Below are 57,671 nucleotides of genomic sequence, written 5' to 3' on the forward strand. Positions count from 1 at the left end.
GATTGACGATCGTTTTCCAATAAGTTTCCGCCAGAACCGCATCCAAGGAAATCGGCAGATAGACCGGCTTGACCCGGTAGTCCCCGTTATAATAAGTAAAGCATTTCCAATAGATGATCGAGTCCTCACTGATCATATTCACCGGCCAAAAGTTAACTTTGTGGAGCGTATCGAAAGGTTCACTGTGGGAAGAAAAAGTGACCATGCCGTCTGACCGGGTACTTTGAAAAATGTGCCAAAAACTCGAGCCGGTCACAATCACCCGCACAAAAGCGTTCGTATCCCAAAGATTGTTGTGGTACATCGGGAGCGGTTGATAACTGCGTTGCAAGCGCTTTGGGTCAGTGATATATTCATAAGTCAGCGCGGCAAAATATTCTTTGTGCGCCACGCTATCACAATCAAAATTGGAAAAAATCACCCGCTTGAAATCAACCTTTTTTTCCTTCAAATAATCCGCCAGCTTGCGAGCGGCATAAGTCGCATTAGACCCCTTAGCTTTCATCTCATCATCGCGCACCTGATGAGTCGTGACAATGAAGTCTCGAAAAACTCCGGCGAATTTTTTCGTGAGATAGTCCACTTTTTCTTTGCGCCGCTCGGCATTTTCCCGTTCCTCGGTTGCCAAAAGAATAATGATCTGCTCGTTGGGAAAATTCGCCTCCTCGATGGCTTGAATTGACGGCTCAATCACATCGGCCGGCTCGGTCGCCGTCGGCAACATCACCACGTGCACAATTTCACGCCAATCCCAAATCTGATCGTTGATCTTTTCCAGCGATTCAACTTCTTTCAAATAGGTTTTTTGCTGTTTCAGTTCTCGTTTCAAAATTTTCACATCCCGCCTTGTCATTCCATTGCGTTCACGCAAACTGTCTTTCATCCGCAAGATCCGTGCGTTGATCAGCTCGCGATAATTTGCAGGATTACTGATGTTTTGACAGCGTTCCCACCAATCAATTCTGATTCCCGCCTTCAATTTTTGATAACCCTCGACAGAATAATAAGCGATAAAAATTGTCCGCAGAATCCAATAGATGTCAAACGTGATGATGAAATAAGCCACCCAATCCGGCACGATAAAAGAAAAGGCAAACATACCAATAATAGTCACCCAAGTCAAAGTACCGGGAATTACCTCAAGCATCCGCTGTTTTTTCCGCTCACGCGGGTCTTGAGTTTTGGGATCAGGAAATACAAACATAGGACAAATTGACTTTAATAGTTAATAATAATGACACTAATTGCGGAAATAAGCAAGCTCAGCTGTACCATCAAAGCCGCCAAAAGCAAAACGTAGCTAGCAATCCGCTCTTTTTTGACATAGAAATAGAAAGATAATAAAACATTGATCAAAAGAACAATAAAGCCGATGGAAGGTAAGAGGAAGACTTCCCGGGAAGCACCGATCGAATCAACGCCGAAATAAACATTATAATGCAAAATGATCGAACTGCCCGCCGGGTGAGAATAAAATTTCAAGACTGACCAAATGACAAGATTAAAAAAAACTCCGAGGAAGAGCAACCACAGAACAATCCGGCTGCGGAAAAATTCTTGGCCAAAAAAAAACTTGATTTTTCCATTCAAGCTTTTTCCCTCAAAAAATTTTAGTTTATTTTCAGACATTGTTTGTTTTCAAGATCTATAATTTTCTTTTCGCGATAAATTGTTTCAGTCCGGTGATTTTATTAATTACCTCCTCATTCGGCCCTTCGAGAAATTCTAGGATAAATTTATCGAGCATATTCAAGCGATACTTAAATTCTTCCATCGTCATGAGCACAAAACTGATCTCTTTACCAATTTCCGCCTCAAGCGCGCCCATCAAATTTTTCAACTTCGCCTTGCCAATGTCATCACCGACAATAATCATGTCAGCTTTGCTTTTGTGGTAGTTGATGAAAATACCACTAATCACCGCCAACTTTACATTGCCAATTTTTGAAATCTTTTCCAAACTTTTGCACTGGGGAGAAGTATTGGATTTGGCAATCAGATTTTTCAGTTCCGGATAAAAATCAAAATTCTGGTTCAAGCGATAATAGAATTTGCCTTTTTGGGTGTTTTTGATGACAAATTTCACCCGCACAAACATTTCCAATTCTCGCCTGATTTTTGCCCCTTTGAGCATGTTTCTCCTGGCAATTTCCGGCGAATCAAACGGCACATCGGGATTTTGCAAAAAAAACCGAAGCAACCGCGCCCTTTCTTTGGAACCGAAAAGACTCTCTAAGATTTCAGACATTTTAGTAGGATTATTTAAAGATTAAGTTAGCTACTAATCTAATTATAGCTTTTGGAAAGAAAAAAGCAACCCCGAAAAATTCTTTCGCAATTTCGGGGCAGGCCACTACCTGAAGTTGCTTATTGGTGGTGTAAAATCCTAAACCTCCTTCCACAGCTTATTCCTCCATTCTAAATTCTGCCGGCACAAAAGCTCCTCGGCGCGCTCCGGTTCCGCCATCACTTCTTCCACAATTTTCTCCATCCGCATGCCTTGCGAACCTTTAACAAGAACAACATCACCCGGACGCAAAATTTCTTGCAACTTCTTACCCGCTGACATTGGATCGGAAAAAGCGTAAATTTCTCCGGCAAATTCATGTTTATTTAGCTCGTCCACGGCAAATTGCATCCTTTTGCCCACCGCCAAAAAGATATCCCCGCCAACCTCCAAGAATTTTTTCGCCAACATCCGATGATCCTCTTCCGTACTTTTTCCCAATTCCAACATATCCCCTAACGCAACAATCTTTCGCGCTTGGCACATCTCTCGCAAAACTTCCAGCGCCCCTTCAGCAGAAGCGAGCGAAGAATTATATGTATCATCAATGATGAAAGAATCTTTGATGCCTCGGATCAGATTCATCCGGCCAGACGGCAGGGAAAAATTCTCCAAGCTCTTTCCGATTTCTACCAGATTGAGACCTAATTCGATTCCGACGGAAACTCCAGCCAGCGCCGCATAAATATTATGCTTGGCTAAAATATTATTCAGACGCAGTGGCATTGTTGTGCCCTTGTAATTCAGCTTGAAACTTAATCCGCTGATTGAAGACGCCCCGCCCTGGCGGGGTGTCTCTACAGCAGACATATCGTCATTTTGATTCAAAAAAACATCCAGCGCCCGCGCATCGGCATTCTCCTCAAATCCGAAGGAAAAAATCCGCGCGACTACGCCTGATTGGCGCGGATTCTCTTTCAGTTTTGCCAAATATTGATTGTCACTGTTTATGATTGCCACGTCCTTTTCTGAAAGTGCCTTTGCCAGCGTCGCCTTTTCTTTGAAAATGGCTTCGATGTTTTTGAAGTACTCCAAATGACTGGAGGAAATTTCGGTTATGACGGAGATATCCGGTTTGGCAAAATCAGTCAGATATTCCAGATCTCCCGGCCGATCCGCCCCCATCTCTAGGATTAAAATTTCCGGATACTTGGAAGGAAAAATCCAAAGAAATAGCCAGCGCAAAATTACACCTAGCCATTTGAAAAATGATCGCTTCCCGCTTTCCACGCCGATAATCGTCAGCGGAACTCCGATTTCATTGTTGTAGTTTTTTTCACTTTTTCGCACACGAAAGTGATTAGAGATCACAGAAAATATCGCATCTTTGGCGGAAGTTTTTCCAATCGAACCAGTCACCGCAATTATCCGCGGCTGATATTTTTTGAGGATTGCACTCGCCATAAACCGCAACAACTTTTCCAATTGCGTCTTTTTTCTGGTATCTTTTTCGCTGGAATTATTTTTTTTTGGTTTTTTGTCCATCTTGTTTATTATTTCCAGAAGTTAAAGTAACTGCAGGTACTGGTGCTGAAGGCTCAGCTTCTTCCAACTTTTGGTCTTGCTCATTTTTGATGAAAGAATTTTCCAAAGTATGCGTCTGATTAAACTTGTCCATATCTTTTTGCGAATATTCCTGGGTCGGCTCGATATGGTAATACTCAAGCAAAAATTTCATCAATTCTCCAAAAGTCGGCGCCGCGCTAGATTCCGCCCACTCCACCGCTTTCGGATCATCCAAACGGACCAGCATGGTAAATTTCGGATTATCCGTCGGAGCAAACCCCGCAAAAGACCCGATATTCATCCCGTCTTCATATCCTCCGCTTGGTCCGACCACCTGAGCTGTTCCGGTTTTTCCTCCCACCAGATAACCCGGAACATCCGCCTGTTTTCCATGTCCGTCCGTCACCACGCTGCGAAGCATCTGAGTAGTTTCATAGGCGCTCTGCTGAGAAATGACCCGACGGACTTCTTCAGGCGCTATTTGCGTCACACTGCCATCATCATGCATCACCTTATCAATAATCTGCGGTTTCAATAGTATCCCGTTGTTAGCAATCGCATTGTAAGCTGAAATTAATTGCAACGGGGTCACCGTAATGCCTTGTCCGAACGAAGCAGTGAAAAACTCGATGCTTCTTTTGGGATTTTTCAGATTAGTTAGATTGCCGGATACTTCGGCATAAATATCCGTTCCGGTCAGCGAACCAAAGCCGAATTTTTTGATATAATCGGCAAAAACCTGATTGCCCATCTGCTTTTGTGCAAAAATCACTCCAGTATTTAGAGATTTTTCCAATACTTGCGTCATCGTCTGCTTACCATTAGCTTTGAGATCGGAATTCTTGATCGCATACCCCGCTTCCGTGACAGTTCCCGTATCGACATAAGTCGTGTCAGGACTGATTTTTCCGTCATCAATAGCGGAGGCCAATGTAAAAGATTTGAATACACTGCCACATTCGTATGGGTCACTCACCGCCAAATTTCGGAATGCTTCCATATCTTCCACCTTGGCATATTCGTTGGGATTGAATGTTGGAAAACTGGCCATGGAAATAATCTTTCCCGTTTTTGATTCCATCACGATAATTGCTCCTCTTTTTGCCTCAAATTTTTTTACTGCCGCTGCTAACATTTTTTCTGTTTCGTACTGAACGCTATGATCGATCGTCAAGACCAGATCATTACCGTTCTTAGCATAAGCAATGTCCCGATCTCCTGTCGTGATCCACCGCCCAGAAGCATCCTTATTCTGGAACAACTTTCCGCCTTCGCCTTTGAGTTCCGATTCGAAATATAGTTCACTGCCATATCTTCCTCCAAATTCATCATCCCTCCAGCCGACAAAACCTAAGACGTGCGAGGCCAATTCTCCGGCCGGATAATAGCGAAATTCTTCACTGGACAGATGGACACCCTTCAATCTTAAATCATTTAGAGCTTGGATCTCTTCATCGCTCAGTCGATGCTTCAAAACTTCATACATATCATCCTTGTCACTGAATTTACCAATCAATTCGTTCCGGTCAAGACCCAAAACGGCTGCCACCTTTTCACTGGCAGTGTCCACATCTTCAATTTCTTTCGGCACGGCATAGGCCATCTTAGTTTCTTTGTTGACCGCCACAGGATATAGCGCGTCTCGATCTTTGAGAAAAATCTCTCCCCGCTCCGGAACCAATTTTCGAAAAAGAGAATGTTGATTGTCCGCCAAGGCAGTATAGTAACCGTAACTTTCGACCTGTAAGGAGTAGGCCCGGGAAATTACCAGGATTGTAATAATAACTATTAAAAAACCCAGAGCGTTTATTCTTGGATTTTTTAAATCTTTCCCAAGAGAGCACCGGGCACCGATTCCATACTTCCTTTTCCTTTGCACATTGGCCATCTTTATTTCATCTTAGTGCGACAGTATTATTGACTTCTAGATAACTGACATTAGCCGGACTAACCAGATTGAAATCAGCCGCGGATTTTTCAATCACATACATCGATCGCAGTTCCATCTCGCGGATCTGCATCTGCTTGTTCTCTTTTTCCAGCTCAGCAATCCTGTTTTCCAAATCGCGGATGTCATAGCCCTTGACTGCCAAATCATTGACCTGGAACAAATAATAGGCGCACGACAGAATCACGAAAAAAGCGACCATAAACCCAGCACTAGCCAGTCCGATCCGGATACTGCCCTTTTGCGCCGCAAAAGACGATGTCCGCGCAGACCTTTCTTCAAGCGGTTTTCCCAAGACTTTCTCGCGAGAAATTCTACTATTATGTTTATTGATAATAAGAATTTTTGCCATTTTTGTTTTTTTATCCCCCACCACTTTTTTGCTTCTGGATCTATCTAGCCCAGAAATTGTTTTCCAGTTGTCCAAAAGCACGTACTACCATTTACTTTTTTACGCATGAAGTGCGAGCAAAAAAGTGGTGGGGGATGAATTTTTGATTTTATTTTCCAATCTTCTCACAAACCCGCAGTTTCGCGCTCCGCGAACGTGGATTATTTTCCACCTCTTCCGGACCGGCCACAATTGGCTTTTTGGTGAGTATCTTTAAATTTGCCAAATTGTCACAAAGACAGACGGGAAAATCTTGTGGACAAATGCATCCCCTAGCATTTTTCCGCAGATGTTCTTTCACGATTCTGTCTTCTAGCGAATGGAAGGAAATTACCGCCAACCTTCCGTGGGGAGCGAGAGCTCCGATTGCCGAGTCCAAAAACTGATCAAGGCTATCCAATTCTTGATTAACTGCGATTCGGAGCGCCTGAAACGTTTTGGTCGCCGGACTGATCCGGCCATGTCGATATTTGTCTGACACGTGACTACCGATGATTGAAACCAACTCCCCGGTTTTTTCTATTTTTTGCTTTGCCCGATATTCAATAATTCCTTTTGCGATGCTTTTATAAAATTTTTCCTCTCCGTAGTCGCGAATGATTCTTTCCAAATCTTCCGGCGCATATTCGTTCAGTATTTTCTCCGCTGTCAGTTCCTGAGTCTGATCAAAGCGCATATCCAGTGGCGCGTCTAATTGCTGAAAACTAATCCCCCGCTTCGCGTCCTCCAATTGATCAGAAGAATAACCGATGTCCGCCAAAATCGCATCCGCTTTTTCAATTCCTATTGCCTGTAAAATATCTTTCAACCCAGAAAAATTCTTGTTAACTAAATAAATGTTTTTAAATTTGAAAATTGGGATTTGGAAATTGTTTTGGATCTGCCAGCTGGCGGAGGAAATTGGAAATTCCGCGAACCGCTCTATTGCTTTAATATCAGCATCCAAAGCAATTAGAGTTCCCCTACTACCTATAATTTTCAATATCTCGCGGCTATGCCCTCCACCACCCAGCGTCGCATCAACCACCACCGCACCTTCTTTTAAATTTAATGCCTCTATACTTTCTTCCAGCAAAACTGATTTATGGATAGTCATTGATTTTAATATACCCCCAGCTTGCCCAACTGTTCGGCAATCTCGTCAGTATTTTTCTCAGCATTTTTCTTATACTCATTCCATTTAGTCTCGTCCCAGATTTCCAAACGGTTATAGATTCCGGCAATGATCACGTTCTTGTCGAGACCGGCATATTCTTTCAAATAATCCGGAATCAAAATCCTGCCCTGTTTGTCTGTTTCCACATCTGTCGCCCCTGCCAACATCAACCGCACAAAGCTACGCGTACTCGACTCTCCCACTGGAATTGCTCCGAGCTTTCCCGCTAATTCTTCCCAGACTTTCATCGGATAGATAAAGAGGCACTTGTCGAGTCCTCGCGTCACCACCACTTTGTTTTTCAGTTCACTGCGAAACTTACTTGGCACCGCCAATCTTTTTTTCGGATCAATCGAATGTTGGTATTCGCCGATAAACATAATTATTTTTTCAAAATCCCCACTTACCACCACTTATATGAACGACAAATCTATTTTACCCCACCAGCTCTCACCCGTCAACACAATTAGCAAAAACTAAAAACACCGAAACTGAGCCTTTTTTCAAAAAGTTATCCACAGGATATCGACAGAAATCAGTAGCACGCTTTTAATAAGCCGAAAAGTTAGGTTCTCTTAAAGATAAAAAATAACTAAAAAAAGACCACCAAAAAAATATCAACAGTCCTGCTAAAAAATTTTGCTTGCACTAAACTTCTAAAAAATGTATAATTAAATCACAAAATAAAAAAATTAAAACAAAACCCAGATGGAAGAAAAAAATATTCAAGATGATAATAAAAACGCGGAAAAAATTCAGGCGCTCCGCGATATGATTTCCGCCGCTGAATCAACTTTACAAGGAGCCAAATCGATGCTCTTGCAACTCGAAGGTAAAAAGAAAGCGGGACGTCGCCGAAAAACAGAAGATGCAGATGACAACGAAAAAGTGATCGAAGGCACTTTTGACGGACAAATTATGCAGGGAACTGACGGCAAGCAATATCCTGTCCCCGCCAACTACGCTTCCAAATCAAAACTGGTCAAGGGTGATATGATGAAACTGGCGATCACCTCTGACGGATCTTTTATCTACAAACAGATCGGACCGGTCGTACGAAAAATGGCCATCGGCACAGTCAACCAAGATATGGATGGTAACTATTTTGTCGTGGCCGACGGCAAGGCTTATCGTGTCCTCCTGGCTTCTATCACTTACTTTAAAGTTGAGCCGGGCGATGAAGTTACTTTAGTTACGCCTCGCGATATCGACTCCGAATGGGGCGCAATTGAAAATCTGTTGCAAAAATCGCGTGAAAAAGCAACACCTAAAAGAGAGGGTGTTCAAGATATCGGCGGATTTCGAAAAATCGATGACATCTTCAATGAAAAACCAAAAAGCACCGAACCAAGCGCAATCGCAACAACGCCCGAGATAAATACCAAGCCTGCTAGCGATGAACCGACAGTAATCGATGAGTGGATGCCAAACCTGGACGAACTGCGCAAAGAGCTAGAAAGTAAATCTAACGAATAATTCATCCCCCACCACTTTTTCGTTTTTGGGTAATTATTTACTTTGCACTATAAGCTGTTAAAAAATAATAAACTAAAACAATACTCTCCTGACTACGTCGCGAATGCGAACGAAAAAGTGGTGGGGGATAAAAAAATATGGAAGAAATCCAAATGACGAAAAAAGACGTCTTGTTTGCTACTGGCGCCGGACTGCTCATCGGCCTGCTACTATTACCGACACTCGCCGCCGCCAAACCCGATCTCTATGCTAAAATCTCCCTTTGGATCGTGCCACTTTTTCTCATTGCCACACCATTCGGATTGACTATCGCCTATTACATAAGCAAAAAAATTGCCGTCATTTGGCAGATAGCAAAATTCGGCGTGACCGGAGTTTTGAATGTTTTGGTTGATATGGGCGTTCTTTCTCTGCTCATCGCTTTTTTCCGCAATTCTTTCCAGATCAGCGCCAACGATGCCGTCTTTTCCGTCCTCACATTCTACTCGGCCTATAAAGCGATTTCTTTCATCGTTGCCAACATTAACAGCTATGCTTGGAATAAATATTGGACCTTCAATCAAACCGGCGAAAAGAAATCGGAGTTTATGCAATTCTTTCTAGTTAGTATTGTTGGTTTTATCATCAACGTTGCTGTGGCTTCCCTCGTCTTTCATCTTGGCAACCCCTCCGGCGCCCTTGCGCAAGGCCAATGGGGACTGATCGGCGCCGCAATGGGCAGCATTGTCGGATTGGTTTGGAATTTTGTGGGTTATAAATTTATTGTTTTTAAAAAATAGTCTTTTTTCCGCCAAAAATCCCGCCCAACCGGCAGGATTTTTCTTTTTGTCAAAATGATATATAATAGAACTATGGAAAAAAGCACTCCACTGACAAGCGAACAACAAATAAAAATTGCCAAAATTGCCAAAAAATTCCATTTAAAATTGGTTATTCTTTTTGGTTCTTTTTCCAGTGGAAAAAATCGAGCAGACAGTGATATGGATATTGCTGTCTTGGGATTAAACATAGCTTCTTTTGATGACCAACTTTGTTTGACAAATGAATTCTCGCAGATTTTTCAAAGTAACGTTGACTTAACTGTGATCAATAGTGCCAATCCACTCCTTAGCTTTCAAATAAGCAAAAATGCAGTGCTACTTTTCGGAAGCCAGCAGGAATTTATGAAATTCAAATTATATGCGTTTCATATGTTTAATGACTACGCGCCGTATTTTCAGATGGAAAAAAACTTGAATAAAAAAATAATAAACGCATATGCCAATCGATAAAGAACTCATCACAAGAAAAATTACTTTTATCAATAAAGATCTTTCTGAACTGAAAAAACTAAACGCCCTATCGCTAAAAACATATTTGAGCAAAGCTGACTACGAAGTGATGGCAGAGAGATACTTGGAACGAATCATCGGTCGAACAATTGACATTAATTATCATATTTTATCCGAGCTGGAAAACCAAATTCCAACTGATTATTACAATTCTTTTATTGCCCTGGGGAAAAAGAAATATCTGCCGTCAAAGCTTTCTGAAGCATTGGCTAATTCCGCAGGACTGCGAAACAGACTGGCGCATGAATATGACGAGATTGATGAAAAAAAAGTTTTTGCCGCCATCAACTCTTGCCTCAAAGACGTTCCGAAATATTTGAAAAATATTGTAAAAGCTTTGAATTTATAGAAACAAAAGAGGTAAAAGATGGCTGATAGTAAAACGAAAAAATCAACACCGGTCAACACTGGTCGTTTTTGTTTTTAACAATAAAAAACATCAATTGCCAGCAATATTTTCCGGTGGTATAATATCCAACAGGGGTGCCAACTTGGCGCTCTAAATTTATGTTAAACGCATTATGTCTCAAACCCTCTACCGCAAATATCGCCCCAAAAACTTCTCCGAAATCATCGGTCAGACGCACATCGTGCGGACGCTTTCTAATGCGATCAAAAATGACCGTGTCGCTCACGCCTATCTTTTCACCGGACCACGTGGTACCGGCAAAACCACTTTTGCGCGGATTTTTGCCAAAACCGTCAATTGCCAAAGTAAATTGGACGGCAACGCTTGCGAAAAGTGCCCGGCATGTCTCGCCATCCAATCTGGCCAATCACTGGATATCATTGAAATTGACGCCGCCTCAAACACGGGCGTGGACAATATCCGCGAATTGAAAGAAACGATTGCCCTGCCTCCGACGCTTTTGAAATACAAGACCTACATTATCGATGAGGCGCATATGCTTTCGACCGGGGCGTGGAACGCGCTTTTGAAAAGCCTTGAAGAACCGCCCGCTCACGTCATTTTTATTTTAGCTACAACAGAACTCCATAAGGTGCCTGCCACGATCATCTCCCGCTGTCAAAAATTCGATTTCCCCCGCTGGCCAATGGCGGACATCATTGAAAAATTAACACTTATCGCCAAGGAAGAAAAAATCACCGTCGAAAAAGAAGCTCTGGAAATGATTGCTCTGTCCGCAGAAGGCGGAATGCGCGACGCTGAATCACTGCTCGGACAAATCATCGCCCTGGAAGATCAAAACATTTCCGCCAAAGATGTGGAAGAAATTTTGGGCACCGTGGACAAAAGTTTCATTAGTGACGTTGCGCAAGAGATTATTTTCAAAAATACAGGGAAAGCAATCGCTAAAGTCAACGAGCTGATCGCCGGTGGCTATGATTTACAAATTTTTAATAAAGCCCTGATCAATCACTTCCGCCAACTGATGCTAATGAAGATTGATGAAAACTTCAAGACCTATTTCACACGCGAACTGACCCAAGATAAGATTGAAAAACTGATCGCCCTCGCTCAGAAAAGCGAACTCTCCCAAATCGTAACCACCATCGATCTGCTTTTGGTTGCGCAAAATAAACTATTCTCATTTTTACTTCCGCAACTGGCGCTGGAAATTGCCATCATCAAAGCGACCCAAAAAATTCAAGCACCAGAATTGCCACTGGCAAGAGCTACTCCCACAGCAAGAATCAGAACCGCTCCCCTTTCTACGCCCGAAAAACAAACTGAAGCCGAATCATCTCGACCACAACCAACCAAAAGAGCAGAAATTAATTCCGCAGTCAACCTGGATACGGATATGCTCAAGAGCCGTTGGAACCGCCTGCTAGTTGAAATCCGCCCGCACAACCATTCCCTCTGCGCCCTCCTGACTAATTGCCAAATTAAGACCACCGAAGGCAACGTCATCACCCTCGCCACGCCCTATGAATTCTACAAGGAAAAACTCGACGATCCGCAGAACAGATTGACAATCGAGGAAGTTTTTAGTAAGATTTTAGAATTGGCCGTTCGGATCCAAGTCGTGGTCGACAAGACCCTGGCGCCGGTCCAAAAATCTTCGGCCGATGAAGAACTCCAAGAGGCCAACGAAAAAGAAAACACCGCCAACCACGAACAATCCTCGCTCCTGAGCTCCGCAATGGAGATTATGGGTGGGAAGATTGTGGAATGAGAAATTATAGACTTAAAGATGGGGAGTAGCCCCCGCCTTGACGGGGCAGGCAATCGGTAAGGCACCCCGCCGCGGCGGGGCATGCGAAGGTCCAAATTCTACCACCCCAACATTATATACAAAAAAATATGACCTTTTTTGTTTATATTCTTAAAAGTATTAAAGATACTAGGCTCTATATTGGTCAAACTAATAATCTAGAAAATAGACTATTGAGACATAATAGCGGAAAAGTCACTGCTACAAAAAACAGAAGACCATTTACTGTAGTTTATAAAGAAGAATATCTGAGCAGAACCGAAGCAATGCAAAGGGAAAAATATCTAAAATCACTGAAGGGAGATCTAGAAAGAAAGCTAAATATAAAATTTGAAAATTAAATAAATTGCACTCAAAGTTGGGGAGTAGCCAAGTGGTAAGGCAGGGGCCTTTGAAGCCCCCATGCGAAGGTCCGAATCCTTCCTCCCCAACCTTGTGTACAATATGAAAAGGATAAGGCACCCCGCCGCGGCGGGGCATGCGAAGGTCCGAATCCTTCCTCCCCAACAAATTCCAAAAAATAGCATCTAAAAGTGCTATTTTTTGTTTCATATAAGCTAAAAATTTCAACTGGTTGCTAAAATCATCCTTAAATCCTGCCATAATATATTTTGCTTTATTTAAAGCATTATTACTATATTTACTAACTTTCGAAGCTGATGAAGTATTTTTGGGGTTGACAAACAAAAAAGAATGTGCAAATATGGTCTGTTAGCTCTTTAAAACATCGGGAAAATGAGATGAGCATTTTGAGCGTTTCCGCTAGCTAGCGGATTTTAATACTCAAACTGCTCGTCTTATTTTAGTGGACGACCATTCGCCATTTTTGGCAAAATAAAACTTCAATGCAAAAGGAGAAAGAGGAATGGACGAAAGAATGCCCAATTTTTTAAAAGAACTGCTTGAAAGCGATGAATTACTCGGCGGAATGCGCGAAGGCGCAATGTTGGGTGGCCTGTTTGAGAGTTTTCTTAAGACAACACCCAAAACAGCCGGAAATATCATCGCAGATGCCAAGGTCGCCGGGAAAAAGGTCGAGGTGGAACATCTCGCCGAAGCTGTCCAGCATCTCACGGCAAAAATTAACGAGGTAACGGAAGCCACAAAAGCAAAAGAGGGCGAGTTCCGGGAGACCATAAAATGCCTCATGGAAGACCTCGCTAATTCAGAAGAAAGAGCCGGTAAATTGGGACGAAATCTATCTCAGGCGGAACGGGAAGTCAAAATGGCCACCGACAAAAACGCCCAGTGCATGAAAATGATCAACGGCGCCAAAAATATTCTGACCCTGTCCAACGGGGAAACCCCGGCCACGGATACAATCGATCAGCTCAAGGATATTTTTCGCCTCGCTAAGGCAGCTCCCCCATCCGATGGCACCAGTTCTCTTAATACAGAACTTTCCGGCGCCTCTCAGCCCGCCACCACCGAAAAGGGATTTCCATTTAAAGGAAAGGCCTCCGGCGCATCCGAGCCTGGAAAATAATCCCACCTCCGACAGCACCTTACTGATCTCGAAGACATCCTAGCTCGGCCTAAGAAGCCGACTAGGGAAAAGCCCTCTCATTCATAACTAATGAGATGGGCTTTTTAATTTCCCAACCAACACCTTTATTCTTTCAATTTTCCCCTCAACAAGTCCTTTATTCTCCAAAATCCAATCATATGTTAAACTAAACTGGTTGCGGGTCTTATCCTCAACTCCCAACATTCAGTAAATCAGGCTTTTTTAAGCCTTTTTTGTTTGGTGCGATTGACAAAATGGCTATTTGGGTGTATAATCTAAAATTACAGAAAAATCGGACAATAACCGCTGGAAATAATTTCAACCAAACAGCACATTTAAAAAAGGAGCTCATCATGAAAAGAATTGTAACCGCATGCGTATTGGCCGTTTTTTCCCTAATCATCGTCGCTTCCTTTGCTTTCGCCGAGGAAACATGGAGAAAAACAGTTCATCAGGACAGTGATTTTTGGAGTGAGAGTTATGGCATGAAGCTTCCAAAAGCTAATTGTCTGATTTCGGTCTCGAAAAATGGCAAAAAGATCAGTGTCAACGCAATTGATTATGACCATTATGGCAAAATGCTTGGCCAAACAGTCATAATTGATTCAGAAAAAAAGACTATCAAGACTTACATGCATGAGGTAATGGATGATCAGCGCTTCATCAGAAGTGATGCGCATGGGTACGACATATTTTATGTCAAATATCTACCCCATGCGAAAAAACTTCCGCCTGAAATCCGTGCCAAATTTATAGGACAATGGGGTATTGAATAATCCCCAACCAAAAAAGGAGGATTAAATGTACCTAGAGACATACTGTATAAAGGATGGGGAAATCATCAGCGCAAGAATTAATAGCATTGCTAATGATTTCCAAGCCGAGGGTTGGATTTCTTATTTATATTTTGATCCTCGCGTCCCTAATAATTTTTTTAAGTGGGTTTTGTGTGACGAGAAAGGTATCCGTTGCACCTGGGAATGCAAGAATTGCGGATTGCCAATAATCACCCAAAAGTCTAGTCGATTCTCTGGAAGCTGGGAAGAAGAACCAGCTAAAGATGAATTGGACTAGAAAAAACAAACCACTAGATTTAGACCCCGCCAACGTACTCGATACGCTGGCGGTTTTTTTATTTTCTAAAACCATCTTCCAATCGGGCTGGTTTTGTGTAATGATATAATTGATATGTTACCTAAAATTTATGCATTATAAACATAAAATTTTTACGGAAAATGAAGTGCGCGGGGAGCATTTTTCTGATTGTCAGTTTTCGGCTTGTTCCTTTCCGGGAATCAATCTCAAGTTCACCACCTTTGGCGGTTGCACTTTCAATGCTTGCGACTTATCTTCGATCAACTGCGAAAGTACCGGTTTTTCTCGGTGCGCTTTTCCGGAAAGCAAATTGAGTAACCTAAACTTTTTGGCTGTCAAATTCACTGATTGTGATTTCTCGGGCGCGATCATGCAAAATTGCGTCTTTGAAAAACGCCCTGGAGCAAGCAATTCCCTCGCCAAAAAATTCGCTCTCGCCTCTTGCAAATTCGAAGAAGCTGATTTGTCCGGCAGTGTCTTTTTTCTTTGTGATCTCACGGGAGTGAGTTTCAAAAACGCCAAATTGGAAAAAGCCGGATTTGAAAAATGCCTCCTCAAAAAAGCTGATTTCACAGGTGCAACCATCGCTGGCACACATTTCACAGACTGCGCAATTGAAAAAACGATTCTAGATTTCCAAGGCTTCATACATTTTGGGAATTCGTATGGGTTTGAGTTGAATAATTAAATCTAAAACAAAAAAGGTGAGGAACTTGAAAAAGTTCCCCACCGTTAACTACAAGAGATTACTGGCTAGCTCGGACAATTCCGAGCGTTCACCTTTTTCTAGATTGATGTGGGCGTAGAGTTTTTGCCCACGCATTTTTTCAATTAGGTAGCTGAGTCCGTTAGACTGGGTATCCAGATAGGGATGATCGATCTGGAAAATATCGCCTGTGAATACCACCTTCGTATTCTCACCCGCACGGGTGATAATAGTTTTGACTTCGTGAGGCGTCAGATTCTGGGCCTCGTCAACGATAAAGTAGATGTTCACCAGACTACGTCCACGAATGTACGCCAGGGGTGATATGAGCAATTTATTTTCGGTCAGTAATTTATTGATATCCTCCCGCGATGATTCGTTTTTGCCGAAATGGGATTTGATAACACTTAAATTGTCAAACAAAGGTTGCATATAGGGATCCAGCTTGGACTGAATATCCCCAGGGAGATAGCCGATGTCTTTATTACTAAGTGGCACGATCGGCCTTGCCAGAAAAATCTGGCGGTAATTCTTTTTACGTTGCAGAGCCGCAGCCAATGCCAGGAGGGTTTTCCCGGTGCCGGCTTTTCCGCTGAGCGTCACCAGTTTAATGTTATCGTTAGTCAGGGCATCCAGGGCAAAGGTTTGCTCCGCATTGCGTGGATTGATGCCGTAAGCGAGCTTTTTATCGATCCAACGAAATTTCTGACTAAAGGCGTCATAAACAGCCAGAGCAGAGTTGCTGCCATTTCTGAGGACAAAATATTCGTTGGCCACGGGCTCTATTTCCAAAGACAGCTCAGACGGATTCAGCTCAAAAGGTGGTTCGCGCAACTTTCCAAGTACGCCTCCCGGAATACCTTCGACAAAGCGTTTTCCGGTGTAAAGTGTCGAAATGTCCTTTATCTGGTCGCTCTTGTAATCCTGAGCCACCAGACCAACGGATTTTGCCTTGATGCGCAAGTTGACGTCCTTAGTGACCAGAATGACCTGAAGGGATGGATTCTCTTTGGCGAAGCAGTAGGCGATGTTGAGGATATGATGGTCGGGTTTGGATTCCGAAAAACTCAGAGCCAGATCATCGTGAAATTTCCTTTCTAGTTTGACGCTGATTTTTCCCAAGCCCGGTCCGATCGGCACCCCGCCGTTAAACAGATGTTCGCCACATAACAAATCAAGCGTACGGACAAATTCTCGGGCATGATAATTGATGATTTCACTACCTTTTTTGAATTGATCAAGTTCTTCAAGAACTGTGATCGGGATGATTACATTGTTTTCTCCGAAATGATAAATGCAGGCACTGTCGTGGAGAATGACGTTGGTGTCAAGAATGACCGCTTTCTTTTTTCGTGGTGACATTCTTTAATTTCCTTTCTTTTTTATTGTTAAACAACTAAAAAATCCGCCTCCTCACAAAATCGGATTTGGATTTCAATAAACTCTCCTTGCCTCTAAGCTAGCACACCAATAGGAAATAGCAAGTAGCTCAATTGTCTTTTTATTTTCCGCTAAAATATCAACTTAAACCTCACTAAGTCAACTTTCAAAAATTTATTGAATTTTACCATTACGCAACACTCGCGGCTTTCGCATAATAAAGAAAAGTGCTACAGCAAAAAGCGCGCCGAGCGTGTCAGCGAGCATATCTTTTTGCGCGTCCCAAATGTCTCCTTGACTTCCCAGATAAGCTATGCCCGCTTCAGGGTTAGCCAGCGCTGCATAAACCCACTCGACCAATTCATAGCTCATCGCGATTGTGGCAATGGCAAACACTGGATAGGTAAACAGCAAAAAATTATTTTTGACCAATTTTTCTCCCAGCAACTTTTCCGCGATGGGAAAGGCATACAAACCGACAGAAAAATGAGCAATCCGATCATAATGATTGCGGGTAAAGCCGAAAAGGCTAGTCACCCAATCAAAAGGCACGAGCGCAAATGTCCAATGGCCACCGATCGTGTGCAGATAGATAAAAATTGCCATCATGGCATAGGCCAGATTGGAAAAGCGAATTTTTTGCCAATAAAAAACCAGCATGACCGCCAACACGATCCAAACCGTCAAATTTTCCACAAACCACGTCGCCCGATCGATTGGATTGAAGGCTAAAATCGTAAAAAGCAATCCATAACCAGCCAACAAATAAAGAGGAAATTTCGATGTGTGTTGTTTTTGTTTTTTTGGCATTTTTTTAATTTAATAAAAATTATTACTTCTAGCTATCGCGACGCGAATCATTGCACTAAGTATATCATGGCAGGATTGTTTTGGCACGAAATCGCTAGATTTGAAAAATACTTTCCGATGCAAGAAACGCTAAAAAAATCAACTTTTTCCTTGATCTGTGCTAGAATGGTTAATAATTACTAAAGTATCTATGACCAGATTTTTAATCCTGCTTGGTATGTTTTTTGGCTCGATGCTCGGTGGCTATCTGCCCGTACTTTGGGGCGACAGCGCTTTTTCTATGACCTCAGTCCTCACTAGCACACTTGGTGGCATTTTGGGCATTTGGGCCGGATACAATTTAGCTCGCAGGATTGAATAACTTCTCTATTTCCCCGGTAGCGCACTCTTTTTTAGATCAACATGACTGCGAATCATAATTCCATCCGGTAAGGGTTTTTCCGGATCAATAATTGCGGGATTGAGTTTTCTGAGAACATTAAGCGTTCCTGCAGGCGCCAAAGTTGCTAGTGTCAATTGTGGCTTTGGATTACGCACAATTAGCTCAACTTTTGGCATAAGTTCACCTTTTTTATTGAAGCCTTTTTTCTGGCGAATTTGCGTTGCCACGTCTGATCCATACATTTTTACCAAGCCAGAGAGAACATCACCTTTTTTAGTTGTGTATTTTATGAATGGCTTTTCCTGAACAACCGCCACTTCTTTCCAGGGGCGAGGTAATTTAGGCTCCTGATTTAACAAAGATTTTCCAGTTTCCTTTTCTCTTTTTTTAATAACTGCCAAAACGGCATAAAGTTTGGCGGGATAGTTGATGTTTTGGGAAAAACCATCGACGTGATAATAGAAATTTTTTCGCCGATTTTCTTGTGTCGGAGGAATGATAATTTTATCCCCCACTTTAATCTTATCCCCCACTGCCAATTTATTCATCGAGGCCAAGGTTTTTTCCTCCAAGCCATACTGCTTAGCGATTGTCTCCAAAGATTCCTTATTTTTTATTACTTCGTGCGTCAGCGTGATCGCAGAGGAAAGCTCTTTTTTTAACCCCTCTATTTTTCGTCTTAAATATTCCAAAAAATTTGGATAATTTAATTTTTGATCGCTGAACTTTTCTTCTTTAAATTTTCCAGCAAAACCGCCATTGTAGTTAGAAAGCGCTAAGTCCCAATTATGATCCATTTTATTGTAGAGCCTAAGCAAAAATCGCGCCGCCGCATTAGCACTTTTTTCAGGATCACGCCTTTCATCAAAATTTTTCTCCTCGCCTTCGTCTAATTTTAGACCGTATTCCCGAGCAGTCTTTTCCATAAATTGAAACGGTCCAGCAGCGTTAGCGCAAGATCTATCCGTCAATCTCCAATAGGACTCCGGGATTGAAAGATAAAAATAATTCCCAAATTCGATCAGAAATTTAGTTTTTTCCACCCCGCTGATTTTTTCGCGTCGGCAATAAGCTTCACCCTCGGCCATAAAAACCTCTTTTGCCGGACCTTCCCAGTTTTTCATATTGAAAAGCGCCTCATCCAAATCTCTTTTTTTATCTCCTTCATAGTAGCGTTTTTCCCAATTTTTCTGTATTCTCTCAATTTCCAGCGGTCCTAATTTTATCGGATTGTGAGAATCAAAATTGACCAAGTCGCGAACCGTGACGGCGTCTTCTTCTGGAACTTCTTTTTCGGAATTTCCCGAAGCATTTATTTCGATATAATCAATATGCTTTTCTTTTTCAACTATATCCGAAGTTTTTTGGGCAGATATTTTTTCCACTCTGGCTTGGTAGTACTTTAGCAATTTTCTAAAAAAACCGACAGTATTCTCAACCCTCTCCTTTTGCTGACTAACATATAGCAACGCGCCGTTTGCAGCAAAAATGGCCGCGCCAATTTTAAGCAATTTCCTCCTTCCTAGATCGATTTCTTCTTTTTTTTGCCTATTTTCAAAAGCACCTTTCATGGGTGCTTTTTTCATTGCTATTCTTTGCTCGCCCAAAATCCTATTCGGTCTTTCCACGATTATTTTTTCAAAACAAGTTTAATTATACTCTTTTAGTTGCGCTTTAAATTCCAATGCATAAATATCCCAAAAAGCGACAAATAGAGACATTATGATCGGGCCGACGATAAAACCGGAAATGCCAAAAAGCGCAATCCCTCCCAGAGTGGAAAAAAGAATCATCAAAGGATGCATCTGTGTATCACGCCCTACCAGCTTTGGCCGGATAAAATTGTCAATCATACTGATTACCAGCCCGCCGATCAAAAGAATGATCAGTCCTTGGGTGAAATAGCCAAAAACTAGCATCAAAATTCCCACCGGAAGCCAAACCAACCCCGATCCGATCGAGGGCACGACCGAAGCAACGGTCATTAGAATCCCCAAAAGCACAGGCGAAGGAACGCCCGTAAATGCAAACAGTATTCCACCCAAAAAGCCTTGAATAAGAGCGATTATAGTAGTGCCTTTGATTGTCGCGCGAGTAATCGAATTGAATTTTTCAATCAACACTTTTTCATACTTATCGCGCAAAGGACTGAGTTGCATCATTTTTTTCACAAAACTTTTTCCATCGATAAAAAGATAGAACAAGGAAAAAAACATCACAAAAGTCACAAAAACAAAGTGCGCCACTCCATTGTAGGTGCTTTGCAGGATGGAGAGGGTATTTTGCGAAAGGCTCTTCACTCCCAACATGATCGATTCCTGATTGACATTTTTTTCCAGGTCAAAATGCTCCAAAAGAGGAACGGCTTTCAGGTTTTGCCCCAGGGTTATGATCATTTTTTGAACTCCATCGGGATCAAGGCTAAAATTATCCAGAGTCACTTGGATTTCATCCACTACCAAGGAAAGCACGACTAGTACCGGAACAACGATGAGGAGAGCAATGAGCAGGCAAGTCAAAAACGAGCTCGCGCCTTTCTTTTTTAATCTTTTGAGAAAAAAATTATACAGCGGAGCAAATAGATGCGCAAGAATAGCTGCAATCAAAAAGGAAACTAAAAAGGGTTTAATGACAAAATAGGTCAGAACAGAGATGCTGGCCAAGACCAAAAAGAAAAAATAGACATTGTAGTTTTTGAATTGCATAATTTTTATTTCAACACATCAAACTAAACTTTTCAAAAGCTTATTCAGACTCATTGTTGCCACGCCAACCACCTTATCCGCCCCGCCATAGTAGACGAACAGCCTAGCACCTATCGCTACCATTCCGCAAGGAAAAACGACATTTGGAACCACACCCTCTTTTTCATAGTCCATTTCCGGCTCCAGGATAGGAAATTTGCTCCTAGCAAGCACTTTTTCCGGCTCATGTAAATCTAGTAGCGCCGCCCCGATCCGATAGACACTATTTTCTTCCGACACACCATGATAGAGCAAAAGCCAGCCTTTCTTAGTTTTCAAAGGGACAGTATTGATGCCGATCTTTTTGTCATCCCACATCCCCTTACGCGGCAAAAGGATCGGATTTTGCTCCAATATCTTTCCATCCGTAAAATCCAAATCATCAAAAAAATTAATATCGATCGACGGTTGGATGCGATGAAAAATGACATATTTACCCCGCACTTTTTCCGGTAAGATGCAGACATCTTTATCATCATAACCAGGCGGAGAGATCAGTTTTGATTTTGACCAATTCCATTTTTGAGCGACAAAATCAGCCAGACTGATCGAAGTCAAGGCGACACGAGGAGGACTTTTCGCATCCACCGCCGTATAGCACATATAGATTTTGTCGCCAATCTTGGTCACACGCGGATCTTCACATCCGGAATTTCCGCCCTGCATCTTTTTCTCAAACGCCTCTTTTGGAGCGTAGATGGGTTTTGGCAAACGCTTGTCGATATGAAGTCCATCAACACTTGAAGCATAACCGATAGACGATGTATCATCAGCAGAAGTTGCGCGGTACAGGATGTGCGTCATGCCGTTTTCTCTGATTGCCGCTGGGTTAAAAACAGCCTTATTCTCCCAGGCGTGTTTTTTGATCGGTTCCAAGATCGGATTGCCCTCAAATCTTTCCAGCAGATGGTAGTTTTCCCTTTTTCCCAACATTTCCGCAATCAATTCAGATAGCTCACAACTAGCGACGCAACAAGTCGAATCTGCCGCGCCATAATAGATCTGCAGTTTCTTCCCTTTGACCAGCGCGCCCGAAGGAAAAACAATATTTGGCACCTTGCCATACAGCTCATATTCTTCTTCCGGCACCATCATCGGCACCTCTGTCCGTCCTAAAATTTTTCGCGGATCATCAAGATCCAGAAGTACCGCTTCGATCCCGAACACTTTTTTTTCTTTTAGATAATTTTTGATGTAGGAATAGATCAAGAGCCAACCATCTTTGGTTTTAATCGGTGGAGCGCCCAATTCGACATGATCATCTGGATTGCGTTGCAAAGGAACGGTATGGTTATCGAGAGAACAATACCACGCATTCCAATATTCCTCTGACCAAAGATCTTCTTCTTTGTCAAAAATTGCCAGAGCAATCTTGGATGGCGGACGGTCAGTGTTGGCGGTGAGTAGCGCCGCCATTTTTCCCTTTATTTTAGCGGGAAAAAGCGACATCGCCTTAGCATTGAAAGGTGTGATATGATGTTTTTCGTCGACTTTTTTCAGATTTTTACTAATCGCCAACCCAACACTGATACCATCCGGGCCGAAAGGAAATGTTGATAGCGCGGTGTAGAAAATATAGTATTTATTGTTCAATTTGACCACGCGCGGGTCCTCACAACCAAAACGCTCCCAATCAAATTCAGGAGTGATGAATTGACGATGTTTTTTAAAGTGCATCCCATCTTCGCTCGAAGCATACCCGACAGAAGAAACTTCCAAAACTACATTGCTGTGCAAGATGGGCGATGATTGCGCGCGGTAAAACAGATGAACACCATCTTTATTTTTTATCGGGCAGCCATTGAACGCACCCTCCGCCTCCCAAGGATTGCGACTTTCTCCGATCAAAATTGGATTTTCCGACGAACGATTGATGATAAGCATATTTTTTATTAAGTTAGGCCACTGCCAATCGGATGAAAGGCGCGGTTTTTGAAGAATTAACGAGCGCGGAAAGGAAGGAATCCATCGAAGTGGTCGCTACGCAAGTGAATTTATCTGCCCCGCCATAATAGACAAAAATTTTTCCATCCTTTATGACCGAACCGCAGACGTAGACAACACCAGCTTTCGAACCTTCATTTTCATATTTTTCTACCGGCTCCAAGATCGGCTGAACGCTGCGATGAAGAATTTTCTCCGGATTATTGTAATCCAAAATCATCGCACCAACCTTATAGCGATTAGGGTCGCGCTTATCCATCGCGTGATAGAAAACCAACCAGCCATAATCCGTCTTGATCGGTGGCGCACCCACTCCGCGCAAAATATTATCCCAGCGTTTTTCATCTGATTTGTTGTTGTGATAGCTGGTGATCGTTATTTTTTTCTTATCGAGCGAATCAAAATAATCGATTAGGATGTTCGGTGAAATGCTATGGAGAACTGCAAATTTGCCTTTAATTTTTTCCGGAAAAACCACCCAGTTTTTCTGGATCTCACCCGGCTTGGAAATCAATTTGGGAATTTTCCAATTCCAATTCTTGGCTAGAAAATCCTTGACCTTGATCGAAGTCAAAGCCACACCTGGCGGGCAAGAACCGTTGAAAGTGACATAAGTCATATAGATCCTTTTTCCGATGACAGAAAGCCGCGGATCTTCACAACCGCTCCAGCTTCCGCCAGAGCTATAGGGATAGACTATATTCTTTTTTTTCGTTCCGCCATTTTCAAAAGGCTGCATCGGCGCGTAGACCGGCTTTTTCAATCTCTCATCAATAGTGATTCCGTCCTTGCTTGAAGCATAACCCAAAACAGAAATTCCCCGCTCACCTAAGGCGCGATAAAGCAGATGCACCTTACTGTTTAGAAAAATAGCCGCAGGATTGAAGGTCTCACAACATTCCCAAGCATGCTCTTCAATCGGTTTTAAAATTGGATTATTTGCATGTTTACATAAGCTTATTTTTTCTTGGAAATCTACTTTTTTTTGCAAATTATCCTTCAATTTTAAAGCTCCTCTCACAGGGTCTCGAAAAAGCAAAGATCGCGTAATAGAAATGGCTTTCAACTCTCCGGCAAAATCCCAATAAACCAAAAATTTTCCGTTTTTATAATAACTACCAACAAAATCAATCTCTCCGCCCTTCCAATCCTCAGGCTGTTTCCAAATCGGCTTTTTCGAACGCCACAATATCTTGCGATAATTATTTTTATCCAAAAGCACAGCGCCCAAGCTCGTCTTGCCAGACTTACTCAGCGCAACATAGGTCAAGACCAATCCTTCTTTGAGCCTGACCATGCCAGCGACAGAAACGGATTGGCTATCAAAATATCCCGCGCGAGCACGCAAAAAAATGGAACGCTTGATGCTCCATTTTTTTGCGTCGGGCGAACTGGCGATACGAATAGAACGCTCTCCAAAAAACATCAGGTATTTTTCTGCCGCCACATCCGCATTGACCACTGCGCCACACTGTTTGACTTTATTGATCGGTCCGACCTTTTTCCAATTCAGACCATCGACCGACACTGCCCCTGCCGTCTGCCCAGACCCATTTTTTGGGCAATAAGAAAGGAAATAACCATCAGCAATTTTTGATATCCTAAAACCTTTTTTGACGTCAAATCTTCCGCCCAGATTGAGGAACTTATTTTTAAAAGATACTTTTTGTTTTAAGGGGAAAAAATTTATTCCATCCAAGCTCCATGAGGCCCTGATCGGATCATCTTTCCCACTTCCCTTCCGATAGAAAAGATAGGCCGTTTTTTCCACTGCCGAAAGAGAAAACCAACTGACTTTGTCATGGCTATCCATATTTTTATTTTATCTATCAAAACCTATAATCATATTTTAACACAAATAAAGAATCTAGTAAACGAGCTGCTATCATTCTTTTTTCTCCTAAGATGTGCTAAACTAGAACCAACCAAAAAATATCTTTTTTAAAAAATGAACTACCACTTGCACACGACCTCACTAAAAGCCTGGGATGCGATGATTCGCGCCATCAACAGTGCACAAAAATCCATCTACATCGAGATGTATATTTTTCTCGATGACACCAAGAAAAGTCACGATTTTATCGGAAAGCTGAGATCCAAAGCACGCGCAGGAGTGCATGTTATTATTGTGGCAGATGCGTACGGCAGCAAAGAACTAAAAATAGAAATTGCCAATACGATCGCCAAGTCCGGCATTGAATTTATCTTTTTCAGCCACTGGCTCCGTCACATTCACCGCAAAATTCTTATCGTGGACGAAAAAATCGCTTTTATCGGCGGAGTGAATATCGGAAAAATCTATAAAAATTGGACTGACTTGCAGTTGGAACTGCGAGGCAGAATCGTCAAAAAACTTTTAAAGTCTTTTGCCTATACTTATGTCATGGCTGGTGGGAAAAATAAAAAGATTCTTGGCTACCGCGAAAAAAAACTGGTCGGAAAATTGAAATTTTGGCTTTTGGAACATTGGCCAACCAGAAATATCTACACGCTCAAAAAACATTACGTGGAAAAAATTTCAAAAGCTAGTCGCTCGATCCAGATTGCCACGCCCTATTTCACGCCTCCGCGCTGGCTCATTTCTCTTTTAGATGATGCTGTCAGGCGTGGCGCCGTAGTAGAAATACTAATTCCCAAAACAACTGATCATCCTCAGATTATGAATCCGCTCAACTATCGCTATGTAGATGAACTTTATTCTTTGGGAATAAAATTCTACCTTTCCAAGACGATGAACCACTCTAAGCTACTCATCATCGACGAAGAAGAAGGCCTCATCGGATCCCAAAATATGGATCTCTTTTCCTTCGGTCTCAATTCCGAAGTGGGCGTTTTTTTCCGCGAAAAAAAACTACTCCAAGAATTGGAGCAGGTTTTTGAAAAGTGGAAAAAACAGGCGACTAAATTTGAACCGAAAAAATACAAGATGCGAACCAGCGATTACCTTGCTCTCGCGCTACTGAAAATTTTTCGTCCGATTCTTTAGCTATAGGACTTACGCGTTTGCCAAAGAGCTGTTCGCACGAGCATCTTTCTTTGCGCAAAAGACTACCAGTAAACCAGCAGAAAGCTAGCCAAAATGAGGAAACGTCGCTTTTAGAATAACTTTTTGGTAAACGCGTAAGTCCTAAACTACTTTAATTTTGTCCTAGCTCTTGTCCAGCCGACTGCGTCGGTCTGATTTGGATATTTTCAGCCGCAATACTGCCATCGGGACTGCTGGCTCCATTCACCATCACATCTTCGCCAACACTCAAATCAGAGGCCGAACCAGGGGTTGTTTTTCCGATTGTCGTCGATCCGGAATAATAGACGATCTTTGATCCGCCGTCCCGAGTTTTAATAGTGATGCTCGTATCGTCTTTGGCAATGATCTGGCCGTTGGAAAAACCGCCACCAGGCCCTGCGCCATTGGCCATTCCACCAGGAGTTCTTTGTCCACGTTGTCCGCCCGCCACGCCTCCATTCGCCCCTCCGGGAGCACCCGCACCATTATTCATTCCCCTATTTTGACCTTGGACAAATTGAGCAGTTCCCTTTGTAGCCTTGCTCGTTCCATAAAGCATTCCGCCATAAAACATTCCGCCGGAGACAAGAATAATCACGCCTGCCATTGTCATAATATGCTTTTTTTTGTCCATACTTTTTAAAATTATTATTTGATTACGCTTTTCGAATTTTAAATTTAAAATTATAAATTTTAATTCAAATCTAAATTATTTAATTTTTAATTTTAGTCATTTGATTTTGATTTCAAATTTAAAATTTAGACTTGAAAATTTATTAGCTATTCATATCGCAATGCTTCTATTGGGCTTAGATTAGCAGCTCTGCGGGCAGGATAAAATCCGAAAATAATTCCCACACCGGCCGAGACGCCAAATGCCAAAAGAATCGTTGAAACGGAAACCTGTGTTTCAAGGCCGGCGAATTTTGTCACAGCGAGCGCCGCCAGCCAGCCGAGCAAAATGCCCGTCGCCCCACCAAGAAATGTCAACACTACCGCTTCCGCTAAAAATTGCAAATTAATGTAAAGTTTCCGGGTGCCGACAGCTTTGCGCAATCCAATTTCGCGCGTCCGTTCAGTCACGGTAGTGAGCATCATATTCATAATTCCGATCCCGCCGACCAAAAGTGAAATACCGGCAATCGACGCCAAAAGCAACGTGAAAGTTCCGGTGATGCTTGACGCGGTTGCAATAATATCCGCTTGGTTAATCGTACTAAAATCCGCTTGAGTCGGATCACTTATTCCATGTCGCTGCAAAAGCAAATCTGTCAGATCGCTCTGAACAGTTGCCAAAATAGTCGAATCCTGCGCCGAGACACTGATTGAAGTCACATAAGTATTGCCGGACAAATAATGTTGCTCGGTTGAAAGTGGAACATAGACTGCATCATCGGCATTATTAAACCCCGTCCCGCCTTTTGACACCGTGAGCCCAATCACCTGAAAATCAATATTTTTAATCCGGATCGTTTGGCCGACCGGATCAACGTCTGCGCCAAACAAATCGTCTCGCGTTCCAGGACCAAGCACGGCTACCTTGGCAGAAGTCTGCTCTTGATAATCGGTGATAAACGTCCCGGAATCGATTGCCACATTGCGAACAGTAGTATAGTCCGGTACGGTTCCGGTAATCTGCGTATTAGTATTATTGCTTTTAGCCGTGACTTGATAGCGATGTGAGTCTTCTGGCGCCACCGCAACAACACTTTGCACCTCACTCGCAATTGCTTTTGCATCATCCAGTGTCAAAGATTGGGCGCTTCCCTGACCGGCGCTGACTCCAGCGGTCCGTTGCGCCCCGGGAGAAACAATAATCAAATTAGAACCGATGGATTGGATCCGGCTTTGAATTGAGGCCTGCGAGCCTTGACCAATCGCCACCATTGTGATGACAGATGCGATTCCAATCACGATACCCAAAATCGTCAGTCCGGAGCGAACCTTGTTCCCAGCCAGCGACCAGACAGTTTCTTTCAATAAATCGATTAGCATATGGTTACGGTAAAAAATGATCCTTAGGTATATTTAACACGTCCTTCTCAACGACTCCATCGCGGATATGGATTATGCGATTGGCACAATCCGCCACATCCATCTCATGAGTGATAAGAATGATTGTATGTCCCTTTTGGTTCAATTCTTGGAATGCTTTCATCACTGTCGCGCTGGTTTTTGTGTCCAAATTTCCTGTTGGTTCATCCGCTAAGATGATGGACGGATCGTTCACGAGAGACCTCGCAATCGCTACTCTTTGCATCTGCCCGCCAGATAGTTGATTAGACAGATTGAAAAATTTCCCCTCTTCCATCCCAGCATAACTCAAGCATTCACGCGCCTTCTTTTCCCTCTCCGCCTGAGATTTTTCGGAATACAGCATCGGCAACATCACATTACGCAGAACTGTCGTCCTTGGAAGCAAATTAAACGATTGAAAAACAAACCCGATCTTATTCCGTCGCAGATCCGACAATTCATCGTCGTTCAGCTTAGACACTTCATGCCCATCCAAAAAATATTCCCCTGTCGTTGGCGTATCCAACGCACCCAAAATGTGCATCAGAGTTGATTTACCACTGCCAGATGGACCGATGATGGAAACAAACTCGCCTTTTTCAATTCGAAAAGACACGCCGCTTAGGGCGTTAGTCTGCATATCTCCATTAGTATAAGTTTTAACTAAATTTTTACATTCAATCATTATGTTTGTTTCAATTATCGTCCTCCACCACCCAGTCCAGGAATTCTCACCCCGCCAGCGCCAGAAGATCCAGAGGTCGATGTACTAGTCGTCGCGCCAGGGTTAATTGTCCGCGTGACCACATTGTCCCCTACGGACAGTCCGCTCATAATTTCTGTGTCCGTATTATTCACCGCTCCAATCTTCACACTTGTCTGCGTCGGGTTAGTTTGTCCATTATTCAAAACTTCCACATAATTTCCGCCACCACCCGCCTGCGTTTTCACTGCACTGTTAGGAACAATCAGCACATCTTGTTTGACGCCGGTAATAATAGAAGCCGAAACACTCATGCCTGGCTTAATGCGCTCATCGACCGTATCAAAACTAAGTGTTGCATTATAAGTCACCACACCTTGCGTGATTGTTCCCAATGAATCCATCTTTTCAACTTTTCCCGAAACACTAAGTCCATTAATGGCATTAAAAGTCATCATTACTTTTTGGTCAAGCGCTACGTTTGGCACATCCACTTCATTGATTTGCACTTGCGCCTTAATCGTTCCTAGATCACCAATAATCATCGGCACACTCCTTGAGCTCCCCGATGAAAGCTTAGAAAGATCGTCTCCGTTTTTAATATTAATCGCATTGACTGTTCCGTCGGAAGGAGCAACGACAGTTCGCTTCGCAGCATCAGACAGCGCACTCTTGTATTTCGCTTGAGAAACGCCAATATTCTGCTCGGCTGCTTCCAGCGATACATTAGCTGCCTGAAGATCATTATTTAATATCCGTTCTTTTACGTCTCCTGAAGTTCTCTTGTCATAAGCTTGCTTGGCCTGTTTCTGAGAAGACTTAGCGGATTCAACAGATTTTTGCGCCTGAAGATAGGAATTATAGGCGCTCGAGACGCTGATACTAAGTTGATCATTTACAATCGTAAAAAGTGTCTGCCCTTTTTTGACCTGATCACCGATATTGACGGCGAGATTAGCAACTGTTCCGGTAATCGTTGGATCGATATTGACGCTTTGATCGACGACAACATTGCCACTGCCGGAAATTGAAGTGGTCAGCGTGCCTTTTTCAACAGCAGTTGTTTTGTAGGTTACCGCCGTACTGGTCGTATGTGTTTTTTTGTACCAATAGTAGCCCCCAACAACTAAAATTACGGCAATAATAGCGATGTAGGTTTTTTTCATTTTCATGGTAATTAATTGTTGTTAGTATTATCAGCAGAAGCTGGGCTATCAATATTAGCAGGAGCCAGATTATCCCAGAAAACTCGAATCAGATCCGCATTAACTGCACCCTGGTCATTAGGAGCTCCCATCACAACGATTTGTTCATTGGCCCTAAGATCAGTGATTTTGATGTCGGAATTGCGATCTTTGATGATTGTTTTGTCTGTCACAGTGACCGTATTCTCCTTACTATCATGATCTTTCACAATTAAATTACTGCCCGAAATTGAAATGATTGTGCCGGCCAGTCCATGTGCATTGCGAAAATCCCGCCCCTCAACATTGCGAGGGATATCCATCATCCCGCCACAACCCCCGATTAAGCCATGATCACAATCGGGAACATTTCTAAATCCGGCGCCCATGAAGTTCCGTTCGTAATTCTGACCCCATTGGTAGGAAAATCTTGCCTTATGCAAGCCCACAGCAACACCGCCGGCAAAACTGACCAAAACGATCAGCGCAATGCCGATGATGCTAGCGGCTAGTTTGAAATTTTTTGATTTGACTACTTCTTTCGTATCCATATGTTTAATAAGAAAATTTATGCTTGCAACAAGCTTTATTAGTAAAATAAAAATTAGCGGAAATCAATAGGATAAAGACCGGAACCAAAAATATGATCGCATGCACAACCGGAAAGGTTTCCAAAAGAGAGAGTAGAAACGTATCCCAATTCGCTAAAACGACCGCGACATCGGAAAAGGCCAAGGATAACATCACCCAAAATTCCGACTGAAAAAAAGCCTGTCCGAAAAAAATCCCCGCAAGCATCGCGAGAAGAAGTGAACTGCCCAATCCAACATAAGAAAACACCAGCTGTCTTTTAGCTCTTCTGGTCTTTTCTTTTTTAATCCGGGAAAAAACAAAGCCAGCAAGATTTACTGGCGGGTTCATTTCACAGATTTTTTTGCAGAGTTGAGTTAGTTTCTTTTCCATATTGGCGTTGTTTTGAGACTTGCGCGTTTAGTGTCCTATGAAAAAATGAAAAAACATAGAACAACTTCGAGCCTGCTTAGAAAGTCTGTTTTTCCGCATAGAATCCGGTAATCCGGGGCGGAAGGGCTCTCTAAGCAGGCCCTTAAACGCGCATGTCTCAGTAGCTATACGATGATAGATTGATTATGGGTGCAAAAATATATCTTTCAGCGCACTGAGCGCTCTTTGATGGCGACTTTTGACCGTATTGTAGGGTAAATTAAGCACATCAGCAATCTCCGAAAGGCTCAGATCGTCTTTGTAGCGCAGAAGAAGCAGTGTCTCATATTTTTTCGGCAGCAACTTGAGTTTTCTCTCTAACTCTTCTGCTGATTGTGTTTTCGCCAAAATTTCATCCGGCAAAGGCTTGTCTTCCGCCACTTCATCTAGTCGATTATACCCTTCACTATTTTCAAACAGCTTGAAGGGCAAAGTTTTTTTCTTTTTCCAATAGTCTCGCGCACTATTTTTAGCAATTGTGAAAATCCAAGTCTTGAAACTCTTCTCAAGATCAAATTGTTTGATGTTTTTCCAAGCCTTGAGAAAAGTTTCTTGAGTCAGGTCGTCCGTGAGCGGTGCGTCGCCTCCGGTCAAGCGGTAGAGAAAATTATAGACCATTTTGAGATAGCGAATAACCAAAAACTCAAAAGACGCGTCATCCCCCGCCAAAAAATTCTCGATCAATTGTCGGTCATTTTTTTCTTCCATAAACCATACATTAGCACAATTGAGACATAATTTCAAAGGCAGATTTTGGGAAATAAAAAACCAGCGACTTATCCATCCCTTCGGCTGGGGTCGCTGGGCACACTTGCAAAGAAGTGCTCATTTAAAATCAAACTTCGTCGGCGGAGGATTAGCCCCATTCGCGATGAATTTTTCGGCGCAGTCAGCGCAAAGTGGCAATCCCGCATAAATATATGACGACGGCTTCATGCAGTGCAACTCAGTTTTAGGCGAAAATGTCATGCAGGGATTAGCCGGAAGAAGTTTCTCAACTATTTTCTTAAAGTCACTAATAACCCCGGCGTTGATCTTATCGTTCTCTTTCGAAATTTTATCACGTTTCCTGCTGCGCACAAACTGGATGAGAATGACGAGTAGCAAAATTCCAATGGTGATTTTCACGATATGTCCTCCTTTTGATGATATTGCTAGGTGTTGTAAAGTTTTTGTTGTTAGCGATAGGTCAAGAAACTGAACCAAGTGAAACAATGTTGTTATTTTTTGCCTGATAAGCGGAAAACAATTCTTCCCGTGTGATAATCACTCGCACATCAGGAACATGCTTTTTAATATTCTCTATCCCACCTTCCTGGCGATCGACGAGAATAACAACCGCCGCAACATCTAATCCATCGGCTCGCGCCCGTTCGATGGCTTTGATAGTGGAACCACCAGTTGTTGCGACGTCATCAATTATAACAACAATATCGCCCAACTCTACGCCGCCTTCAACCCACCTGACGATACCATGGTCTTTTTGTGTTTTACGGATCGAAAGCGCCTTAATAGACCGTCCATTAATCTCATAAGTATACGCGGTCGCCACAGCTATGGGATCTGCGCCAAAAGTCAATCCGCCAATTCCAGTCAGATTTTCAATATCAGAAACTGCATCAAAAACCAATTTGCCAACAAGAATCATTCCGCGCGAGTTCATAGTTGTCGGCTTGCAATTGATATAGAATTGACTCATTTGACCAGAAACCAGTTTGAAAATTGGTTTTTCGCTGAATTGGAAAGATTTTTTTAGGAGCATATTCAGCAATTCATCTTTTTTCATCTTCGTATTCCTTTCGTCTTCATGACTGATCCTGATTTATTGTTATTTTTCTGACAGCCTATGCAGAAAGCATACCTGCCGCACCATTGAGGATTGAAATTATTTTGTTTGCAATTCTTTGGCTTTCCCTTTTCCTTCTTTTCATTTCTCGGTTTCGGCATAAGCTTCCTATCCTCCTTTTAATTAAAAAGTTAATGGAAATATATTCGCCATCACAAACAACGGAAAAATTAGTCACGTTATTTCAAATTGTCAACGAACTACCAAAAAATCCCCAAAAGGGATTATTTTACCAAAAACGAACTAACCCTAAAATAGCGGGAATTTGGGGATTAGTCAAATAAAAGTGGAAAAAGATGAAAACTACAGCAAACCTATTTTTCCTCTAATTTCCTTACTGCCTTGGGCAATTTTTTATCCTCCGACTTCAACTTTCGCTCTAGCTTTTTCACATCCTCCTCTGGTGGCAAATTTTCCGGCACGATACCGCGACTCTCTAGAGTTTTTCTAACACTCTTATTATTGGTAATATGTTCATTAGAAATATCTCCCTCTGTCCGCATATTTTTATTTTTTGCATTAAAAATTGTGATTTCCGTCGCAAAATCTTTTGCCTTCAGAAGAATAGTCGGCATAAAATCTGCTAGTGGTTTATTATTTTTGATATTCCACCTTATCTTCATCTCCTGTGTTGTTTTACCAAAAAGTGCCTTGTCTCCATTACTTCTAATAAAAGCAAAATTTCTATTATCCCCTGTTTGCTCAAAAATAACAATTGACAGTTCTTTTTCGGTTTCCGAAAGTTTCTTTCTAGCTTGCACTCTTTCTGATTCCGAAATTCTCCGCTCAATTATTTCCAATTTCCGTGTTTGAACCGCAAAATATGTTTGTGCGAAAGCAATTTCTTCTTTCTTTGGATCGCCATTTTGTGCGACGAGATAACAAGCATAGCGAGTCAATACAATATCAGCAATTTCTCTTTGCCCACCCTTACCAATATTGATCATTTTGTTGACGTCAACAAAATGATCGGAAGCGCTCTGTTGAGACATTTCACAAGCTATTTTTGCCCTCATAACCACACTCTCAAAATTACGCCATTCATCATATCCAAGCAATCCTTGCAAATCACGAGCTAGCCAAAACTCAACACCCTTTTTCTCATGCGCGCACTCCTCAAAATTTTTATGCAGTTTTGTGATTGTTTGTTTTTCCATTTTAATTAAAGGTATAAACCCCGTGGTAAGCCCTGAACCCTATTCATGGCAAGCCATAGAGAATTTACTCAAAATTAGCTCGTCCCGCGCTCCGTCGGCCATAGCCTTTGGCGGCGTGCTACCGAAGCTTCAGCGTAGGAGGATTAAACTTAATGTTTATGCTGATATTATATCATCACAAGAAAAATCAGTCAAACAAAAAAGAATAACTTTTTCAGTTATAAGCCAACTAGCGCTTGGCTGCTATCCACTATTGATTAGCTATTCATATTTTAGCGCGTCAATCGGATTCAGTTTCGCCGCACGCTGTGAAGGATAAAGCCCGAAGAAAACTCCGATCGCCACACATACCCCGACAGCCAAAAGAATGGGATAGAGCTGAAAGATAAAAGGAATTTTGATAAAAATAGAAGCGATATAGGAAAAAATTTCTCCGGTCGCCATTCCGATAAATCCTCCGGTGATAGTCAACACTACCGCTTCAATTAAAAATTGAAGCAAGATGTCATTTTTTCTGGCGCCCAAAGCTTTTAGGAGTCCGATTTCTTTGGTTCTTTCCGTAACACTTACCAGCATAATATTCATCACTCCAATCCCACCCACAAGCAGTGAGATGCCGGCGATTCCGGCTAGCATCGCTGTTAATGTGCTTGTTATACTGCTTAATTTTTCCTGCATTTCTTTGGAGCTGGTAATGTTAAAATCAATATTGTCCTCATCAGTGATTAAATGTCTTTCCATTAATGCTTGTTTTATTTCTGAAGTGGTTTGATCGATTAAATTGGAATCTGAAACTGACATCTGAACCATTTGAACATAATCTTGCCCTAAAATAATTTTCATAGCGGTGGTCACTGGAATGTAAACAGCCTCATCCGGATTGGACATTCCACTGCTTCCTTTGGCCACGGTAACCCCCACAACCCTAAAAAGCTGTGATTTTATTTGGATAACTTGACCGGTTGGATCAGATCCTTCACCAAAAAGCTCCGTAACAACATCCGGTCCGATAATGGCCACCTTGGAATATAGGTTTTCATCTTCTTCACCAAAAAGTTCTCCATAGTTAACAGTGATAGATTGCATATCAAAATAACCGGACGAAACGCCCTGGACTGTCGTATTCATATTTTCCCCATTTCCAATTACCTGTGCGCTAGTTTGGACTGAAGCTGAAACAGCGTTAATATTGGAAAAGTCATTATTATCTTTGAAAAATTGAGCATCGGCATAAGTCAAAGTTTGCACATTTCCTCCACCTTGGACCGGTCCTTCCGATTGGCTTCCGGGCGATATGGACAAGAGGTTGGATCCCATTGAAGAAACCTCCGAAGTAATCGATGAAGTGGCTCCATTAGCAATGGAAATAATCAGAATAACCGAAGCGATCCCAATCACGATTCCCAGCATCGCTAAAATCGTCCTCAGCCGATTATGCCGTAATGATGAAAATGAAATATTAAATGCATCAAAAAAACTCATACTTTTTATAAATTCTAAATTAATCCGTTATTTTTGTCCTCGACAATCAGTCCGTCTTTGAGAGTAATCGTTCTTTTCCCAAAAGCGGCAATGTCCGGTTCGTGGGTAATCAAAATAATCGTTTTTCCTTCCTGGTTAAGCTCCTGGAAAAAACGCATTACGTCATGAGAAGTAGCGCTATCCAAATTTCCCGTCGGCTCATCGGCCAAAATAATTTCCGGATCCATTACCAGTGCCCGAGCAATGGCCACTCGTTGAATTTGACCGCCGGAAAGCTGATTGGACAAGTTATCTATCTTATCCTCCAGATGGACTGTTTTTAGGGCGGAGAGAACCCGCCCTCTTCTTTGGGCACGAGGGATTTTTCTACTATAAATCATTGGCCTTTCCACGTTATTATAAACGCTCACTCTGGGGATAAGATTAAACGACTGGAACACGAATCCGATTTTTTCATTTCTCACCTTGGCTAGCTCGTCTTCGGTGTAGTTGGTAATATTCAAATCGTTAAAAATATATTTTCCCTCTGTCGCACTGTCCAACGTTCCGATAATATTCATAAGCGTTGATTTTCCGGAACCCGAAGGTCCCATAATAGAAACAAAATCTCCTTCATGCACATTAAAAGAAACTCCCTTCAAAGCTTGATATGAGGCACCGTCACCCATGAGATAGTTTTTTTTGATATTTCGAAGAGAAATAATCAATTTTGATCGTGGCATGCTTTAAAAGATAGATTTTTTAACTGGCTAACTATTTAGCAGTGGATGTCATGGCAGCATCCGAAAGCGAAATCACCATTCCCTCTTCCAGGCCACTGGTAATTTCCACTTGTGATCCACTCTTGAGACCGGTTTTAACTGAAACGTATTCGAAAACCTGCTTTCCTTTCGAATCAGTTTTTGCCACTTGCACTCCTTTCGCGTTTTGATACGGTTTCAAGGCTTTACTTGGAACAACTAGCACATTTTCCCGAGAGTTTGTTTCCACAGTAACATTCGCTGTCATTTTGGGTAACATTCTTTCGTCTTGATCAATAACGGAAAGGTAGACGTTATAAGTAATCACACCAGACTCTTCCACCCCAAAATCATCTATTTTTTCAACTGTTCCGGAATACTCTTTGTCTGAAATGGCATCGAATTTAATCGTAGCTTTTTGCCCTAGTGCAATTTTAGATCTTTCCATTTCATTAATACTGATTTTCACTGAATATCCGGAAAGATCGCCGATAACTAAAACTGGAGAAGCAATCGTGGTGGATGTCACGGTAATATCGGAAAAATATACGACATCGCCGACTCGGACAGATAAATTACTAACTGTTCCGGCAACCTGCGCTTTAATCGTGGCATTTTGCGTGGCATCGTAGGAAAGTTTAGCTGCCTTTACATTGGCTTGACTAGCATCAATTGCAGTCTGGGCATCGTCATATTTTCTTTGCGAAGCACTAAGCGCGCTTTCTCTGGCAGTTACAGCTTGTTTCAAGGCCGTTTTTTCTTTGGAAGTATAATCATCATTAGTTTGCGGATTTTCATCGTGATCTTCTTGATATTCACGATCAACTTTGGCGTCCGTCAAAGATTTTTTATCGCTAAGCACTTGGGCATAAGCACTTTCCTTGTCTTGTTGAGATTTTTTCAAATTATTAAGCGCGGTCAAATAGCTCGCATAAGCCGTCGCTTCTTCTTGATCAGTACTGGTTGATTTTACCTTAAACAGTTTTTGCCCAGCTTGAACCGAATCCCCATTTTTTACATAGAGTTCCTCGACCACTCCATTTGAAGTGGAATAGACACTCACCTGCGCGGCCTGAACATTGCCCGTTTCCATAATGGTTTCGGTGATGTTTCCTTTTCCAACGGTATATGTTTCGATTGGATCGGCTTTTTTTCTGAAAAAGAAAAACCATGCCGAAAAAATGATAGCAAACAAAATCACTACTGAAATAAATTTTCTTGTCCCGGAAGACGTCATTTTTCTAAATATTTTTTTCATATAACAAACATTTTTTAATAAATTACTCGCTGTTATTTTCCAAGCATTGAAATTATTGCGCCGATAAGTTATCTTCCTTGACTGAGTTTATTAAGTCATCAATATTTTTGAGAGAATTGCTTGCTTCACTTTTAGTTTTAATTGGGGCATTGGTGTTGGTTGGTTGATTGCTCAATGAATCGTTTGCGCCAACTTTTTGTATCGCGTTTTTTTGTGCACACATTAGCGCCGCCTGTTCATTGATTTGCTTATCCACCTCTTGCCGATCAATCCAGGCAATAATACCTATGATTAGAATGATTAAAATAACGGAAAATATCAGGTATAGTCTATTTTTGTTTCTTTCGCTTATATTTATTTGCATTTTATTGTGTTATTTTTTCAATGGCAGCGCTCAAACTATTTCGAAGCGTACCATAAGAACTAACTAAATCATTTATTGTTGTTTTAATTTGCGCTTGATCATTTTGGCTCGCCGCGGAAGCAGCCCCGGATGTGTCAGTTTTGCTATTAGTTAAGGCTTGGGCATATACGTCAAATGTACTCAATACGGTGGTGGCTTTAGTTTTGAAAATTTCAAGATTACTTTTTATTTCAGTGGTATCTATACTTTTTGACTTTAAAAATTCAATAATTTTTTCAACTCGGCTCTCTGCTTGGATAAACTGCTTTTCCTTCTCAGCCCGCATTCTAGTTGCTCTTTCGATCTTTGCATCGACATCACCTGCGACCTGAGTAGTATTGCTTGGTTTTACTGGCGTTGCATCATCACCACCTTTTAAAACAGGTGGTTGTTTTCCTGTTGCACCTGAAGGTGGCTTCATATTTGTCGCATCACTCGGAGACATGTTCTTAAATTTATCAATCATTTCTGTGCATTGTGCTTTAGTTTGACCAGTCCTAGAAACGCAATCCTCAACAGTTGGCGTTCCCATGCCCGTTGCAGCTAAAGACGTTAACGGAGTGGTAAGAGATACCAAGGCAACAAGTGAAACTTTGATACTATTTTTTTGTTTTGATTGCATAACATTAAGCCATGCCTATCTTTTAATAAGACGGCATATGAATTGATTGCTCGTTATTATTCTATAAAATAAGCACCCTCCCTCTTTGAGTGCCTATATAATTTAATACGGACAATCAAAAAAAAGTTTGCGTTGTTCCACCAAAAAGACCTTACGTAAAACAGCAAGGTCTTTATAAAAATCGTGATTCCCAGCATAGCAATTAAAAGGGTGGCGGTGGCGGAAATCCATTTGGAAATTGACCGTCTTGACCAAGCGGTGGCATTAGACCTCTCGATGGTTCAACATTCCAATCAGACGGAAAGCTTCGCATCGAAAGAGCATGCATCACAAATTCCCCCGTCTTTTCACCAATAATACCAATTTTTTCACCAGCGACAAGCTCTTTAGCACCGCTTCTTTCTGTTTTTTCATCGAAAATTATTTTCCATTCTTCACCGCTAAAACTTCTCAGCGTGAAACTATCTTTTTCCATTCCAATTATCTCGCCACCAATGAGACCGTCCCCCGGTCTCATCCAACGACCCTCTCTTGGACTGGCAATTCCTCTAAAAAACGGCGGCGCATTTCTGGAAATCATTCCACTCATCTGATGGTCTATCCTAAGAATGTGCCCAATCGCTCCCAGGAATGAAATCAAAAGCACAATAAGGCTGGTGATAAAAAGCGTACTGCGTCGATAACCCTTGGCCGTTTTTCTAAAAGCCAAAACACCGAAAAGAAGCGCTCCAAGAAACAGAAGTATCCACAAAAAAGGAGCGGTAATAAAATAGAGGAAAAGAAATTTTCCTAGTCCTAGCTGGAGCAAAAATCTGGGATCTTCGTCGGCTACATTCAAGATCGCCAACAGAAGAGAAAGCGCGCCGAATAAAATCATAATACTCATCAACAGCCAAAACAAATAACTCTTCCAGCGCAACTTAAATCTAGATTCCGGAACAATCTGTCCTTTTTTTATTTCTGCTACGATTTCTTTGGAAATATTTTTCATAATTTTGAAACTTATTAAACTTTACGCACTTATCGCGAAATTATTCACAGCCTTGTTTTTTGGATGTGTCAAACTTCAAAAAATTAACTACCTAAAAAATTAGACCGGAATAATTCCAAGACGAGAGCGTAATACCAAATTTACAATAAATTGAGTTTGAGATGTGCAGCATCGAGCAATTTTTTTCTTCCGCGACTAATCAGAGCCGCCACGGTTCCTTTTGGTTTCTGGATAATATCCATAATTTCGTCATAGTTTTTGTCTTCCAAGAAACGCAGAATCAAGACTTCTTTATACCGATAGGGCAAATCATCAATCAGCTCTTGCAGAATTCGCACTTGATCCTTGTTTTCTATCTGCGCTTGAATATCAATGTCCGCTTTGAAAAATTTAAGCGTGTCGTCTTCCTCAAAAAAAACAGTTTGCGGACGGATCTGCTTTTTACGAATAGCATCAATCATTGTATTTCTGGCAATCTGGTAAATCCAAGTCGAAAATTTCAAATCACCATCAAAGATGTTCAAGCTCCTATAAACTTTGATAAAAGTTTCCTGAATGATGTCTTCAATATCTTCATTGGAAAAATAGGAACTGCGGCGAATATAGAGAAAAAGCCGTTTTTGATATCGTGACACCAATTCGCCAAAAGCATCCGGATTTTGCTTTGAAAGCTCAACCAATTCATTATCAGTTGCCACTTTACTTGTTTTTAGCATCTAATTGCAAGCTATCGGCTTAATAGTGTCCATAAAATATAATACGTGAAAGTTTTCTATTGTTTGCTCTTTCATTCTCCCCTGACTAAACTTGACTATAAATATAGGCTTGCTTCAACAAAAATACAAGTTTTAGACTTCCTGGAATCGATCAAATTTACCCAAATCTCATTTAGTGCTATCATAGGACTATAACTATTTGGAAAAATTATTATGCTCACAATTTTAGTTGTCGTTTCTCTTGTTTTTAACCTGGCCATTTTGGCTTTGCTTTTTCTGCGCAAATCTAGCGATAATTCCGCACTGATCAAAGATAGTAACGACCGAATCGGACGCGCTTTGCGCGAAGAAATGTCGGCCAATCGGACGGAAACATCTATTTCCGGCAAAGAAACGCGTGAAGAAATCAGAAAGTCAATCAAGGATTTTGGCGATTCACTCAATCGTCAGGTGTTCACCCTCACTGAAACACAAAACAAAAATTTCAGTGTTTTTTCCGACAAACTTGGAGAAGTGATTGAAAAAAATGACAAACGGATGGAATATGTGCGGGAAACGATCGAGAAGCGCTTGGAAAACATCCAGAAAGACAATAGCGAAAAATTGGAAAAGATGCGCGAAACGGTGGACGAAAAACTGCATGCCACTTTGGAAAAACGCCTTGGAGAATCTTTCAAGCTGGTAAGTGAACGACTGGAACTCGTGCATAAAGGCCTAGGTGAGATGCAAACACTGGCCAGTGGTGTCGGGGATCTTAAAAAAGTCTTGCAAAATGTCAAAACGCGCGGAACTTGGGGTGAGGTTCAACTCGGAACTCTTTTGGATCAAATTATGACCATCGAGCAATACGAGAAAAATGTGGCAACCAAAAAAGATTCCAACGACCGGGTTGAATTTGCAATAAAGATTCCTGCCAAAGATGAAAAACTGAAAAACATCTGGCTCCCGATCGATGCTAAATTCCCCTTGGAAGATTTCCAAAATCTCATCGACGCCGAAGAAAAATGCGACATCGCGCTCATTGCTTCTCTGGGAAAAGCACTCGAGGTGCGCATCAAATCCGAAGCTAAAGACATCAAGGAAAAATATCTCGACCCACCTTACACGACTGATTTTGGAATATTATTCTTACCGATCGAGGGACTTTATGCTGAAGTACTCCGCCGCCCAGGTTTAGCCGACACCTTGCAACGGGATTTCAAAGTAATTGTCACCGGACCAACGACCATTGCCGCCATCCTTAATAGTTTGCAAATGGGTTTTCGAACATTGGCGATTGAAAAAAGATCCAGCGATGTTTGGGCAACGCTCGGCGCCATCAAGACCGAGTTCTCAACATTTGGCGATCTGCTCGATAAAACCCACAAGAAATTGCAAGAAGCCAGCAATACTATTGAAAGCGCATCAAGAAAAAGCCGGACTATCGAAAGAAAACTCAACAAAGCCCAAGAAATGCCTGTGCCGGAAATTGTCAAAGAGTTGCCGTTGGGGATTGAGGTGGAAGAATAAATTTATCAAACGATACACCCAAGCCCTATTGTGTCATTCCCGCGAAGGCGGGAATCCAGGTTCCACTGGTTATGAACTCTGGAAAATCGAGCTACGAGTCTGATAAACTCTCTACTCCAGTGGGTCTTGAATTTTAATAATTCGTATTCTCTCCATTTTTAGCTTGAGGTGCCTGGATCCCCGCCTTCGCGGGGATGACACTAAGGAATATGCAATTCGATAATAAAAAATAATTTTAAAAAACCATGGATCCCCAACTCGAACAAAAACTCGCCGAGCAAGACCAAAAACTCGACAAAATTTACGCCTCGATCGAAAAGATGCGTAAATATTTTCTCTGGACAATGATCATCACTATCGCCACTATCGTCTTACCGCTTCTCGCCCTTATCGCTGTCATTCCTTGGTTTTTGAGTGTGATGGGTAGTGCTTATAATATTCAATAATATTTATCTTCCGTGTCATTCCCGCGAAGGCGGGAATCCAGGTGCTTCTAGTTTCAAACTCTAGAAAATCGAACTGCAAGTCTGACAAACTCTCTATTTCAATAAGTCTTGAATTTTAATAACTCGTTTTTCATTATCTTAAGCCTGAGGTGCCTGGATCCCCGCCTTCGCGGGGATGACACATAAAAAAGCCTTGGAATAGCCATTTCAAGCGATCTTGTTTGACAAAAAGGCAAAACTATGCTACACTTATTAATCTAGTTTCGGATAGTTTTTTTACTCAAACAACAAGAAAAAGGAGAAAAGCAATGCTATATTGGACAGGATTGGCAGTAGGTTCACTCAGCCTATTGGCGTTTTTATTTATGGCAGAAGCGGACAAGAAACTCTTGCCATGGTTATTTTGGTTAACTGCTGTAATCGGGATGTATTGCTATGGTCTCGGCTCCCAAGACATTGGTCAAAAAGGAGTCTATAGAAATTTAGCCCGAGAGGTGGATTTTCAGCAAATTCCAGTTTCAGGCCAAAAGGATTTCGTCGTAATAGCCCAAATAACTTATGTTGATGGTAAAATGGATCAAGTAACTATTGTCCACAATACCACCAAAGCACTACCCACCAACAACGAATCCAGAAAATAAAACCACTTTTTTCATAAGCACAAAAGAAGCCCGAAGCGGAACACCGCCGAAGGCTTCTTTTCATTTTTTACGTGATATCAAACCACAAAAAATCCACCCTCACGAGTGGATTTTTCTTATTCTCAAATACTAGAGAAAAATTATTTCAAAGTCACAGTTGCACCGGCTTCTTCCAGTTTCTTTTTCATTGTTTCTGCGTCAGCTTTGGAAACTTTTTCTTTGATCACCTTTGGAGCGGCGTCAACTAAATCCTTGGCATCTTTGAGTCCTAGGCCAGTGATTTCTCTTACAGCTTTAATCACATTGATTTTTGATGCGCCAGAAGCAGTCACTTCCACGTCAAATTCAGATTTCTCTTCAGCAGCAGGAGCGGCATCACCAGCAGCAGGAGCGGCGGCCATCATCACACCAGCAGAAGCAGAAACTCCAAATTTCTCTTCCAAAACCTTCACCAGTTCAGAAAGTTCTAAAACGCTCATAGTTTCAATCTCAGAAACGAGCTTTTTGAATTTTTCTGGAACCTCAACGTCCTTTTTTTCGTCTGTCATATGTTTATTAAAAAAATTAACTAATTAACTATAAATTATTTCTTCTCCGCCACTGCTTTCAAAACTCGCACGAATCCGCTCAAATTTCCAGACAGTACTCGGACAAAGTTCGAAACAGGCGCGTTGATCGTTCCCACAAATTTCGCGAGCAACTCGTCTTTGGATGGCAATTTGGAAAGCGCAATCACTTCATCCGTGCTAAGCATCTTTCCTTCCAATACTCCCCCAGTCACTTTCAATTTGTCATTCACCTTGGAAAATTTGCTCAGAATTTTGGCGGCTGCTACTTCATCTTTCGGAGAAACTGCGATAGCAATCTGACCTTCCATCTTGAGCACATCCGCTTCGATGCCGGCATTCTTGAGAGCAATGTTGATCAAAGTCTTTTTGACCACTTTGAGACTCACCCCTTGGGCGCGGAGCTCTTTTCGCAAAGCCACCATGTCTTTCATGTTGAGTCCCTTGAAATCTGAAAAAACTACCGCTTTGGCGCCCTTCAATTTTTCCGATAATTCAGAAACAATTACTTCTTTTTGAATCTTCGTTTGCATATGCTTGTTTTAGTAAATTAAAAACTGCGGGTCTGCCGCAGATGAGATCGAAAAAGCGCACTTTTTCGAATTTTCCTCAATAGGACTTATGGTTGCCTATCATCTGCGGAAAAATATTTAGATATTTTCTCTATTATTCAGCCTTCACCTCTTCTGTTTTTTCAACTGGAACTGCTTCGGCAATAACCTCCTCTTTCTTTTCAGTAGCTACTTCTTCAGCTTTTGGAGCAACCGCTTCAACAGGAGCTTCTTCGGTTTTTGCAGTCGCCTCTTTTTTCGGGGCTTCTGCCTCAGCAACAACCACTTTCTTTGGCAACTTCACTACCCTTTTCTTTTCTGAGATGACACCATTTTTGACCAAAAGGTTATGTACAGTGTCTGATGCTAGCGCACCTTTTTCAATCCAATATTTGATCCGATCAGTTTTGAGCACTGTTTCTTTGGAATGTGGATTGTGACTACCCAAAATTTCCACGTGCCGTCCACCTGGAGCAACTGTGTGTTCTTGAAGCATTATTTTGAATTGTGCCGTATTTCGTTTGCCGGTTCTTGCTAGTCGTATGGTCAGCATAGGATTTTGTCTTTAATAAAAACCAAAAGCGTAAAATAACGCTTGTTTTCACATAATTTAGGTTACTGAGATAGTTTAGGGGTTTTTGAGATATTTGTCAAGACAACGTCAATGTAGAGACGCAGCATTGCTGTGTCCCTATAATGTTAAACCTATTTCTATTTTTCCTGAAATTATGCTAAATTATATAGAGTAGACGAATTGCTCTCACCTTTTTAATATGACTAGAAAAAAAACTGACAAAAAAATACCTCGATTGGAACCGCAATTCCATAATGTTATGGTCTGCAAAAAAACTGACTGCCGACCCTTCTTGGAAATATTGGTCGAGAAGCCGGAAAATATTTCCCACCAGAACCTGGGAATTCTGGCTGGCATTTTTCAGATCGATGATCGCAGTGAAGATTCCTCCTATGTCGTAAATTACCTGATTTCTATCATTAAAAAGGAGTATTTTTCCCGCGCCAATCGCGGATCAGTTGAAAATTTTGAATCGGCCTTGCACAAAGCTAATCTGGCGCTGGCGAAATTAGCCACACATGAAAATGTCGGCTGGATTGGGCGTATTAATGCGATTTGCGCCGTGATCGAAAAAAACAACCTCTTAATCTCCCAGACTGGAAATGCCTCGGCTTTTCTTTTGCGCGGCACAACACTTATGGAGATAACAGAACTTCCCGATGAAAGCATCGACTCCAATCCCTTGAAAACCTTTCAGGATGTCATTTCTGGAAAGATTGAAAAAAATGACAAACTGATCCTTACTACCAAGGAAATCTTTGATATTTTTTCCTTGGAAGAACTCAAAAAAAGCGCCCTCAAATTTTCCCGGGAAAATTTTCTTCAGTTCCTGAATACTGCGCTTGTCAATGAACTTGACCAAGTTGCTGCACTTGTGGTTGATATTGATGAAAAAATTGAAGAACCGGTCGAGGCGCCGGTTGTCAAAAAGATCGAGGAAGTGAATGTCTTTAGCCAAAATGCTTTCCGCAAAGAATCAACCCCGAAAGAGTTAATGAAGGAAAGGGCTCAGGAAGAATTTGTATTGCAAGAAAGACAAGCAATAATCCGCGAAATTAAGGATGAGCGCAAGGATTTTGTCGACCAAAAGACTGGGCATATCTATATCAAAGAACCCGAAAGTGATGCGATTGAAAATCTCCCCCAAAAAACAACCATTGATTTTTCCGCCTCTCTAGAAAAACTCTCCGCCTTAGCTTCCGCCAGTGCTAGATTATTATCACAAACAGGCATTGGCGCTAAAGAAGCTTCTTCTGCCTTTTGGCAAAAAAGCCGAGCAAAAATTACCGAAATTCGCACGCGAAAAAATGCAGCTTCACTCAATGCTTTGGAAAAAAGGATGGAGGCACAGATCCGAACAGAAAAAGAAGCTGAAAAATCAGAAATGACAGAACGCGAACCTGAACGATTGGTCATTGAGAAAATAGACTCAGAAGTGCCGCGCGCAGCTGAAACAAAAATTTTATTGGCCCAAAAAATAAAGACAGCCTATACGAAACTAGAAAAACTTGAAATCAAAGCAAAAACCGGAGCATTGCTGAAAAAAACAAAACCAGGAATAGAATGGCTGAAGGAACGCTCCGCTGATGGATTAATTTTGATTTTGCAAAGACCGACCCGGATCACGCTTAAGCTAACTGCTAGTTTAAAAAATAAATGGCATGAGCACAAAGCAGAAAAATCCGTCCGCATCGCTACGCGAAGCGTTGCGGGCGGGCCTGCCCACAATGCTACGCCCGCTCGCAGCGTTGTAACAACATCGGGCGAGCATAGCGTTGCCGGCGGGCCAGCAAGCGATACTGCAACCGCTCGCGACGTTATAGTTACATCAAGCGAGTATAGTGATGCGATCCGACCTGCCATGGACATAGCTCCAGGTGCGGACGAAATTATCCCAGCCAATAAGATAAGATATCCCTGGGAAAAACCTCTTTCTAAACCAGTTTCATCGGATGCCATAACCACCAAAATGGCCACCGAACCACCGAAAAAACTTGCTCTTTCGCCAATTCTGCGAAAAACCCTTGAAATCGGCCAGGCAGTCAAGCTAAAAAAAGTCCTGCCCGATTTTTCGCGCCTGAAGCAAATCATCAAAAACCTTGACCAAAAACAAAAAATTTCCGCCCTAGCCATACTATTGCTATTGCTCATCGTGCCATATTTGATTGTAAAGTGGGAGAATAGACCAAAAGAAAAACCGGTCGTTGCTACAGAAGCACCTGTCGTCGCTGTGCCGCTGGAAAAAGATACGAATGTTGTCCGTATCGAGAAATCGGATGAAGTTTATTCGGGAGATGTCGCAAAGATCATCAATTTGAATGGAAAAATTTTCGCTCTAAAAAATTCCGCTGTTGTTGATATGGAAAACCAAAGGGAATTTTCCCTTTCGGCTGATTTTCAAAGTCCGGATCTGTTTCTTGGAATGGACGATCTCAATTTGATATTTATAATCAAAAACAACCAGATTCTTTCTCTTTCTCCAATGACCGGAAAATTTCAAAATAATAATCTTAATTTTTCGACCGACGGAAAAGTGGTTGATGCTAAGACTTATTTGACCTATATCTATCTTCTTGATGCAACAAACAATCAAATTTATCGTGCACCAAGAGCAGACGGCGGCTTTGGCGAAAAAACGGCTTGGGTAAAGGATAAATTAGATTTATCCAAAACAAAAAACATGGCAATCAATGAAAATATTTTTGTCATCGACGGACAAAATATCTTGAAATTGCTCCGTGGCAAAAAACAAGCCTTTTTACTGGAAAGCACTGCGACGCCAATTGCGCCAGACAGCCTTTATGCCCAAAACTCCGGCACTGTTTTCTACATTCTCGACAAAACCAATTCGCGCATTCTGAAACTCGACAATGATGGTAAAATTCTCGCTCAATATTACAACACTAACATCAAAAATGCCACTGACTTTTCTGTGAGCGAAGAAAACAAGCTAATCTACATTTCAGACAAGAGTGGAGTGAAAAGCTATAGAATTGAGTAAGATATAACTACAAACACAAACTACGCAAACTAAAAGACACTTTCAACTCATGAAAGTGTCTTTTATTTCCATCCTTAAGCGTATTTCTTAAAACCTCGTTCGTTCGATAATTTCTTGGTTGACGATATGTCTGTCCCGACCATAGGTTAGGCGGGACAACTCTTTGATTGCGTTAGCGATTTCCTGATCCCCCTTGGTCGGTGGAAAACCTTGGATATTAAACGGCTTAGTCAGGACGCCATCAATCAAAATCTTGGCAAAACCTTTGTAGTTATCCACATTCACCAAATCATCACGTGAAAATACGGGCGCTACTTGCTTTTCCAAAAATTCCGCATCTTCCGGACCGACCCGACAAAGGATCATCGAACCGATATTGCCAAACACCGCCTTAGATATCTCTTCTTTGAGCTGAGCGATAAACTGATGAGCGATGTTGAGGCAGAGCCGATATTTTCGCGCTTCGCTGAGGATTTGCGCGATGGAATTGGTCGTCACATTCTGAAATTCATCCAGGTATAGATAGAAATCCACTCGTTCATCTTCCGGCGTATCCGTGCGCCCTAGCGCCGCCATAAGAATTTTTCCCACAATCACCATGCCCAAAAGCCGCGCATTGATTTCACCAATTTTTCCCTTAGAAAGGGCCACGAGCAGAATTTTTTTATTATCCATGATGTCTCGAAAATTGATCGTGCTTTTCTGTTGAGAGATGATCGGGCGCATCATATCATTGGAAATGAATGGTGTCAGCTTGGAAGTGATGTAGGGCACCATATTGGCCAGCGCCGCCTCACCACCGGCCTTCTCTGCTTCTTTCGTCCAAAAATCCACCACCGTTTGATTGGTACATTTTGACAGTTTCATCGCCCGAAATTCCTCATCTGCCATCACTTTGGAAATCTCCATCAGCGTCGAACCAGACTCCGGATCGCTCATCACGAGAAACATCGCATTGCGCATATACTGCTCAAACATCGGCCCACCAGTCGCTTTCAAATCATAGAGTTGATCAAAAATCCCGATCATCTCATTAATCACAAACGTCATCTGTTCCGGATGCGACGGATCACACTCTAGCATATTAAGTCCAAACGGCCGCTCTACGTCGGATGGATCAAACACAATCACATCCTGAGCCCTTTCCTTCGGGATGCAAGCCAAAATATCCTCAATTGCATCGCCATGCGGATCGATAAAGCAAAACCCCCGCCCCTCCTTTGCATCCTGTTTTGCCATTTCTTGCAAGATAGTAGTCTTACCAGTTCCGGTCTGACCGATGGTATAGAGATGCCTTCGACGATCATTCTCCGTTAGGCGGATATTAGTTTTTGCTCCCCTATATTCATTAAAGCCAATCAAGATTCCTTCCGTAGGAATTCCGATCGGTGGCGCCGACGCATTTGATTTGAGCCATTTTATTTTTGGCGCTTCCGTTGTGGAAATCGGGATATGAAAAATACTAGAAATCTCCTCCACCCCCAAAATCATCTTTTCTTCCGATTTGAAATTACGAAAGATGAAATCAAAGGCGATCACCTTCTTATTCTTTCTTTTAACTTGGAAACAATTAACATCGCCATTTTCATATTGCGCAAAAGCATTTTCCATATGGGCCAAAATTTCCTGCGCCCGTTCGCTCGTTGCTGCTGAGGCAACCAAGCGGATATTTGTTTCAAAGCCAGTCTTTGATGCTTTCTTTTCGATCCCCTTCACTAGCTCCTGTTCTTCTGGTGTCAATTGAACTGTCTTCTTGTCCCCCAATGGATCGTCTTTTTTGGCCGGAGTAATAACAGACAATGCTGCCGATCCCAGTTCAGTCCCAACTTTACCCATAAATGACTTATTAACATCACGAAGACGCTTGCCTTGTTGCATTTCATGTGCGATGCGCCGGCCCTCCGCCCGCCAAGCCGTTCCGGCTGGCCGTAAGACCAGCTGGATCGCCGCACCCTCACTGACCGCATCGAGCTTGCTCAGTGCGTTGGCAATCGCATTCAAAGGATCCATCTCTTGATTCTCGTAGGTCCGGATTGGCAAGGAATAATCATTTTTCAACTTGATGATGGATGCCTCCGTCTTACTGCCGGGATAAAAAATATTAAAATCAGTCGTTTTCTCCAAAGAAGCATACGGAAAAAAACTATGGATCTGTTTTTCAATATTTTCCCGAAATTTTCTCGGCACAGCGATAAAAAAAACTATTTCTTCGCTCTTGGAAGAATTAGCAATTTCCAGCGAAATCGCCGGCGAGCCATAGAGTATTTTCTTGAAAAAGCCTCGCGTATCACGGATCGAGGAAAAAGCAGTGAGCATCTGTTCCATCGCGCCAATCTCCCCTTTCCAGCTTTCACCTTCTTTTGTCTTTTCTTCTTCGCTCTTGTTGATCTTGGAAACGCGAATCACGTCCAGATCCAGATTCATCGATTGGTTGATCTGAGCACGAAAACTCAAAAAGCTAGATGCAACGAGCCAGGCACCACTAATGAGCGTGGCTATGCCGGAAATTAAAAGGCTGATATTGATTAATCCTGAATAATCCATTTGTTTTTATTTTCTATTTAATTTATGCTTCCGTAATCATTCCCTTCTTAACTAACGCGTCATGGAGATCCGTCGCCAAAAGTCGGTCATGCAACTCGTCCAGAAGATAATTCTCCTCCATATGCTGTGCCACTTTCACGGCGTGCACAATACCCTTCGCCTCAGCCATCTCTACCAATTTAGTCAACTTGCTTTCATAATCAGCCTCATCATTGGCAATTTTTGCATCAAGTGTTACGTCACTCTGCACTGCGGCAACGGGACTTTGCACCTTAGCTAGAATTTTAGCATAGGTATCGTCTTTTTCCATTTGCCCTTCTTTTCTTTCCACTGCCTCCGGTGTCGGCGCGATATTGGGCATCTTGGATAGCTCTAGTTCCGGCGCTAATTTAATTTCCAAATCATTTTTCGGCACGCTTGGCATGGCTGACTTTTCCACGCTAGCACTGCCCTCAATAAACTTTTTTTTCAGATCCAAGTCACCTTCCTCAATTGGTTCAAGCATAAACTAAATTTTAAATTTGAAATTTTAAATTTGAAATAAAATTTAAAACAACAAATTTTTAAATTATAATTATTTCATTTGGTCATTTTAAATTGAGAATTTTTATCCCACTTTTTTCATCTCTTCCTTAAAAGCTATGATAATTTTCTGCACCATTTCGTCATAATTCACTACTTTCTCCTTCAAGAACTCGCCGATCTTTTCTGGATCATTTTTTTCATCCACCATCTTTTCATAGGCCTCGCGATCCGTCTCGCTCAATTTTTCCATCGTTTCCACAAATATTCGTTTCAAAAGCACTTCAGTCATTTTAATCAAAATTTCTTCTTGCTTATCCTCCGGAAGGCTGGATAGCCCCAATTCCTCCAACAGTTCTTTTTGCAATTGCGCTTGGTCTGTCATATTTTTGGTTACCGCCGAATAATCCGACGAGTACAATTAATTTTTAAATTTAAATTTAATGCTTATGAATGTTTAGCATCCAATAGACTGACCCCACCAGATTCTAACATTTTGTCAATCATTCGAAACACCCACTTTTTCATACTCTCGCCATTAGTTGCTTCGGTTATACCCGAACCAAAACGCCCCCCAACATAGTCAATCAATTCTGTAATTTTCGAATTGTGATCATAACCGGCATCAAGATAGTCCTCGGCATTCATATTGCTAAAAGCTTCAAACGATTCAGCCACGTTACCACCAAGAATATTGTTAGCAATGTTACCAAAAATTTTCCGATAAGCCTCATTAAAGTCTTCCCCGGTCAGATTTCGCGCTTCCACAATTTGGTTAGCAAGATCATTGCCCCCACCTACATGACTGTCGAATATGCTGGCTATTTTTTCAATGTTCAACTTTTCAGTTAGGGGCATTTCGATTCCTTGTGCATCAAGCCGATCACTGATTTGACTTTCTAACTTGGAAAACTTTGCCACATCATCACTAGCAAGATCACTTTCGATACTATCAAGACTGGCAGGAGACACATCCCTGTGGTCCGGTATGTTGTTGGGATGACTTTCCATAGAAGAAAAATCAGCGACTGAGTTATCCTTGCCTAGTTGCGGGCTATTGACATTTTCGTATTGACTTTCTATGTCAGCAAAGTCAGCCGCACTGTTTCCTGCGCCTCTCGCACCGTCCCTAAGATTACTTTCGATGCTTTCGAGATTGCCAGGCGAAACATTTTCCGTTGCCCTATTCATAGTATGCTCACCCATTATTTCGCTGTTATATCCTCGACTGATTTCCTCCTGCGTTGCTGCCGCGCTTATTTTCGCGTCTACTGCTGCCGCGCGACCTTCGCTGCCTACAATATGATTATTAAACTCTCTCTCCCTTGCTTCATTTTCCATCTGGGCAGTTATCGAATCCATTCTAGCATCATTCAACGCTACTCCTCCAGCGTGCGAAATGTCAACTTGCGGACCAGCAATGCCTCTGAAATTTGCAATGTTACTATTATCCAGATTGTTTGGATCGATACTAAATCTGATAACTTCTCCTGGTTTAACGAGATTTAATTTTTCAAGAGTAGTTTGACCATGACTCTCCTCAATAAATCTAAGCACCATTCTGTGTGCATATTTTCCTGCCTCGGGTTTGGGGATTTTTAATTCTTGCATTCTTTTGATAATCTCTCGCTCAATACTAGAACCTTTTGGAATTTTAACATCACCACTATCAAAAAATTCATGGCTTGGAGTTGGTTCTCCCGCTTCAGCATTATGAAATCTATCACCATCAGACGCGCCTGCATGGGCCGGAGCTTCAGTTGGATGTAATGGAGCCTTGTCAGGTGTTGAAGTACCCTGAAGATAATCTTTTTCAAACTTATTCGCAGCACCCTTAACCTTATCAGCCATCTCATCATACATACCCCCTATTTTTGATGCTAATTTTGATGACGGATGATTCTTTAATCCATTTTCGACTGAAGAACTAGGAGCTCCTTTTGGTCCAAATTTTTCATCCATTCCAAACTTCTCTTCCATCCCATTGGCCGATGAACCAAGCTTCGAAGCTGGTGTATCTCTTAGTCCGTGCTCACTAGCACTAGTCCCACCGGATGAGCCAAAAGGATTATGCGCTTTTATACTCTCAATTCCAGCGCCAACAATTCCACCAACTCCCGAACTTTTCCACAGATCGGTCGCAACATCTTTTACTTTCCCAAAAGTCTCAGTGTGACCAACCCAACTAAAACCCTCTCGCAAAAGAGTCGCAGCCGCTCCTGAACCCACAAAAACACTCACGCCAGCCCCAAGCAACTTCCTTCTCGTTGCACCATACTTTTCATCCTGCAAACTCTCATGAAAACCCCTCATCTCGTTACCACAATATTCGTTGAGTGCCTGAAGCTGTTCTTGCCAACTGGCTTCCGAATTTTCCAAAATAGCCCCTCTGTTTTTTTCCGCTTTTTGATTGACTTTAGTTCTTGACCGCGATTCTAGACTCGTAGCTATTCCGGCACCAAGCGCTGCTCCACCAAGCCACCTCTGAATTCCTTTAGAAACTGCCACGGCTGATATAACTCCAACGGATCCAGAAAATGCGCCGACACCTCCCAGGGAAAGAAGGACGATTGAAATAGCTATTTTTTTCTTTCGATCCATTGTGCGGTAATCATTAATCCGCTTAGCACTCCAGTCTAGCGCCCCCTTCCCCAGCCTACCCATCTTAGTTTCCGACCACGCCTCCGTCCGCGCGTCCGTCCGTGCTCCCGCTAAATCAAGCTTTTCACAAACGCCAAAATAGGTGGCCATATCACCCATCTCTTTTTTCATTTCCGTTATCCTAGCGGCCTTTTCTTCCGGTGGTAAGGCATCAATGTTGGCATATTTATCCCGCATCATTTGAATTTGCAGGTTTCGCAACTCATTTAATGCCCCTTGATACTGTTGAAAGGCAAAATTATCTTTGGCATTCGTCGGCATTTGCTCATTTTTTAATCCCAATACACCCTTAATTTTAGAAAAGAGCGTTTCTGAATTATAATCGGCCGTTGCATAAGCCTTTCTTTTTTCCGCCACCAAGGATTGAAGCAATTCTAATTGTTTCTCTTGCTCCGTCATCGCTTCTGTTTTTTCAGTTTCCTCGGCATGTCCCATAACAAAAGCGTCTTTATTTTCTCCAAACACCCTACCCCCCGCCGCTGCTCGATCCTTATGCTTTTCGTTGGTTCCTGCGACTTCCGGTGTCTTCTTCTCGCCAAATACTCTGCCCATCGTTTTTTTCTCCCGCTCTTGAACCGCCCCGCCCAAAACAGCTGCCTCTTTTTTTCTTTTAAGCGTTTCCCATGTTTCTATTTCGTCCGCCTGTTTTGGATTATCTGCAATTTTACCAACTACACCGACTTCTTCGATATCAATCTTTTTTTTGCTTGATGTTCCCGCTTCACTTGAAGGCAGCTTATCAATAAAGCTTGCTTGTAATTCACCATACTCGTCATCAGTGAGTTTTTTTTCCGATACGCTCGTCCTCGATTCTGGCGTTACGCGATACTCAAACTGCCCTTCGCCCACATTATTCTCAACATACGCATCACCTTCTTGATAAATTTCCTTTTTTCTCAGCTCAAGGTCTTCGGCGGAAAGATTTTCAGCACTAGAGTTACTGATTTTTTCCAATCTCTTTTCTCTTCTTTTTTTTTGTTTTTGCATCTCCGCGTCTACTATTGCGGAAGGATTTTCAAGTTTCATTTTAAATATGATTAAATGATTAAATATTTTGATTATTTACCCACTGGATAGCCATTTTTTCAAATTCGGGAAAATTACTATTATTATATGGACTATTTTTCTTAAACACTTCGCTCGTAAAAACATCATCAAAAGTTTTTCCTGAAAAATACGCGCCCATTGCATTCAAGCATTGTCTGTTTTCCGGATAACTAATATCAAATTGAGCTTTATATATTTTCATTACAGTATCAACATATATTTCTTTTGTTTCCGGACTGTTTAAAAATTCTGGATCATTGATCACGGCTATGGCACTCTCTTTCCCATCCGCATTTAAATATGGCATTATTTTCTCTTCCAGTTCGGAAGGATATAATTTACTCCTTTTCATCAAACCCTTTAATTTTCCATCGACCGTAGCAAATGTTTCATTCTCAAGATATGACACTCTAGCCCTATTTAGGCCCAAAAGCTTCAGCATCTCATAGTCAGAATTAAAAGGATCGCGACTCACCAGAGCAAAATCGGTCTTTTTTGGTATTCCCAGATGCTCATGACCAACAACGAAATCAGTTCCGTCAGTAATATTGATCATATCTGGACGATTTTTCAACATCGCCTCAGAGAAATTACTCAGTCTTGCATTCGACTCTTTTGCGTCATATTTATCTTTATACATATGAATACTACTGTCTCTAGAATCCTGCGTCATGAATCCCATCAGATTCTTAGTGCACCCCGTAAAACCAAACTCCCCATGCATCTTTGGTCGAGAAATATTAATTATCCCTCCAAACCCATCCAGCTTCTTTGTTTGAAAACTTTTACCTCCTGCTTCAATGGTTTCATTTTCCAACTCTTCCAGATTAATCAGCTCAGCGGTAGAGCCAAAATCATATCCCAATTTGCTTCTATAGATCTTTTGCAAATCATCCCAATTTCTTCCTTTTTTCCCCATCGTAGAAGGAATATCGCCGACATAAATCTTTTTCGGTCTATACTTGCCTATCATCTCGATAATTTTTTTTACGGTTTCAGGGGCAGTGCAAGCCTGAGGACTATCAGGATCAACAAAATTGACCTTCAGCAAGACATCTTTATCCTTGTAGCCCTCCAGAAGTTCCTGATTGTTTTTTTCGAATTCAGCAAAAGCTGTTTCCAAATTTTTTTCTCGACCCAGCAGTTCCGCATAATACACTTTACCTTCTTTGATCATTTCGATCTGCTGTTCCTTATTTTTGATGTCAAATATTTGCTCTGGGATGCGTCCATCGGGAATAGCCTCCGAGGATGTTTCGGCGACAGGAAAAACCGCATCGTCCTTTAATTTTTTTTCCAACTGCTTGGGTGCACTTCCAAGACTGCTTCTGATTTTTTCAATTACCTGTCCCACTCTTTTGGAATCTTTAAAGCAACCTTCTTCTAGCATTTCCTGCTCGAATAATTTCCAATACCGTTCAGTTTCCGTTATGATTGCACCAGCAACTGCCTCTTTTTTATAGCCACATCGTCCAACATAGTCTATTCCTGTGATGAATTTTAGCATATACCTGGCATCTTTTTCATATTCCGCCATGAATTTCAGTTCTTTTTCAGAAAATTCTTGCTTTTCTGCTTCAATAATTATTTTGTTCTCTTTCGTTTCTTTCACGTTTTTTTGGCATTCTAGCAAAAAATCAATGGCGATACGGTCTCTGTTTGGAGCGGGTTTTGGGGGTAATTTTTTTATCCTTTTTTCGAGCGCTCTATTGAGCTTATCTCTCTGACTAAACATCGCTTCCAGCAAATCCTTAAGCAAAACTCCCATTTCTCCTGCGGTTTTGCGCAAATCATTTTCCGTCAAATTATTCCTATCAAAAAGATCCAGCAACTCCTTACTCTTTTCATCCAATTCTATTGCTTTTTTCAATGCTCCTTCGATCTGAAAATTTTCTCTACCAGCTAGTTTGCCTAAAATTTCTTGCAAGAATCTAGGATTTACTGGTTCACCATTCCCCCCGCCGTTAGTCAGTAAGTGTCCACGCACATTTATGCCCTGGGAAAATCCTCCCGGAATAGACTCATCATTCATCTCGCGTCTAGTGGAAACATAGAATTTATTTTCTTGTGGTGACCAAGTAATCAACGCTCCATATCCTCCCTGAAAAGCCGTTAGCTGTTTTGTTACATTATCCCCGCTTATTTTATTCTGCCATTGCATCTTACCGGACTTCTTCATGGTATCAATCAATACTTTTCCAAAACGATCATCTCCCGTATCAACCACAAAACCACGCTTGCCCAGTTTTGGAATCTCTTTTTCTCCATTGTCTTTTTGCTCCTTTAGGCGATGGCTAAATTCAGCCAGAGTTTTCGCTTTCCCATCCTTAGGATTGATAAAGGTGTGGCTTTTCAAATAATCCATCTGAAGGCTTTTATTTGGATTTGTGCCTTTTTTTATCAACTCCAAAACATCCTCTACGCTCATTTTTGAAGCTAAACCATAGAGGTTTTTATGATAATTTGCATAAATCTCCCCCTCTTCTTCAGGTGTAAAATTGAGATTGTCAAATTTAGTAACAAATTTAACATAATTATCTAAATAGGCTTTTTGGTCATCATCGAAAAATTTTAATTTGACTAACGCTTTATAGAGGAATTTTGTAGCTGACGTGTCACGCGTTGATTCTTTGCTATGATGATCATAAGTAACGCGCTTACCCTTTTCTTCGGCAATCACACCATGTTTTCCTGAAGTATCACCAATAAGTCCACTATCAGAAGCTTCTCCTGGCGCCACAAAGTTCACTTTGCTCCTATCCACAGACATTCCAGCTAACTCTAAAATTTTCAGAAAGCTCTCACCGTCTAAGTCAGATCTTTTTTCTACATATATTTGACCAGTTTTCTCATCAAACCTAATAAGCCCATGCACCGTAAATTCGCTCCACAGCTCACGAGAAATTCTTTTAAAATTTTCAATTCTTTCTTCCTCTGTTTTCGCATTCAGTTCGTCATAAGTGCGACCGGAACTCTCTGGTAAATCTTCGAATTTTCGAATCGTGTGCCTCGCCGTTGCTCTGGTCGGATCTGTGTCTTTTTGCTCAGCTGCACTTTCACCAGCAACTGCAACGTCTGGATCTTGATCGGGGCTAGTTTCTTTTACATTATTAATCATTTCTCTACCGCTAGTCTTTTCATTTTGCTTAGATTTTTTTCCTTCAACACTTTTTCTGCCAACTATTTTTTTTCTGCTAATTTTTACGTTTTTTGCGTTTATTTTTTCCTCCTCAGTGCGACTCTCCCAATCTGATACATATTTACAAAATTCTGCCACCTCTGCATCCAACTTTCTCGCCTTTTCAAGCACCTCACTAAGCTTTGTCCGACTTTCTTTCGTTCCAGAATATTCTAGACTGATCTCCTTAGTTTTACGTTTCAATTCATTCCACTTACTTACCTGAGAAGCTTCTTTTTCATCTATGCGTAAACAAGACAGGGAATTTTTAGCCCTATCCATATATCCGAAAGCTTCCACACGTTTGCGCAAATATTCATCACCCAATTCTGCAGTATTTCCCTTTATTTGATTTGGATCAGACTTCTCCGCCATGATTAAATTTTATTTTTTACTTGCCTAAATTATACACCAAAAAAACATTTCCCGCTACCAAAAAAAAATCACTTCGCTGTGGATAA

General features: G+C 41.8%; 55 protein-coding genes and 1 tRNA gene (1 of these 56 cut by a window edge). 17 read left to right on the top strand and 39 right to left on the bottom strand.

All coding sequences use genetic code 11. From position 1 onward, the window contains the following. The 8 genes from WC848_03935 to mraZ all read right to left on the bottom strand — a co-directional run. A protein-coding gene (locus tag WC848_03935; protein ID MFA5961804.1) for a glycosyltransferase family 2 protein crosses the window boundary here: on the bottom strand, positions 1-1,204 show its 5' portion. Its footprint begins 491 nt before the window's first position; the window shows 1,204 of its 1,695 coding nt (coding positions 1-1,204); the start codon lies at positions 1,202-1,204; its stop codon lies beyond the left edge, outside the window. A 14-nt stretch (positions 1,205-1,218) separates the two neighbouring features. Beyond that, positions 1,219-1,629, bottom strand: a complete 411-nt coding sequence (locus WC848_03940) for a hypothetical protein (protein MFA5961805.1) — start codon at positions 1,627-1,629, stop codon at positions 1,219-1,221. Positions 1,630-1,645: 16 nt separating this feature from the next. Further along, a complete protein-coding gene (locus WC848_03945) occupies positions 1,646-2,248 on the bottom strand; it encodes a hypothetical protein (GenBank protein MFA5961806.1) in 603 nt (200 codons plus the stop codon). Positions 2,249-2,386: 138 nt separating this feature from the next. Beyond that, the gene (gene murF / locus WC848_03950; GenBank protein MFA5961807.1) at positions 2,387-3,772 is read right to left on the bottom strand and encodes a UDP-N-acetylmuramoyl-tripeptide--D-alanyl-D-alanine ligase; all 1,386 of its coding nucleotides are present in this window, start codon (positions 3,770-3,772) and stop codon (positions 2,387-2,389) included. Next, entirely contained in the window at positions 3,747-5,681 is a 1,935-nt protein-coding gene (locus WC848_03955; protein MFA5961808.1) for a penicillin-binding protein 2, read from the bottom strand. The genes murF and WC848_03955 overlap by 26 nt, the downstream gene beginning before the upstream one ends. Positions 5,682-5,688: 7 nt before the next feature. Beyond that, positions 5,689-6,093 carry a hypothetical protein gene (locus WC848_03960; GenBank protein ID MFA5961809.1) on the bottom strand — a complete coding sequence of 135 codons (405 nt, stop codon included), beginning with the start codon at positions 6,091-6,093 and terminating at the stop codon, positions 5,689-5,691. 148 nt (positions 6,094-6,241) lie between these two features. Further along, a complete protein-coding gene (rsmH, locus tag WC848_03965) occupies positions 6,242-7,228 on the bottom strand; it encodes a 16S rRNA (cytosine(1402)-N(4))-methyltransferase RsmH (protein MFA5961810.1) in 987 nt (328 codons plus the stop codon). A gap of 5 nt (positions 7,229-7,233) precedes the next feature. Continuing rightward, the gene (gene mraZ, locus WC848_03970; protein ID MFA5961811.1) at positions 7,234-7,668 is read right to left on the bottom strand and encodes a division/cell wall cluster transcriptional repressor MraZ; all 435 of its coding nucleotides are present in this window, start codon (positions 7,666-7,668) and stop codon (positions 7,234-7,236) included. 328 nt (positions 7,669-7,996) lie between these two features. On the opposite strand from mraZ, the gene WC848_03975 reads away from it, so the two are divergent. The 11 genes from WC848_03975 (at position 7,997) to WC848_04025 (ending at position 15,565) form a co-directional block, all read left to right on the top strand. Further along, positions 7,997-8,764, top strand: coding sequence for a hypothetical protein (locus WC848_03975; GenBank protein ID MFA5961812.1), 768 nt, complete (start codon positions 7,997-7,999; stop codon positions 8,762-8,764). Between the two features lie 137 nt (positions 8,765-8,901). Continuing rightward, on the top strand, positions 8,902-9,543 hold the full coding sequence (locus WC848_03980; protein MFA5961813.1) for a GtrA family protein: 642 nt from the start codon (positions 8,902-8,904) through the stop codon (positions 9,541-9,543). Positions 9,544-9,615: 72 nt separating this feature from the next. Beyond that, positions 9,616-10,035, top strand: coding sequence for a nucleotidyltransferase domain-containing protein (locus WC848_03985; protein MFA5961814.1), 420 nt, complete (start codon positions 9,616-9,618; stop codon positions 10,033-10,035). Beyond that, entirely contained in the window at positions 10,022-10,444 is a 423-nt protein-coding gene (locus tag WC848_03990) for a HepT-like ribonuclease domain-containing protein (protein ID MFA5961815.1), read from the top strand. The genes WC848_03985 and WC848_03990 overlap by 14 nt, the downstream gene beginning before the upstream one ends. 172 nt (positions 10,445-10,616) lie before the next feature. Next, entirely contained in the window at positions 10,617-12,236 is a 1,620-nt protein-coding gene (gene dnaX, locus WC848_03995) for a DNA polymerase III subunit gamma/tau (GenBank protein ID MFA5961816.1), read from the top strand. Positions 12,237-12,364: 128 nt separating this feature from the next. Continuing rightward, the gene (locus WC848_04000; protein ID MFA5961817.1) at positions 12,365-12,616 is read left to right on the top strand and encodes a GIY-YIG nuclease family protein; all 252 of its coding nucleotides are present in this window, start codon (positions 12,365-12,367) and stop codon (positions 12,614-12,616) included. An 18-nt stretch (positions 12,617-12,634) separates the two neighbouring features. Beyond that, positions 12,635-12,706, top strand: a tRNA-Gln gene (locus WC848_04005). Between the two features lie 446 nt (positions 12,707-13,152). Further along, complete coding sequence (locus tag WC848_04010; protein ID MFA5961818.1) at positions 13,153-13,761, top strand: hypothetical protein; 609 nt, start codon at positions 13,153-13,155, stop codon at positions 13,759-13,761. Between the two features lie 374 nt (positions 13,762-14,135). Further along, positions 14,136-14,558: a hypothetical protein gene (locus tag WC848_04015; protein ID MFA5961819.1), complete on the top strand. Its 423-nt coding sequence runs from the start codon at positions 14,136-14,138 to the stop codon at positions 14,556-14,558. Positions 14,559-14,583: 25 nt separating this feature from the next. After that, entirely contained in the window at positions 14,584-14,856 is a 273-nt protein-coding gene (locus WC848_04020; GenBank protein ID MFA5961820.1) for a hypothetical protein, read from the top strand. A gap of 130 nt (positions 14,857-14,986) precedes the next feature. Further along, positions 14,987-15,565, top strand: a complete 579-nt coding sequence (locus WC848_04025) for a pentapeptide repeat-containing protein (protein MFA5961821.1) — start codon at positions 14,987-14,989, stop codon at positions 15,563-15,565. Positions 15,566-15,613: 48 nt separating this feature from the next. Here WC848_04025 and WC848_04030 read toward each other — a convergent pair whose 3' ends face one another. Both WC848_04030 and WC848_04035 read right to left on the bottom strand, forming a co-directional pair. Then, on the bottom strand, positions 15,614-16,945 hold the full coding sequence (locus WC848_04030; protein ID MFA5961822.1) for a PhoH family protein: 1,332 nt from the start codon (positions 16,943-16,945) through the stop codon (positions 15,614-15,616). A 192-nt stretch (positions 16,946-17,137) separates the two neighbouring features. Further along, complete coding sequence (locus tag WC848_04035) at positions 17,138-17,773, bottom strand: DUF2238 domain-containing protein (protein ID MFA5961823.1); 636 nt, start codon at positions 17,771-17,773, stop codon at positions 17,138-17,140. 190 nt (positions 17,774-17,963) lie between these two features. On the opposite strand from WC848_04035, the gene WC848_04040 reads away from it, so the two are divergent. Then, positions 17,964-18,134: a hypothetical protein gene (locus tag WC848_04040; GenBank protein ID MFA5961824.1), complete on the top strand. Its 171-nt coding sequence runs from the start codon at positions 17,964-17,966 to the stop codon at positions 18,132-18,134. A gap of 5 nt (positions 18,135-18,139) precedes the next feature. On the opposite strand, the gene WC848_04045 is transcribed toward WC848_04040, so the two are convergent. The 4 genes from WC848_04045 to WC848_04060 form a co-directional block, all read right to left on the bottom strand. Further along, on the bottom strand, positions 18,140-19,741 hold the full coding sequence (locus WC848_04045; GenBank protein ID MFA5961825.1) for a transglycosylase SLT domain-containing protein: 1,602 nt from the start codon (positions 19,739-19,741) through the stop codon (positions 18,140-18,142). Between the two features lie 63 nt (positions 19,742-19,804). Further along, positions 19,805-20,860 carry an AI-2E family transporter gene (locus WC848_04050; GenBank protein MFA5961826.1) on the bottom strand — a complete coding sequence of 352 codons (1,056 nt, stop codon included), beginning with the start codon at positions 20,858-20,860 and terminating at the stop codon, positions 19,805-19,807. Positions 20,861-20,878: 18 nt separating this feature from the next. After that, on the bottom strand, positions 20,879-22,783 hold the full coding sequence (locus WC848_04055) for a hypothetical protein (GenBank protein ID MFA5961827.1): 1,905 nt from the start codon (positions 22,781-22,783) through the stop codon (positions 20,879-20,881). A 13-nt stretch (positions 22,784-22,796) separates the two neighbouring features. Beyond that, positions 22,797-24,656, bottom strand: coding sequence for a hypothetical protein (locus tag WC848_04060; GenBank protein MFA5961828.1), 1,860 nt, complete (start codon positions 24,654-24,656; stop codon positions 22,797-22,799). A 135-nt stretch (positions 24,657-24,791) separates the two neighbouring features. Between WC848_04060 and WC848_04065 the strand changes: the two genes are divergently transcribed. Continuing rightward, positions 24,792-25,829, top strand: coding sequence for a phosphatidylserine/phosphatidylglycerophosphate/cardiolipin synthase family protein (locus WC848_04065; protein MFA5961829.1), 1,038 nt, complete (start codon positions 24,792-24,794; stop codon positions 25,827-25,829). Positions 25,830-25,980: 151 nt separating this feature from the next. Here the strand turns inward: WC848_04065 and WC848_04070 are convergent, their stop codons facing one another. The 17 genes from WC848_04070 to WC848_04150 all read right to left on the bottom strand — a co-directional run bounded on the left by WC848_04070 (position 25,981) and on the right by WC848_04150 (position 39,970). Beyond that, positions 25,981-26,484 carry a hypothetical protein gene (locus WC848_04070; GenBank protein ID MFA5961830.1) on the bottom strand — a complete coding sequence of 168 codons (504 nt, stop codon included), beginning with the start codon at positions 26,482-26,484 and terminating at the stop codon, positions 25,981-25,983. Positions 26,485-26,630: 146 nt separating this feature from the next. Then, complete coding sequence (locus tag WC848_04075) at positions 26,631-27,845, bottom strand: ABC transporter permease (protein ID MFA5961831.1); 1,215 nt, start codon at positions 27,843-27,845, stop codon at positions 26,631-26,633. Between the two features lie 4 nt (positions 27,846-27,849). Then, positions 27,850-28,551, bottom strand: coding sequence for an ABC transporter ATP-binding protein (locus tag WC848_04080; protein MFA5961832.1), 702 nt, complete (start codon positions 28,549-28,551; stop codon positions 27,850-27,852). Between the two features lie 14 nt (positions 28,552-28,565). Next, positions 28,566-29,741, bottom strand: coding sequence for an efflux RND transporter periplasmic adaptor subunit (locus tag WC848_04085; GenBank protein MFA5961833.1), 1,176 nt, complete (start codon positions 29,739-29,741; stop codon positions 28,566-28,568). 5 nt (positions 29,742-29,746) lie between these two features. Next, positions 29,747-30,304, bottom strand: a complete 558-nt coding sequence (locus tag WC848_04090) for a hypothetical protein (protein ID MFA5961834.1) — start codon at positions 30,302-30,304, stop codon at positions 29,747-29,749. 4 nt (positions 30,305-30,308) lie between these two features. Continuing rightward, a complete protein-coding gene (locus WC848_04095; GenBank protein ID MFA5961835.1) occupies positions 30,309-30,716 on the bottom strand; it encodes a hypothetical protein in 408 nt (135 codons plus the stop codon). Positions 30,717-30,899: 183 nt separating this feature from the next. Next, positions 30,900-31,463 carry an RNA polymerase sigma factor gene (locus tag WC848_04100; protein ID MFA5961836.1) on the bottom strand — a complete coding sequence of 188 codons (564 nt, stop codon included), beginning with the start codon at positions 31,461-31,463 and terminating at the stop codon, positions 30,900-30,902. A 117-nt stretch (positions 31,464-31,580) separates the two neighbouring features. Beyond that, complete coding sequence (locus tag WC848_04105) at positions 31,581-31,883, bottom strand: hypothetical protein (protein ID MFA5961837.1); 303 nt, start codon at positions 31,881-31,883, stop codon at positions 31,581-31,583. 61 nt (positions 31,884-31,944) lie between these two features. Next, a complete protein-coding gene (gene pyrE, locus WC848_04110; GenBank protein ID MFA5961838.1) occupies positions 31,945-32,541 on the bottom strand; it encodes an orotate phosphoribosyltransferase in 597 nt (198 codons plus the stop codon). Between the two features lie 374 nt (positions 32,542-32,915). Beyond that, a complete protein-coding gene (gene dinD / locus WC848_04115; protein MFA5961839.1) occupies positions 32,916-33,758 on the bottom strand; it encodes a DNA damage-inducible protein D in 843 nt (280 codons plus the stop codon). Positions 33,759-34,019: 261 nt separating this feature from the next. After that, entirely contained in the window at positions 34,020-35,240 is a 1,221-nt protein-coding gene (locus WC848_04120) for an ABC transporter permease (GenBank protein MFA5961840.1), read from the bottom strand. A gap of 14 nt (positions 35,241-35,254) precedes the next feature. Continuing rightward, complete coding sequence (locus WC848_04125; GenBank protein ID MFA5961841.1) at positions 35,255-35,962, bottom strand: ABC transporter ATP-binding protein; 708 nt, start codon at positions 35,960-35,962, stop codon at positions 35,255-35,257. A gap of 31 nt (positions 35,963-35,993) precedes the next feature. Continuing rightward, positions 35,994-37,238 carry an HlyD family efflux transporter periplasmic adaptor subunit gene (locus WC848_04130; protein MFA5961842.1) on the bottom strand — a complete coding sequence of 415 codons (1,245 nt, stop codon included), beginning with the start codon at positions 37,236-37,238 and terminating at the stop codon, positions 35,994-35,996. Positions 37,239-37,290: 52 nt separating this feature from the next. Next, complete coding sequence (locus WC848_04135) at positions 37,291-37,602, bottom strand: hypothetical protein (GenBank protein ID MFA5961843.1); 312 nt, start codon at positions 37,600-37,602, stop codon at positions 37,291-37,293. A gap of 1 nt (position 37,603) precedes the next feature. Further along, a complete protein-coding gene (locus tag WC848_04140) occupies positions 37,604-38,263 on the bottom strand; it encodes a hypothetical protein (GenBank protein ID MFA5961844.1) in 660 nt (219 codons plus the stop codon). A 202-nt stretch (positions 38,264-38,465) separates the two neighbouring features. Next, entirely contained in the window at positions 38,466-39,254 is a 789-nt protein-coding gene (locus WC848_04145) for a hypothetical protein (protein MFA5961845.1), read from the bottom strand. A gap of 140 nt (positions 39,255-39,394) precedes the next feature. Continuing rightward, a complete protein-coding gene (locus tag WC848_04150; GenBank protein ID MFA5961846.1) occupies positions 39,395-39,970 on the bottom strand; it encodes a sigma-70 family RNA polymerase sigma factor in 576 nt (191 codons plus the stop codon). A 213-nt stretch (positions 39,971-40,183) separates the two neighbouring features. Here WC848_04150 and rmuC point away from each other — a divergent pair, with 213 nt between their 5' ends. The 3 genes from rmuC to WC848_04165 all read left to right on the top strand — a co-directional run bounded on the left by rmuC (position 40,184) and on the right by WC848_04165 (position 42,566). Next, positions 40,184-41,479: a DNA recombination protein RmuC gene (gene rmuC, locus WC848_04155; protein ID MFA5961847.1), complete on the top strand. Its 1,296-nt coding sequence runs from the start codon at positions 40,184-40,186 to the stop codon at positions 41,477-41,479. A 245-nt stretch (positions 41,480-41,724) separates the two neighbouring features. After that, complete coding sequence (locus tag WC848_04160) at positions 41,725-41,925, top strand: hypothetical protein (protein ID MFA5961848.1); 201 nt, start codon at positions 41,725-41,727, stop codon at positions 41,923-41,925. Between the two features lie 308 nt (positions 41,926-42,233). Next, positions 42,234-42,566: a hypothetical protein gene (locus tag WC848_04165; protein MFA5961849.1), complete on the top strand. Its 333-nt coding sequence runs from the start codon at positions 42,234-42,236 to the stop codon at positions 42,564-42,566. A 140-nt stretch (positions 42,567-42,706) separates the two neighbouring features. Here WC848_04165 and rplL read toward each other — a convergent pair whose 3' ends face one another. The 3 genes from rplL to rpsP all read right to left on the bottom strand — a co-directional run bounded on the left by rplL (position 42,707) and on the right by rpsP (position 44,236). Beyond that, positions 42,707-43,114: a 50S ribosomal protein L7/L12 gene (rplL, locus tag WC848_04170; GenBank protein MFA5961850.1), complete on the bottom strand. Its 408-nt coding sequence runs from the start codon at positions 43,112-43,114 to the stop codon at positions 42,707-42,709. Between the two features lie 35 nt (positions 43,115-43,149). Continuing rightward, positions 43,150-43,665 (bottom strand): 50S ribosomal protein L10, encoded by a 516-nt coding sequence (gene rplJ, locus WC848_04175; GenBank protein ID MFA5961851.1) that lies wholly within the window; start codon positions 43,663-43,665, stop codon positions 43,150-43,152. 133 nt (positions 43,666-43,798) lie between these two features. Then, on the bottom strand, positions 43,799-44,236 hold the full coding sequence (gene rpsP / locus WC848_04180; GenBank protein MFA5961852.1) for a 30S ribosomal protein S16: 438 nt from the start codon (positions 44,234-44,236) through the stop codon (positions 43,799-43,801). A 220-nt stretch (positions 44,237-44,456) separates the two neighbouring features. Between rpsP and WC848_04185 the strand changes: the two genes are divergently transcribed. After that, positions 44,457-47,258, top strand: a complete 2,802-nt coding sequence (locus WC848_04185; protein MFA5961853.1) for a hypothetical protein — start codon at positions 44,457-44,459, stop codon at positions 47,256-47,258. 87 nt (positions 47,259-47,345) lie between these two features. Here the strand turns inward: WC848_04185 and WC848_04190 are convergent, their stop codons facing one another. From WC848_04190 to WC848_04210, 5 genes are all read right to left on the bottom strand, one after another. After that, positions 47,346-49,802, bottom strand: coding sequence for a type IV secretion system DNA-binding domain-containing protein (locus WC848_04190; GenBank protein MFA5961854.1), 2,457 nt, complete (start codon positions 49,800-49,802; stop codon positions 47,346-47,348). Positions 49,803-49,824: 22 nt separating this feature from the next. Further along, the gene (locus tag WC848_04195) at positions 49,825-50,307 is read right to left on the bottom strand and encodes a hypothetical protein (protein ID MFA5961855.1); all 483 of its coding nucleotides are present in this window, start codon (positions 50,305-50,307) and stop codon (positions 49,825-49,827) included. Between the two features lie 102 nt (positions 50,308-50,409). Then, positions 50,410-50,709, bottom strand: a complete 300-nt coding sequence (locus tag WC848_04200) for a DUF5663 domain-containing protein (protein MFA5961856.1) — start codon at positions 50,707-50,709, stop codon at positions 50,410-50,412. A 62-nt stretch (positions 50,710-50,771) separates the two neighbouring features. Continuing rightward, positions 50,772-54,011, bottom strand: coding sequence for a hypothetical protein (locus WC848_04205; GenBank protein ID MFA5961857.1), 3,240 nt, complete (start codon positions 54,009-54,011; stop codon positions 50,772-50,774). 19 nt (positions 54,012-54,030) lie between these two features. Continuing rightward, on the bottom strand, positions 54,031-57,585 hold the full coding sequence (locus WC848_04210; GenBank protein ID MFA5961858.1) for a DUF362 domain-containing protein: 3,555 nt from the start codon (positions 57,583-57,585) through the stop codon (positions 54,031-54,033). Between the last annotated feature and the right edge of the window lie 86 nt (positions 57,586-57,671).

It is taken from the genome of Parcubacteria group bacterium (genome assembly GCA_041659505.1).
Classification (GTDB): domain Bacteria; phylum Patescibacteriota; class Minisyncoccia; order Moranbacterales; family UBA2206; genus UBA9630.

What these genes read in the sequence shown, in the direction of transcription:
- WC848_04165 (MFA5961849.1), top strand. Translation starts at nt 42,234, where the DNA reads ATGCTATATTGGACAGGATTGGCAGTAGGTTCACTCAGCCTATTGGCG.
- rsmH (MFA5961810.1), bottom strand. Translation starts at nt 7,228, where the DNA reads ATGACTATCCATAAATCAGTTTTGCTGGAAGAAAGTATAGAGGCATTA.
- WC848_04010 (MFA5961818.1), top strand. Translation starts at nt 13,153, where the DNA reads ATGCCCAATTTTTTAAAAGAACTGCTTGAAAGCGATGAATTACTCGGC.
- WC848_04040 (MFA5961824.1), top strand. Translation starts at nt 17,964, where the DNA reads ATGACCAGATTTTTAATCCTGCTTGGTATGTTTTTTGGCTCGATGCTC.
- WC848_04135 (MFA5961843.1), bottom strand. Translation starts at nt 37,602, where the DNA reads ATGCAAATAAATATAAGCGAAAGAAACAAAAATAGACTATACCTGATA.
- WC848_04030 (MFA5961822.1), bottom strand. Translation starts at nt 16,945, where the DNA reads ATGTCACCACGAAAAAAGAAAGCGGTCATTCTTGACACCAACGTCATT.
- WC848_04125 (MFA5961841.1), bottom strand. Translation starts at nt 35,962, where the DNA reads ATGCCACGATCAAAATTGATTATTTCTCTTCGAAATATCAAAAAAAAC.
- WC848_03955 (MFA5961808.1), bottom strand. Translation starts at nt 5,681, where the DNA reads ATGGCCAATGTGCAAAGGAAAAGGAAGTATGGAATCGGTGCCCGGTGC.
- WC848_04150 (MFA5961846.1), bottom strand. Translation starts at nt 39,970, where the DNA reads ATGCTAAAAACAAGTAAAGTGGCAACTGATAATGAATTGGTTGAGCTT.
- WC848_04190 (MFA5961854.1), bottom strand. Translation starts at nt 49,802, where the DNA reads ATGGATTATTCAGGATTAATCAATATCAGCCTTTTAATTTCCGGCATA.
- WC848_04120 (MFA5961840.1), bottom strand. Translation starts at nt 35,240, where the DNA reads ATGAGTTTTTTTGATGCATTTAATATTTCATTTTCATCATTACGGCAT.
- dnaX (MFA5961816.1), top strand. Translation starts at nt 10,617, where the DNA reads ATGTCTCAAACCCTCTACCGCAAATATCGCCCCAAAAACTTCTCCGAA.
- WC848_04035 (MFA5961823.1), bottom strand. Translation starts at nt 17,773, where the DNA reads ATGCCAAAAAAACAAAAACAACACACATCGAAATTTCCTCTTTATTTG.
- WC848_03975 (MFA5961812.1), top strand. Translation starts at nt 7,997, where the DNA reads ATGGAAGAAAAAAATATTCAAGATGATAATAAAAACGCGGAAAAAATT.
- WC848_04050 (MFA5961826.1), bottom strand. Translation starts at nt 20,860, where the DNA reads ATGCAATTCAAAAACTACAATGTCTATTTTTTCTTTTTGGTCTTGGCC.
- WC848_04185 (MFA5961853.1), top strand. Translation starts at nt 44,457, where the DNA reads ATGACTAGAAAAAAAACTGACAAAAAAATACCTCGATTGGAACCGCAA.
- WC848_04080 (MFA5961832.1), bottom strand. Translation starts at nt 28,551, where the DNA reads ATGATTGAATGTAAAAATTTAGTTAAAACTTATACTAATGGAGATATG.
- WC848_04070 (MFA5961830.1), bottom strand. Translation starts at nt 26,484, where the DNA reads ATGGACAAAAAAAAGCATATTATGACAATGGCAGGCGTGATTATTCTT.
- WC848_04085 (MFA5961833.1), bottom strand. Translation starts at nt 29,741, where the DNA reads ATGAAAATGAAAAAAACCTACATCGCTATTATTGCCGTAATTTTAGTT.
- WC848_04200 (MFA5961856.1), bottom strand. Translation starts at nt 50,709, where the DNA reads ATGACAGACCAAGCGCAATTGCAAAAAGAACTGTTGGAGGAATTGGGG.
- rmuC (MFA5961847.1), top strand. Translation starts at nt 40,184, where the DNA reads ATGCTCACAATTTTAGTTGTCGTTTCTCTTGTTTTTAACCTGGCCATT.
- mraZ (MFA5961811.1), bottom strand. Translation starts at nt 7,668, where the DNA reads ATGTTTATCGGCGAATACCAACATTCGATTGATCCGAAAAAAAGATTG.
- WC848_04160 (MFA5961848.1), top strand. Translation starts at nt 41,725, where the DNA reads ATGGATCCCCAACTCGAACAAAAACTCGCCGAGCAAGACCAAAAACTC.
- WC848_04020 (MFA5961820.1), top strand. Translation starts at nt 14,584, where the DNA reads ATGTACCTAGAGACATACTGTATAAAGGATGGGGAAATCATCAGCGCA.
- WC848_04205 (MFA5961857.1), bottom strand. Translation starts at nt 54,011, where the DNA reads ATGAAACTTGAAAATCCTTCCGCAATAGTAGACGCGGAGATGCAAAAA.
- WC848_03960 (MFA5961809.1), bottom strand. Translation starts at nt 6,093, where the DNA reads ATGGCAAAAATTCTTATTATCAATAAACATAATAGTAGAATTTCTCGC.
- WC848_04195 (MFA5961855.1), bottom strand. Translation starts at nt 50,307, where the DNA reads ATGCTTGAACCAATTGAGGAAGGTGACTTGGATCTGAAAAAAAAGTTT.
- WC848_04015 (MFA5961819.1), top strand. Translation starts at nt 14,136, where the DNA reads ATGAAAAGAATTGTAACCGCATGCGTATTGGCCGTTTTTTCCCTAATC.
- WC848_04000 (MFA5961817.1), top strand. Translation starts at nt 12,365, where the DNA reads ATGACCTTTTTTGTTTATATTCTTAAAAGTATTAAAGATACTAGGCTC.
- WC848_04065 (MFA5961829.1), top strand. Translation starts at nt 24,792, where the DNA reads ATGAACTACCACTTGCACACGACCTCACTAAAAGCCTGGGATGCGATG.
- WC848_04060 (MFA5961828.1), bottom strand. Translation starts at nt 24,656, where the DNA reads ATGGATAGCCATGACAAAGTCAGTTGGTTTTCTCTTTCGGCAGTGGAA.
- WC848_03945 (MFA5961806.1), bottom strand. Translation starts at nt 2,248, where the DNA reads ATGTCTGAAATCTTAGAGAGTCTTTTCGGTTCCAAAGAAAGGGCGCGG.
- WC848_04045 (MFA5961825.1), bottom strand. Translation starts at nt 19,741, where the DNA reads ATGAAAAAAGCACCCATGAAAGGTGCTTTTGAAAATAGGCAAAAAAAA.
- rpsP (MFA5961852.1), bottom strand. Translation starts at nt 44,236, where the DNA reads ATGCTGACCATACGACTAGCAAGAACCGGCAAACGAAATACGGCACAA.
- dinD (MFA5961839.1), bottom strand. Translation starts at nt 33,758, where the DNA reads ATGGAAAAACAAACAATCACAAAACTGCATAAAAATTTTGAGGAGTGC.
- WC848_04095 (MFA5961835.1), bottom strand. Translation starts at nt 30,716, where the DNA reads ATGGAAAAGAAACTAACTCAACTCTGCAAAAAAATCTGTGAAATGAAC.
- WC848_04210 (MFA5961858.1), bottom strand. Translation starts at nt 57,585, where the DNA reads ATGGCGGAGAAGTCTGATCCAAATCAAATAAAGGGAAATACTGCAGAA.
- WC848_04025 (MFA5961821.1), top strand. Translation starts at nt 14,987, where the DNA reads ATGCATTATAAACATAAAATTTTTACGGAAAATGAAGTGCGCGGGGAG.
- WC848_04090 (MFA5961834.1), bottom strand. Translation starts at nt 30,304, where the DNA reads ATGGATACGAAAGAAGTAGTCAAATCAAAAAATTTCAAACTAGCCGCT.
- rplJ (MFA5961851.1), bottom strand. Translation starts at nt 43,665, where the DNA reads ATGCAAACGAAGATTCAAAAAGAAGTAATTGTTTCTGAATTATCGGAA.
- murF (MFA5961807.1), bottom strand. Translation starts at nt 3,772, where the DNA reads ATGGACAAAAAACCAAAAAAAAATAATTCCAGCGAAAAAGATACCAGA.
- WC848_03940 (MFA5961805.1), bottom strand. Translation starts at nt 1,629, where the DNA reads ATGTCTGAAAATAAACTAAAATTTTTTGAGGGAAAAAGCTTGAATGGA.
- WC848_04130 (MFA5961842.1), bottom strand. Translation starts at nt 37,238, where the DNA reads ATGAAAAAAATATTTAGAAAAATGACGTCTTCCGGGACAAGAAAATTT.
- WC848_04100 (MFA5961836.1), bottom strand. Translation starts at nt 31,463, where the DNA reads ATGGAAGAAAAAAATGACCGACAATTGATCGAGAATTTTTTGGCGGGG.
- pyrE (MFA5961838.1), bottom strand. Translation starts at nt 32,541, where the DNA reads ATGAAAAAAGATGAATTGCTGAATATGCTCCTAAAAAAATCTTTCCAA.
- WC848_04140 (MFA5961844.1), bottom strand. Translation starts at nt 38,263, where the DNA reads ATGCAATCAAAACAAAAAAATAGTATCAAAGTTTCACTTGTTGCCTTG.
- WC848_03980 (MFA5961813.1), top strand. Translation starts at nt 8,902, where the DNA reads ATGGAAGAAATCCAAATGACGAAAAAAGACGTCTTGTTTGCTACTGGC.
- WC848_04075 (MFA5961831.1), bottom strand. Translation starts at nt 27,845, where the DNA reads ATGCTAATCGATTTATTGAAAGAAACTGTCTGGTCGCTGGCTGGGAAC.
- WC848_03990 (MFA5961815.1), top strand. Translation starts at nt 10,022, where the DNA reads ATGCCAATCGATAAAGAACTCATCACAAGAAAAATTACTTTTATCAAT.
- WC848_03985 (MFA5961814.1), top strand. Translation starts at nt 9,616, where the DNA reads ATGGAAAAAAGCACTCCACTGACAAGCGAACAACAAATAAAAATTGCC.
- WC848_04145 (MFA5961845.1), bottom strand. Translation starts at nt 39,254, where the DNA reads ATGAAAAATATTTCCAAAGAAATCGTAGCAGAAATAAAAAAAGGACAG.
- WC848_04055 (MFA5961827.1), bottom strand. Translation starts at nt 22,783, where the DNA reads ATGCTTATCATCAATCGTTCGTCGGAAAATCCAATTTTGATCGGAGAA.
- rplL (MFA5961850.1), bottom strand. Translation starts at nt 43,114, where the DNA reads ATGACAGACGAAAAAAAGGACGTTGAGGTTCCAGAAAAATTCAAAAAG.